The sequence below is a fragment of the Profundibacter sp. genome (assembly GCF_056498605.1).
The window spans coordinates 1-56,522 of the sequence record NZ_JBSMEZ010000094.1 but is presented as its reverse complement, the minus strand read 5'-3'; the positions used below and the strand labels follow the sequence as shown (position 1 = coordinate 56,522).

Sequence of the window (56,522 nt, the reverse complement as noted above, 5' to 3'; positions counted from 1 at the left end):
ATGAATGGCGTTGTCGGGATGGCCGACCTGTTGACCGATACCGATCTGGATGAAGAACAAATGCTATACGCCGAAACAATCAAGAATTCCGGCGAAGCCTTGCTGGTGATCATCAACGACGTGCTGGATTACTCGAAAATCGAGGCGGATAAACTGACACTTACGGCCGAACCATTTGATCTGGAACGGTGCATCCATGAAATCGTGACACTATTACAAGCTTCGCTTCAGGGTAAGACACTCGAAATTCTGGTGGATTACGACATGTTCCTGCCGACCCAATATGTGGGTGACGCAGGACGGATGCGCCAGATTTTGACCAACCTGATCGGCAATGCCGTCAAGTTTACCAATGAGGGGCATGTGCTGATCCGCGTGGTCGGGCTCGAAGTTGATGAAACGGGCAAGACGCGGGTTCATGTGTCAATCGAGGATACGGGTATTGGCATTGCCGCCGATATGGTTGGGCATATTTTTGGCGAGTTCAATCAGGTCGAGGACGAGCGCAATCGCAAATACGAGGGCACGGGGTTGGGGCTGGCGATTACCAAACAGTTGATCGAACTGATGCAAGGCGAAATCTGGGTGGATTCGGTCGAGGGAGAGGGATCCTGTTTCGGGTTTCATATCACCCTGCCCGTGTCAGAACCTGCGTTGATTGCCCCGGATCATTCGCTGGCCCGTATTCGACGCGCGCTGGTCGTAAGCGATCAAAATGCCGGTTTGGAAATATTGACCAAACAGCTTGCTGTGTTGGGCGTTGACGTGGTGCAGCATGATGTCGGGGCCGCGCAAATTGTCGAGGATGCGAGTGAATTTGATGTCGCGTTTATTGATATGCCTGCATCGGATAATGCCCGACAGGATTACATGGTTTTACTGGATGCCAATGCACCAAACCTGCCGTTAATCCTGTTGAAATCTGACCGAGAAACAGCAGACAGCGGGCCTGCTTTTGCCACCTTGACCAAGCCAATTTTGCGGCATGATTTATTCAATGTCCTGCAATCTCTGGACGGGAGTGGCGAGAGTATCTCACTGGACACACCCCCCGTTGAAGAGAGCGTGCCATTGCCACCCGCACCCAACACCGCCGATCATTCCCTGCGCAAGATGAAGGTTTTGGCCGCCGAGGATAACCGCACAAACCGGCTGGTGTTTAGCAAGATGGTGAAGAGTTTGAACATCGATCTGGTCTTTGCCAACAATGGGGTCGAGGCGGTCGAGCAATTCCAGAGCTTTGGCCCCGATATGATTTTCATGGATATTTCGATGCCCGTTATGGACGGCAAAGAAGCCACCCGAGCCATCCGCGAAATTGAAACGAGGGACGGGTTGCATCACGTCCCTATCGTGGCGCTAACCGCCCATGCGATGGCGGGGGATGACACGGAAATTCTGGCGGCGGGGCTGGATTACTATCTGACGAAACCCCTGCGCAAGGCCGCAATTTGCGACAAGGTGGCCGAGTTGGCACCGGAAATGGTTTTGGCTGTGATGCCTGATGAGGATGCGTAGTTAGGGATTGCTCTACGGCGGGCCATCAGCCACACTATGCGAATGACACAGGAAAGAGGATTTCAGCCTCGCGCCCTTGGAGAGATTGCTATTCGCTGCGCTGATGTGCAGGCGATGGCGGATTTCTATGAAAACACCATCGGGCTAACACATCTATCTGGGGATCGTCGCACAGGCATTGTGTTCTTCAAAATCAGCGACGGCTTTGACGGGCACACTGCAATTCTGGCGCTGTTCAAAGCTGATACCAAGCCCGAAACCGGCGCCCGATCTTCCTTGCATCATATTGCCCTGTCCCTACCTTATGAAGAACAGGATGCGGTGATGGCGTGGTATGACAAGCTTGAACAGCCATATCGAGTCGAGCATTTCGGCTGGATCGGCTGGCGCGGGATTTTCACCGAAGACCCCGAAGGCAATACAGTGGAACTGGTGGCTTACCATTCGTCCCTGCTGGATCAGCCCGCAGGATAAAACTTGCGTATGTATAAAACCCATACGTTTTCCATACAGTTTTCACACACTCTTTTTGCGCGTCAAGACCCCCGACTTTCCCCCCTAGCATTTCCCCAAACCCCGCACTAACCTGCCCGGTATGATACGGTTTACCACCACCCGATTGCTGTCTCTCAGCCTTAGCCTACTGATGGCTTCGGTGGTGGTTTTCGCCGTGGTCGAAGTGATCCCGGGTGATCCCGCCCCCTACATGCTTGGCCTCAATGCTGCCCCTGAAGCGGTTGAGGCATTGCGCGATGAACTGGGGCTAAACGGCACCCTCTGGTCGCGTTATTTCGGCTGGGTCACGGGGATGCTGACAGGGGATTTTGGCAAGTCCTACACCTATCGCATTCCGGTCTCGGACCTCATCGCCCAACGCCTTTGGGTGTCATTGCCGCTGGCCCTGTTTGCGCTACTGCTTTCGACGCTAATCGCCTTTCCCGTCGGCCTGATCGCGGCTGCGCGCCGTGGCAAACCCAGCGACTATGTCATCATGGGCGTCACTCAGTTGGGCATTGCGGTGCCCAATTTCTGGTTCGCCATGCTGCTGGTTCTGGTGTTCGCGATTAACCTGCATTGGTTTAATGCTGGCGGCTTTGCGGGATGGGAAAACGGCCTGCTGGCGGGGCTGAAATCGCTCACCCTGCCGGCCATTTCACTGGCCCTGCCCCAAGCGTCAATTCTCGCCCGCGTTATGCGCTCATCCTTGTTGGAAACCTTGACCCAAGACTACATCCGCACCGCCCGCGCCAAGGGTTTGACCCGCGCCCAAGCGTTACGCCGCCATGCGCTGCGCAACGCCATGATCCCCGTGTTGACCATTATCGGTTTGCAGTTTTCGTTCCTGATCGCAGGCGGCATCATCATCGAAAATGTGTTCTACCTGCCCGGCCTAGGACGGCTGATTTTCCAAGGCATCACCCAGCGCGATCTGGTGGTTGTCGAAAGCGTTGTGATGTTGTTGGTGTTCGCGGTTATTACAGTCACTTTCCTTGTCGATATTGCCTATGCCGCCGTTGACCCCCGCTTGCGGAGTGGCCGATGAGGTTGCCTGTCCAGCTCATCACCGGCGCTATCCTGACAGGGTTTTTTGTGGTCGCCGTGGTGCTGTCATTCTTCTGGACCCCGCATGATGTCACCATCCTGACCATCGCTGATAAACTGCAAACTCCATCTGCAGAATACTGGCTGGGAACTGACCATTTTGGCCGCGATATGTTTTCGATGCTGATGGTTGGTGCGCGTACATCCATCGCCGTTGCTATTGTTGCCGTGGGCATCGGAATGGGAATCGGTGTGCCGATGGGGCTATTGGCTGCGGCCAACAGGGGTAGCCTTCTGGACGAGGTGATCATGCGCGGCAATGATCTGATCTTTGCCTTTCCATCGCTGGTGATCGCCATCCTGATCACCGCCGTTTTCGGCCCCTCCGCGCTGAACGCGATCCTTGCTATCGGCATTTTCAACATCCCTGTTTTTGCCCGCGTCACCCGTGGGGCCGCACTGTCGATCTGGACGCTGGACTATATTTTAGCGGCCCGAACCTGCGGCAAACGCGCCTTGCGCATTTCGGTGGAACACATCCTGCCCAACATTACCAACCTGCTGATTGTGCAAGGAACTATCCAATTCTCGCTCGGTATCTTGGCCGAGGCAGGCCTGTCTTATGTCGGCCTTGGCGCCCAACCGCCAACGCCCAGCTGGGGCCGGATGCTCGCCGATGCTCAAACCTATATCTACAGCGACGCCCGCCTTGCGTTCCTGCCCGGCATTGCGATTGTGCTGATGGTTCTGGGGCTGAACCTGATGGGCGACGGCTTGCGTGATTTGCTCGACCCGCGGATCAGGAGGGAGCGCTGATGATCTCGCTACAAAACCTCACCCTTGGCATTCATGACACGCCGATCCTGACTGATGTCAGCTTTGAAATACCGCAGGGGCAGATATTTGGACTTGTTGGTGAAAGCGGCTCTGGCAAATCCATGACCGCGCTGGCGCTGATGCAATTGCTGCCGCAAGGCAGCCTAGTTGGTGGTCACGTTATGGTCGAAGGCGCGGATGTTCTAACCCTGTCCGAGGCTGAAATGTGCGCCTTACGTGGCAATGAAATCGGCATGATATTTCAGGAACCGATGACGGCGCTGAACCCCGTGCAGACCATTGGCGATCAGGTGGCCGAAACTTTGCTGATCCACGGCAAGGCCAGCAAATCAGAGGCCGCAATAATCGCCCGTCAGATGCTGGATCGCGTTGGCCTTCCAGCCGACAGGTTCCCTACGTCCCGCTTCCCGCACGAGTTGTCGGGTGGTCAGCGCCAGCGGGTTTGCATTGCAATGGCCATCGCCTTGCGCCCCAAACTGCTGATCGCGGATGAACCGACAACTGCACTGGATGTCACCACGCAGGCGCAAATTCTGGACCTACTGCGCGAACTGGTTGTTGAGGAAAACATGTCACTGCTGCTGATCACCCATGACCTAGCAGTGGTTGCCGGAATGGCCGATCATGTAGCAGTGATGCACAAAGGCGAATTGGTGGAGCAGGGACCGACCGAGCAGTTGTTCAAAACCATGACCCATCCCTACACCAAGCAATTGTTTGAGGCTTCAAACCATCAACCAGATCGTATTGGCGACACCCAAGAGACGCCGATCCTTGAGGTGAAAAACGCCATCCGTGAATACGCTGCCCCGCGCACAAAATTGTTCCATCGCCCAGCGCCATTTCGCGCGGTGAACAATGTCAGCTTTACCCTGATGCGCGGCGAGAGCCTTGGACTGGTTGGCGAAAGCGGCTGTGGAAAATCAACCCTGACACGGGCTATTCTGGGGCTGGATCCGTTGCAGGGCGGTGAAATCCGCCTGTCGGGCGAGCCGGTTTTGGCGGGAGAACATATGTCGGCATCGCTACGGAAAAAAGTGCAAATCGTGTTTCAAGACCCCTACGGCAGTTTTAACCCGCGCCACAAGGTTCAGCGGCTGGTAATGGAGCCATTCCACCTGACCAAAGCGCCCGAAAATTCACGGGACCATGTGGCCGAGGCTTTGGAAACGGTTGGCATGGAAGCGGACGCAATGGACCGTTACATCCACGAATTTTCCGGCGGCCAGCGTCAGCGCATTGCCATTGCCCGTGCGCTGGTTCTGCACCCCGATCTGATTGTTCTGGACGAAGCCGTGTCCGCGCTGGATGTGTCAATCCGCGCCCAGATACTGGACTTGCTGGCCGACCTGCAAACGCGTCTTGGCCTGTCCTATCTGTTTATCAGCCACGACCTGACTGTGGTGCGGGCAATCACCGATCGGGTGTTGGTAATGCAAGCTGGCGAGATCGTTGAACAAGGGCCGACCGAACAGGTGTTCACCGCGCCGAGCCATCCCTATACACAGCAACTACTAGACGCCGCGCCGCAGATTCCGGACGATTGGCAGGAGACAAAACATGCTTGATAAAATCTGGTATCCAACTGACAAAAACTTTATTGGCGGCACATGGGTTTCGCCCGCCGATGGCGAATTTCTGGAGTTGGGAAACCCTTCAACTGGCGAGACGTTGACCAACATTGCGCGGGGCAAAGCGGTGGATATTGACCACGCCGTTACCGCCGCCCAAGCCGCACTAGATGGCGAATGGGGACGCACCACAGCGGTGGAACGTGGCCGCATTCTGACCCGCATTGGGCAGCTGGTTCAAACGCGGATTGAGGAGTTGGGCGAGATCGAGGCCAACGATGTTGGCAAGCCTTTGACCCAAGCCCGCAATGACGCCATCGCGCTGGCGCGTTACATGGAATTTTATGGCGGAGCAGCGGATAAAGTGATGGGTGAAACCATCCCCTATATGGACGGTTATACCGTTTACACCCTGCGTGAGGCGCACGGGGTGACGGGGCATATCGTTCCGTGGAATTACCCGATGCAGATCATCGGCCGGTCCGTCGGAGCGGCGTTGGCGATGGGCAATGCTTGCGTTTTGAAACCTGCCGAGGAGGCCTGTTTGACAGCACTTGGGTTTGCGGCCTTGGCTGAAGAGGCGGGCTTGCCAGCAGGCGCATTGAACGTGGTGACGGGGCTGGGCGAAGAGGCAGGTGCCGCACTGTCCGGCCACGCGGGCGTGCAGCATATTTCCTTTACCGGGTCGGTTGGAGTTGGCCAATTGGTGCAAGCAGCGGCAGCGCAAAACGTGGTGCCAGTGACTTTGGAACTGGGCGGAAAATCCCCGCAAGTTGTGTTTGATGACGCGGACCTTGATGCAGCTTTTCCGTTTCTGGTTGGCGCTTGCATCCAGAACGCAGGGCAGACCTGCTCGGCATCCTCGCGGGTGCTGATCCAGCGCGGGGTTTATGATGAGTTATTGGCGCGAATGGCGGACAGTTATAGCGGGATGATGGTCGGCACGGCGATGTCTGACGTTAATGTCGGACCGCTGATTTCGGCGCGGCAAAAAGAGATTGTGACGGGATTTATGGAGCAAGGTTCAGACCTGCGTATGGTTGCCCAAGGCAGTATAATCGAGGGCACACCTGAGGGCGGGCATTATGTGCTGCCGACGCTGTTTGCGGACGTTCCGCCGGACCACGTGTTGGCCCAGAGCGAGATTTTCGGACCCGTGCAAGTGGTGATCCCGTTCGAGGATGAAGCCGAGGCGATTGCGATTGCGAATGGCACCGATTTTGGACTGGTCGCATCGGTCTGGACCCGTGATGGCGCGCGGCAGATGCGCATGGCCAAAGCCTTGCGTGCGGGGCAGGTGTTTATCAACAACTACGGGGCTGGCGGCGGGGTTGAACTGCCGTTTGGCGGGGCGGGTAAATCCGGCCACGGGCGCGAAAAGGGGTTCGAGGCATTATATGGATTTTCAACCTTGAAAACTGTTGCAGCCTATCACGGATAAGATACAGCCCCGCCCAAAAACGTGGCTGCGTTACGCATTTACCATTAACACTGGTTAAGGTTCTATCCGTGTGGATTGGCCCCCGTGGCCATCATCCAGTGGTGGTCTTGGTGATGCATACCCATCGCCATAATACCAAAGAAACCCAGCGCCCGAAGTTTGGCCATATCATCCGTCGCGGTTGTCACCGTCAGCACCACGCCTGCATCATGTTCCTCGGGACTGAAGGTCCAGTCACCAACCCCGTCCATGATCCCTGAATGGGCAAAGACCATGCGCTGAATTGCGGCTTTGGTTCTGCCGACTCCAGTGACGGTAAACATAAACCCGTTTTCGAGCTCGCTGGTTTCCACGGCTGCATCTGTAAACACCAGCTCCATATCAACCAAATGTTCACGCAAACCAGAAATATTGACCTTGGACCAGTCCGTTTCTGGGTCCGCATCCAGCGCCAGCACGATTTCCTCGATTGCGGCAAAGGCGGATTGGCCTGCTTCGGTTGCGGGGTGCGTTTGCAAGCCCGTTGCCATCGTTTCGCCTTGGCTCATGGTTGCGCTATGCGTCATCGCCTCATGGTCCATACCGCTGTTGGTTTCCTGACTGATGGCAATATTTGGAGCGGTCAGCAAAAGGCCCGCTATCATAAAATGTTTCATTTTATTGTCCTGTTCCGAGTTGTTTTCCAATTCATCCTTGCCTGATAAATCCGTTTCGTGACATGATAGTAATCATGTGCATGTCCTTTTTTGACCACCTTACTCAGCTTCGTTACATCACCCGTGAGGTGCCGCGCGGAACAGCATTGTTTGAACGCGACGATCCGGTGACATCGGTTTTTCGCATTGAAAGCGGCGAGGTTCATTTGCTGCGGCGCCAGCCGGACGGGGCTGAATTTATTTTGCAGCGGGCGCGAGCGGGTAGTCTGCTGGCCGAAGCTTCGGTCACTGCACAGGCCTATCATTGTGCTGCCGAGGCGATTGCCCCCTCGGTATTATCCGTGTTTTCCCGAAACGATATTCAAAGCCTGATTGCAGATGATCCTGCCGTCACAACCGCCTTTGTTGCGCATCTGGCGCAAGAGGTTCGCGAGGCGCGGTTGCGGGCTGAAATTGTGTCGCTACGGCGTGTTGCGGACCGGCTGGATGCGTGGCTGGTCTGGAATGATAATCGGCTGCCAGACAAGGGGGAATGGCACCGGATCGCTAGTGAAATAGGGGTGTCCACAGAGGCGCTGTATAGGGAGCTTGCGCGGCGTCGGTAAAGCGTGGCAAGTTGTGAATAACGCGGGTAAATACGAGGACTATCCAATGCGACTAAAGGGGAAAACAGCGATTGTCACTGGGGCTGGATCGGGCTTTGGCACGGGCATTGCGGCCAAATTTGTAGCCGAGGGGGCGCGGGTGATGGTTGCCGATATCAATGGCGATGCGGCTGTTGATGTGGCGAAAGAACTGGGCGCGATTTCACAGGTTGTCGATGTGGCAAACGGGGAGAGCGTGAAGGCGATGATTGCGGCGGGGCAAGCGGCGTTCGGGCAGATTGATATTGTAGTGAACAACGCGGGCGTCACCCATATGCCCGGCCCGTTGGAGGAAATTTCAGAGGAAGATTTCGACCGTGTTTTGGCAGTGAATGCCAAGTCGGTTTACCTGACCGCGCGCGAGGTTGTGCCGCTGATGAAGGCGGCGAAATCCGGTGTGATTTTAAACGTCGCATCGACCGCAGGTGTGTCGCCGCGCCCGAACTTGAACTGGTACAATGCATCCAAGGGCTGGATGATCACAGCGACCCGCACAATGGCGGTTGAGCTGGCGCCGTTCGGCATTCGGGTCAATGCGATCAACCCTGTTGCGGGCGAAACGCCGTTGCTGAAAACCTTTATGGGCGAGGACACGCCAGAGATACGGGCGAAGTTCCTGTCGACCATTCCATTGGGGCGGTTTTCAACACCCGAGGATATGGGGAATGCGGCGGCATTTCTGTGTTCAGACGAGGCGAGCATGATCACCGGTGTGGCGATGGAAGTGGACGGTGGGCGTTGTATATAAGGGTGATTAGATGAGAGTCGGAGCGCATAATCTGATAACTGATGTGGCGGGTTTACGGGTTGGTAATGCCGCTGATGCCCATGTTAAATCGGGGACAACTGTGCTGATTGGAGACATGCCATTTGTGGCGGGTGTGCATGTGATGGGCGGGGCGCCTGGAACCCGCGAAACCGATTTATTGGCCCCTGACAAAGTGGTGCAAGAGGTGGATGCGCTGGTGTTGTCAGGTGGGTCGGCCTTTGGTCTGGATGCGGCATCAGGTGTGGGGGATAGGTTACGCAAAATGGGCCGCGGGTTTGATGTTGGCGGCCAAAATGTGCCGATTATTCCGACGGCGATCCTGTTTGATTTGCTGAATGGTGGCGACAAGGATTGGGTTGAAAATCCTTACCGTAATCTGGGCGTAATGGCGCTGGATAATGCGGGTGTTGAATTTGCATTGGGCAGTCATGGGGCGGGCGCTGGGGCGACAGTGACAGGGCTAAAAGGCGGGCTGGGATCGGCGTCGGTTGTGCTGGAATGCGGCGTGACTATTGGGGCGTTGGTGGCGGTAAATGCGTTGGGGTCGGTGACGGTTGACGACGGGCCTGAATTCTGGGCGGCACCGTTTGAAATGGGGGGTGAATTTGGCGGTGGCAAGGTGGCCACACAGTATGACGCACATCACGAGCCATTCCCCGAAGCGCAGTTGGGTGAAAGCACCACGATTGCGATTATCGCCACCGATGCGGTGATGACCCAAGCGCAGGCAACGCGGATGGCAACGGCAGCACATGACGGGATGGCGCGGGCGATTGTGCCGAGCCATACGCCGTTTGACGGTGATCTGGTGTTCGGGGTTTCGACGGGTAAAGTCGAACTGCCCGATCCGGTGTTTGATCCGTTGCGATTGGGACATGCAGCGGCGGTTTGCCTGAGCCGCGCGATTGCGCGGGGGGTTTATGAAGCGACGGGTGAGGACGGGGATGTACTGCCGACTTGGGCGGAGAAATTCGGCTGAACGCAACGCGCGGTGGGGGTGTTTGGCGGGTTTAGGTAAAAGCAGGCGAATCAATAGGTAAACAAGGGTTTTGGGGCCGGTTTTGGCGTATGGATACCGTATGGTTTTTCTACATACGCGCTGCACGAATTGGCGCATTAACGGTGCGGACGCTGTGAAGTGTTAAAGCTAGGTAAACGCCAGCTCTAGCCCAGCAATGCCCCCATCAAGGCGCTGTCCTCGTCCGCCAGATCATCAATCACATCGAAATGGTGCCGGTCGGGTGTGATGGTCAGGGATGTATTATCCCACGCATCTGCCAGCCAACGGGCCTGGTCCAGAAATGCGGGGCGTTCATCTGCGCCGACCCAGACGTGGGTGGGAATATTGCGCAGGGATTTGGTGAGCAGCGGGCTTTGGCTGATTGCTTCTTCCGTATCCAGTTTTAGGGTGTCATTCATTTTGGTGTGCAGCAAGGGGCGCAGGTCGGACAGGGGCGAAATGGGCACGATGTTTTGCAAGCGATTCGCCACTGTGAGCGCCACATCCGCACACCGCATCCGCGCGACCAAATGACCGCCAGCGGAGTGACCCGTGAGCACAATCGGGCCGGTGACGGCTTTGGCAGCGGTATCAATTGCGCGGGCAATTTGCTGGGTGATTTCGGAAATGTGCACGGCAGGGGCCAAGGTGTAGGAGGGCATTGCCACGGCCCAGCCGCGGTCTGTGGCCCCTGCCGATAAATGTGACCATGATTTATTGTCAAAGGCCATCCAGTAGCCGCCATGCACGAACACCATCAAGCCTTTGGGTTTGCCAGACGCGGGGTAGAACAGATCGAAGACTTCGCGGTCGCTGGTCCCGTAAGACAGGTTCAGGCGGGCGCGGCCTACGGCATTTTCAACGCTGCGCCATTCATGCGCGGCGTCTTCCCATTTTGGCGGGTAGCTATCGGCGTCGTTGATGTAGGCACCGTTTGAGTAGGCGTCGTCGTAATCCATCTGGTATCCTTTGGCGCTCTCTAGCTAATGCTGGACAAGTTTGCGCATGCGTGGTTTGGATTTGCCTAACGGCAATTGCAGGAGAACGTCATGTTAGATTCCAAAACCGATTTAGCAACCCTATTGAAAGATCCGAGCCTGTTGGCGACCAAAGGCTATGTTGACGGGGCGTGGGTGGAAGCCAGCGATGGTGCCACATTCGAGGTGCGCAACCCAGCACGGGGTGATGCAATTTGCACGGTGGCGGATTTGCCCCGTGCGGATGTGAGACGTGCCATTGCGGCGGCTTATGTTGCGCAGAAAAAGTGGGCAGCGCTGACGGCCAAGGAGCGGGCCAATGTGTTGCGTCGCTGGTATGAGTTGATGATTGAGAATGCCGATGATCTGGCCATCATCCTGACCGCTGAAATGGGCAAGCCTGTGGGCGAGGCACGTGGCGAGATCGTTTATGGCGCGTCGTTTATCGAGTGGTTTGCCGAGGAGGCCAAGCGGGTTTACGGCGAGACCATTCCAGGCCATCAAACGGACAAACGCATCACGGTGATCAAGCAGCCAATCGGTGTTGTCGGCTCCATCACCCCGTGGAATTTTCCCAACGCGATGATCACCCGCAAGGCCGGACCAGCGTTGGCGGCGGGCTGTGCTTTTGTGGCGCGGCCATCGGAACTGACGCCATTGTCGGCCTTGGCGTTGGCGGTGCTGGGTGAGCGGGCGGGCCTTCCGGCGGGGGTGTTTTCTGTGGTGCCATCGACGGACGCATCTGGTGTGGGCAAGGAATTTTGCGAGAACCCGACTGTGCGCAAACTGACCTTTACAGGGTCCACCAATGTGGGGCGTATTTTATTGCGCCAAGCCGCAGATCAGGTGATGAAGTGTTCGATGGAATTGGGCGGCAACGCGCCGTTCATCGTGTTTGATGATGCCGATCTGGATGCCGCTGTCGAAGGTGCAATGATCTGCAAGTTCCGCAATAATGGCCAGACTTGTGTATGTGCGAACCGGATATATGTGCAGGCGGCGGTCTATGATGAATTCGCCAAAAAGCTGGCTGTGGCGGTTGGCAATCTGAATGTCGGCGACGGGTTGAATGATGGCATCACCACGGGGCCGTTGATCAGTGAGGCTGCTGTTGAAAAAGTGCAGGCGCATCTGGATGATGCCACAGCTAAAGGCGCGGAAATTCTGATGGGCGGCAAGGGGCATAATCTGGGCGGCACGTTTTATCAGCCCACTGTGGTCACGGGTGTGACCCAAGCGATGAGCGTGGCGCAAGACGAGACCTTTGGTCCGTTGGCCGCCCTGTTCAAGTTCGACACTGTGGACGAGGTGATCGAGATGGCCAATGACACTATTTTCGGGTTGGCGTCGTATTTCTATGCCAATGATCTGAGCCGCGTATATAAGGTGGCCGAGGCGCTGGAATATGGCATGGTCGGCATCAACACCGGCATCATTTCAACCGAGGTTGCGCCATTTGGCGGGGTCAAGCAGTCGGGCTTGGGCCGTGAAGGTTCGCGCCACGGGATGGAAGATTATCTGGAGATGAAATATATCTGCATGTCGGTTTAAGCGGGTTGCGTATAACCCAGTTTAGAGCATTCATCTGGCAAGCCGAAGCCGTGGTTGCACAGCAACTGCGTTCGGTTGTTAGATGGATTCACTTTAACGCAACATGCTTTAGGCGGGTTCAGGCTCTACTGCTTCGCTTGCGAAACATTCCGCCAAATGGGCGAAACTTGCGGCGGTGTTGTCTGGCTCGGGGCGGGCCAAGAAGCTGTCGAGTTGTGGCCAGACCTGAATGGCGGCGTCGATCATCGGGTCTGATCCGGTCGAATACAACCCCGCCTGAATCATCATTTCGGCGCGATCATATGCGCCCAGCAAGCGGCGGGCCTGACTGATTAGATCGTTTTCATCCGGCGTGGCGGCGGCGGGTAGGCTACGCGATACCGAACGCAGCAGATCAATCGCCGGAAACCGCCCGCGTTCGGCGATTTTGCGGTCCATCACCACATGCCCATCCAGCACACCGCGCAGGATGTCGGCCACTGGTTCCTCCATGTCAGAGCCCGCGACCAGCACGCTGAACACAGCCGTAATGTCGCCCACATCATCCGTTCCCGGACCTGCACGTTCGCACAGGGACATGATCATATGCGAGGTTGATGGCGGATAGCCGCGCAAGGAGGCAACCTCGCCCGAGGCCAGTGCGACCTCGCGGTGGGCTTCGGCAAAGCGGGTAATGGAATCGGCCAGTAGCAATACATGTTTGCCTTGGTCGCGGAAATGTTCGGCCACGGCCATTGCTGTCCATGCGCAACGACGGCGCACCAGCGGGGACTGGTCCGAGGTGGCGGCGACCACGACGGCGCGTTTCATACCCTCTGGCCCCAGCACGTGATCGACAAATTCCCGCACTTCTCGGCCCCGCTCACCAATCAGGGCGATCACTACCACATCAGCCGATACCCCGCGGGCAAAGTCGGCCAGCAGGGTGGATTTACCAACGCCAGACCCCGCGAACAGGCCAATCCGCTGGCCACGCACAATCGGCAACATCGTGTTAAAGATCGCCACGCCGGTTTCCAGACGTTCCCCCAGCGGGCGACGTTCCGTAGCCTTTGGTGGGGCAGCACGCATCGGACGCGGGGCTACTCCACGCATCAGGAGGCGCCCGTCCAATGGCTTGCCAGATGGATCAATCACACGGCCGATCCAGTTGCTGTCAGGCGCGATTGTTGCCTCCCCCAGCAAAGTGACGCGATCATTGATCACCACACCTTCGGCGGAACGGTCGGGCAGGATGACCACTTCGTCGCGCGTCAGTTGCAAGACCTCGCCGCCCATTGTGACATTGCCACGACGCATAATGCTGACCTGATCGCCCAGACTGGCGGTAGCCGACAGCCCTTTGACGGTGAGCGTTCCGCGCCCGATTTCGACCACGCGACCAACGCTATGCACGGGGCGCAGTGCTGCAATTTCTGCCGTAAGGCAATCCATATCTATTACCGTCACCGGATTCTCCTGTTTGGTTCTGACAACCTTTTCTAAAGGAATCACAGTTAAGCATTGGTTGAAATTACTCGAGGGAGAAGCCCCGATGTTTGAAAAACTAGAGATATTCCAGATGGCAGGCGCAATGGCCCGCCACGCTGCATCGCGTCAGGCACTGACCGCGCAGAATATCGCCAATGCCGATACGCCGGGCTATAAGGCCCGCGATCTGGCGTCTTTTGCCGATACATATCGTGATCAATCCGGCGGGATGGAAATTCGCGCCACGCGGGCAGGACACCTTATGGGAAGCAGTGCCTATTCGTCTGCGCCGCGTATCATCGCGGGAGCGGGTAGCGAATCGCCCAATGGCAACAATGTGTCGCTTGAGGGCGAGATGATGAAGGCCACCGAAATTAGCGGGAACCATAAACGCGCCATAGCCATCTACCAATCATCAATGGGCATTCTGCGCACCAGTCTAGGCCGCAGGTAAGGAGATATTATCATGAGTGAATTGATGAAAATCCGCGCATTGGCGACCAGTGGCATGCAGGCACAGGCCGCCCGCCTGCGCCATGTTTCGGAAAATATTGCCAATACAGATACCCCCGGTTACCGCCGGAAAACGGCATCTTTTGAAGATGTGGTTACAGGGGGGCAACGCACGGGTGAAGTGAAAATCGGTCAGGTGGAACTTGACCGGTCCGAACTGACGCGGATCTATGATCCGGGGCATCCGCTTGCGGACGAAAATGGTAACTATGATGGATCGAACGTCAATCTAGTGATCGAAATTGCTGACGCGCGCGAAGCGCAGCGCAGCTATGAGGCGAACCTCAAAATGTTCGATCAGGCGCGGCAAATGTCGTCCAGCCTGCTTGAACTATTGCGCAGATAAAAGGTGATCTAGAATGGACATTAAATCCTCACTCGCAGCCCAGCAATATGCAGCAACCCGCCCCGCGACAGCGCCAAAGCCTGACGCGGGTGCGGGCGGGCTGGGGGCCTTTGGCCAAGTTGCTGCCGATTTTGCCGCAACCCTGCAACAGGGCGAAGACGTGGCCAAGGCGGCTATGGCAGGTGGTGCCGACCCGCTGTCATTGGTCACCGCGCTGGCGCAAACCGAATTGGCAATCGAGACCGCCGTGACAGTGCGCGACAAGGTGGTCGAGGCTTATCAAGAAATCCTGAGGATGCCAGTCTAATGAACGAGCTGATATTTTTTGATACCCTGCGAGAAGGGTTATGGATTGCGGTGGTTATATCGCTGCCGATTCTGACGGTTGCGCTGATAACGGGCCTAACGGTTGGCCTGTTTCAGGCGCTGACCTCTATTCAGGAAATGACGCTGACGTTTGTGCCCAAACTGGGTGCAATTCTGGCGGTGTTCTGGGTTTCAATGAGTTTCATGACCGAAACGCTGGTGTCATTTTTCACCAGCACCATCATTCCATTGATCGCAGGAGGATAGGCATGGAAAATGCTGGATACACCACCCTGACCCGTCAAGCTGGCCTATTGCGCGAGATGTCGACAGTGGCGAATAACCTTGCCAATCTATCGACTACAGGGTTTCGCAAAGAAGGTGTGATTTTTGCCGAACACATCAAGGCGCTGGACGGCAAAGAAAGCTCGCTCTCTATGGCCACCGCAAACGTACGGCTGACCATGCAACAGCAGGGCACCCTGACCCAGACCAACGGCAGCTTTGATTTCGCTATCGAGGGCGACGGTTTTTTCATGATCGAAACGCCGGATGGCCAGCAACTGACCCGAGCTGGCAGTTTTACCCCCAATGGCGAGGGTGAGCTGGTCACGCCGGATGGGTACCGTTTACTGGATGGCGGTGGTTCCCCAATTTTCATTCCGCCCGATGCGCGTTCAATCACGGTATCGGCGGACGGAACACTTAGTGCTGATGGTCTGCCACAAACCCAGATCGGACTGTATACGCCCGCTGATCCCACCGACCTGACCCGTCAGAACGGGGTTCGGTTTCAGGTTAAGGGTGATGTTGTTCCGGTTGAGGATTCCGCCATTATGCAGGGGTTCGTCGAGGATTCCAACGTGAACCCCGTGATCGAAATTGCCCGCATGATCGAGGTTCAGCGCTCTTATGAACTGGGTCAGGGTTTTCTGGATAAAGAGGATGAACGCATTCGCGGCGTCCTTTCTACCCTTGGTCGATAAATAACAAAAGGAGGCCCAGATGCGCGCCCTTAAAATTGCCGCCACCGGAATGATGGCCCAACAGATGCGGGTCGAGGTGATCTCGAACAACCTCGCCAATATGAGCACAACCGGATACAATGCCCGGCGTGCCGAATTTGCCGATCTGCATTACCAACAAGCCACACGTGCGGGGACAATCAATGCCGCAGACGGGACGGTTTTACCAACCGGTGTTCAACTGGGATTGGGGGTGCGGCCAGCATCGGTTTCCGTGCAACTGGCGCAAGGGTCACTGGCGGCCACGGGTGGTGATCTGGATTTGGCGATTGAGGGGGCGGGATATTTTGAAGTGACCCTGCCGTCCGGCGCTTCAGGCTACACTCGGGACGGTGGGTTGAAACGCTCTGCCGACGGGTTGATCGTGAATTCGGAAGGTTACGGCGTGGTGCCCGATATCACCATCCCGTCCGACGCTCGCAGCATCGCCATCAACGCCGAGGGTGAGGTGTATGCCTATTTCAACGACCGCGTGGAACCCGAATTATTAGGTCAGTTCACACTGGCCACATTCACCAATCCAAAGGGGATGGAGGCGATCGGAAGCAACCTGTTTCTGGAAACGGGAGCCTCTGGACCTGCCCTAGTCAGTTCGCCTGGTGAAAACGGCTTGGGAGTATTGCGCCAAGGATATCTGGAGAATTCTTCCGTTGATGCCGTGCGCGAAATCACCGAATTGATCGAAGCCCAGCGCGGTTATGAACTGAATGCAAAAGTTATCTCTGCCGCTGATCAAATGCTCGGCGCAACCACACAGATCCGCTGATGGTGAAATGGATTTTTATAATATTTTCACTTTTCGCCTCAACCGCCTTTGGCGAAACTCTTGTTGCGACGCGAACTATACGCAGTCACTCAATTATCACCGCCGATGACGTCCTTCTTAAGGATGTGGACATTGCCGGGTCGCTTGACCGGATTGAAGATGCCGTGGGGCTGGAGGCGCGGGTGGTTTTATATGCAGGTCGTCCTATTCGTCCGAGCGACGTTGGGCCAGCAGCAATCATCAAGCGAAACCAGATTGTTATGCTGGTTTATCGACGCGGCGGCTTGCGCATAATGGCTGATGCTCGTGCGTTGGGGCGCGGTGGCGTTGGTGATTATTTGCGAGTGATGAACCTGACATCCCGCACCACAATTACCGGAATAATTGGTGCTGACGGCACTGTCACCGTTGGCCGATAAAATAAATATAAGGACCTGTAAATGTCTCGATCTTCTTGCCTATCCCTGATCATCATCCTGTTGGCTACATCAGGCTGTGCCAAGTTGAAAACCGTTGGGCAGGTTCCGCCACTAACACCGATTCAAGGCACGGATGAACAGTATGCAATGATGACCCCTTCCCTTGTGCAAAGCGTTGAGCGGCACCGGCCCGCGGATACCGCCTCGCTCTGGGATGCAGGCCGGCAGTCATTATTGGGGGATCGGCGCGCCGTTCAGCGCGGTGATATTTTGACTGTTGTTATCGAGATCGATGACAAGGCCGAGATTTCAAATTCAACCGCTCGCAATCGCAATGGGTCTGAACGGGCAGGCCTGCCAAACCTGTTGGGTATCCCGCAGCGCATCGATGAAAAACTTCCGGCAGGGGCGACAATGGGAACCGCCTTTGAAAGCAATTCGACCAGCACCTTTGCTGGGGACGGATCGGTCCGGCGCAAGGAAAAACTTACTCTTAGGGTTGCCGCGACCGTTGTGGATGTGTTGCAAAACGGTGTGCTAGCAATTCAAGGCTCACAAGAGGTTCGGGTGAACTTTGAAATCCGCGAGCTGTTGATCTCGGGTTATGTTCGCCCCGAGGACATTTCGCGCCAAAACCAGATCACATATGACAAGATTGCTTCGGCCCGAATTTCATACGGTGGGCGCGGTCAGATATCAGATGCGCAGCAGCCCCGCTATGGCCAGCAGGCTGCCGATATTATCCTGCCATTTTAACGAGGTTAGTTATGGGTAAAATACTCCCTATTCTATTTGCACTTATTGGTGTTGGCGCTGGCATCGGGGCGGGCGTCATGCTGAAACCTGAACCGATTGTGGAAACCGATGCTGCCACTTGTGGTCCCGAAGCCAAAGAGGGCCACGTCGAGACTGCCCGTGACACGGATGAACAAGGTAATGACGTTGTTCCTGAATACGTGAAAATGAATAACCAGTTTGTCATACCCGTGGTCAAGGACGGGAAAATGGCCGCACTGGTTGTATTATCAATCAGTCTTGAAGTGACGCCCGGCGGGAAAGAAGCAACGTTTCAAAGAGAGCCAAAACTGCGGGATGCATTCAACCAGGTCCTGTTTGACCACGCAAATGCAGGCGGGTTTGAGGGGACATTTACCAACAGTAATAATATGACCCTGCTTAGGGATTCCCTGTATGAGATTGCCAAAAAAGTTGCAGGCCCCGTCGTCAAGGACGTGCTGATTGCGGAAATTGTGCGGCAGGATGTTTAACTGATACTTTCACAGCTTGTTATGTTTTAACCGTGCAGCATCCGAAGCCCTAACCACAAGCCGTCGCACAGCTTCATCTTTGCCGAATGCTTTTTGCGTGTGCATTTTTTGCTCATCCTTTACCGCAATCAAGGCTGCTCTTTGGGTGTTCAGATTCATTATTTCTTTTTGCCTCCACATTCTCCAGCGATCATCGGCCCCTGCATAAAGTGCAATATCCACACACCCGTTATTCGTAAGTGATGCATCCCTGTCTGTGCCTGACGTGTTCAGGCTCTGGATCTGGCTCGCTTTTCTTTGCTCTTCCCTTACGGTGCGCTGAAGCTTCATCATTTCTACGTCTAGCGCCATTTGGGTTAAGGCACGTAGCGTTTTCAACTGTTTCTCCAATTACACACGCCCCCGAGGCTGTGCTACATTCCGCAGCTTTTCTGCAAAGCGAATTGCGGCAGCCACAGCATGGTAATGTTCTGGCCGAACTTCCTGCCCGATCTCGACAGTTGCAAATAGTGTTCGGGCTGTGGGTGGATCACGATGAATTGGCACTCCAGCTTCGGCAGCCGCCTCTCTTATCCGCGCAGCAATTTCATCCACACCCTTGGCCACACAGGACGGTGCGGCGCCGGAACTTCGATTCCATTTCAATGCAACTGCATAGTGCTCTGGGTTAACAATGATAACATCAGCTTCCGGCACATCAGCCAGCATCTGGTTCATTGCAATAGCATACCCCTTTTGCCGGCGTTGTTGTTTCATGTGCGGATCACCCTCGCTCTGCTTTGCTTCGTCTGTCATTTCCTTACGTGACATCATATTTCGGCGGGTATGTTCGGCCTTTTGAAACAGAAAATCCACAGCCCCTATGGCAAGGGCGATGATTAAAACAATGGATAAAAATTCCACGACCAGGCGCAGCAAAACGCTTGTCACCATTGCGGGGGAAAGGTGCACAGTTCCCAAAATTTCAGGCAGCTTGGTTTTCAAAAACATGGCCAGCACTACAGAATATATCAACAGTTTGAAAAAGCTTTTCCCAAACTCGAATAAACCGCTGCGCCCGAATTTATTCTTGGCATTCGAAAGGAGTGAAATGCGCGAGCGTTTCGGGGTCAGTTTTTCTGGTGCCACAATAAAACTACGCTGGGCAAGAATTGTAAGCAATACAAGTAACCCCGGAATAAGAAACCATGGGCCAACAGAGGTTAGCAGTACTTTCATTATCCCGCCGGAGGTCGATTGTGCACTGTCATTAAAGAATATTTCGGAGATTTGATCGGAATTTTCCAGCATATTGGCCAATAACTGTCCAAAATTGGAGGTCAACACAGCACCCATAGCAACGGCAACCAACAAAATCCCACCATAAGATGCTGCGGTATTCAAATCCGTAGATTTCGCAACTTCGCCTTTTTTACGTGCATCATCCAGCTTCTTTTGTGTTGGCTCAAATTGCTTGTCGTCGTCCTCAGCTCCGCCGCTCATCTGCGCCACCCAAACGGAATTTGTAGATACTCTGACAGCTCGCTCGACCAGACTGACAACATCAACGGCAGAACCAGAAACATTAGAACGAGCGCCCCGGCTGTGATCGCCGGCGCCCCGACAAATGCCACCATCAACTGTGGCATTGCCCGATTAATCACGCCAAGCGCTACATTATATATCAGTGAGGCAATGATAAATGGCGCTGCCAATGTAAACGCCAATGCAAAGGCGCTTGCCACCTGTGATACACCCCATTCGCTGAGCACCGCTGCGTCAGGAAACCGGCCGGGCAACAATACATCATAAGACAGGATTATGGCCTCGGCCAATCTCACATGAAGGCCGCCCATTACCGCAAGGGCAAGGCCGCCGAAAACCAGAAGATGGCCAATAGCCGGTTGCGGGTCAACTCCGACGCTGCCGCCGAAAACCTGCGACAAAGATGTTGCTTGTGCCGCAATTGATCCAGCCATTTGCAGCGCAAAGATAAACAGGCGGAACCCGATCCCCAGCGCAAGACCTGCCAATGCCTCGGTGGCAAGGAGTATCGACAAAATCCCTTGATCTTTGGTTAAGGGCTCCACTTGGCTGGCGACAGCTGGCGTGACGATTACCGTAAATCCCAGTGCTAGCCCAAGGCGAACACGCTGTGGAACTGAACTTTCCCCAAAGGCCGGAAGCACAGCCATCGCCGCCCCTACCCGCAAAAAAACAATAATGCCTGTCAGCAAACCTTCTTGTCCAAATTCCTGAAGGGTGCTCAAAGCTGCATTCATGCCGGAACCAAACCGACAAGAGAAGGCCGTGCCTCAATTCCGATTTCCTCAAACGAGAGCACGGGATTTGTGATTCCCTTTGCCGAAAGAACTGTTCGCAAAAACCGTCGCCGGTGGCGCGGTGTTGCTATCGCAGGATAAATTCCAGTCTCTGATGCCCGCGCCAGTTTTTCGGCCACGCCATTCGCCAACCTGTTGAAATCATCCGGCGGTAAGGCAACATCGCCATAGCCACGGTCTCCTTCAATCTGATAGGTCGTAAACGTTTGCTCCCATTCCGGTGCTAATTGGATTAGCGGGATCGTACCATCATCCCGTTTCATCTCGGCAACCAATTGAAATCCTAGGCGTTGCCGGACGTGCTCGCAAATTGCATCTGGTGACGGATTTACTGGTCGAGCCTCGGCAATCGCCTCAAGGATCAATGGAAGATTACGAACAGAAACCCGCTCCTCCAATAACAGGCGCATTACCGTCAGCAGCAGGTCTACAGGTACTTTATCAGGCATCAATTCATCCAGCATTCGCCGATTTGCTTCTGCTCGTTGGTCGTCCGACAGGTTAACAAATTCGTCCAACAACCTTCGCAATGCCTTCAACGTCAACAGCCGCGCAAAATTTCGTTTGATCACTTCTAAAAGGTGGGTGGCCAAGACTTCTGTCGCTGTAACAATCGTCACACCGGATAGGGCCGCTTCTTCTTGTGCTTCGGTTCCAATCCAGCGGGCAGGGGCACCATATACCGGCTCGCTCACATCTTCACCCCCGGGCAAAATATCCGGCCCATCTGGCAGCAATGCCAAGGCGCACTCCGGTCGCAATTGATCGCGCACTTGCTCGACCCCTTGAACCTTAACCACATATGTACCCGCAGGCAGAGATGCATCATCTGTCAATCGGATTTCGGGCAGGATCAGCCCAAAGGAGGACGCAACATGGGTTCTCATATTTGCGATACGTGCATCCAGACCCGTTGCCGGATCCAACACCATACTGACCAGATCGGGGGCAAACTCGACATGGATATCTTCCAAATCGAGCAAATCCCCCATCGGGGTCCGGGTTGGTTGTGCCTCAACCTCTTGCGCTGTTTTCTGCTCATGGGATTTCTTTTTTATTGCAGAGTTACGCATAGCCCATGCGCTGGCCGACAGAACAACCGCGCCAACCATAAACGGGAAAAACGGCAAGCCCGGAACCAGTGCAAATAGCGCCATCAATACGGCAACAGTCGTAAGCGCTGCCGGATATCGCCCCAATTGGCCGATAAGCTCACGGTCAACCGACCCTTTTGTGCCGCCCCGTGACAATAACAAAGCCGACGCAATCGAAATAATAACCGCCGGAATTTGCGAGACAAGACCATCACCAACCGTCAGAATTGCATAGGTTTCAAAGGCGTCGGACAAGGGCATCCCGTGCATTACAACACCCATGACCAGGCCCATTACAAGGTTTAACAAAGTGATAAGCAACCCGGCAACAGCATCACCTTTGACAAATTTTGACGCGCCGTCGAGGGACCCGAAGAATGTCGTTTCTGCCTGCTCTCTCTCGCGGCGGGCTTTTGCTTCAGCGTGATCAATTGCACCGGCGGACATATCACTATCAATTGCAAGCTGCTTACCCGGCATCCCGTCAAGCGCAAATCTTGCGCCTACTTCGGCCATGCGCGCGGCCCCTTTGGTGATCACAATGAAATTCACGATGATCAACACGCCAAAAACAACAAGCCCCATAAAGACGCTTCCACCCATGACGAAATTTGCGAAGCCTTCGATGACATTACCTGCGGCCCCGGTGCCTGTATGCCCCTCGCCAATAATCAATTTTGTCGAAGATACATTCAGCGATAAGCGCAACATCAAGGATGCTAACAGAACTGTTGGGAACGCCGAAAACTCCAGTGGTCGCTCAATAAAAAGTGTTATTGTGAACATAAGAATGGCCAGCGCGAATGATGCGGCCAACCCTATGTCCAAGACCCATGACGGCACCGGCAAGATCATCATTACGATGATTGCCATCAACGCCAACGCCAGCAGAATTGTGGGCTGGAAAATACTGGAAAGTATAAATGATGGCTTATCCATCATCTTGTCCTATCGCGATCAGGCGCTGTGCCGTTTGCCTTGCCCTCAGTGGAACCAGCGACCCGTGTGTGCGAGGGCCGCTATTACCTAACAGCAGTGGATAATGGTTAGTGCGAACAACCGGGTTAAGCTCCGGCAAATTCGGTGCATCCACCGCAACTGTTAATAATGGGGGCGGTGAGGTGTCATTTCCAAGCAGAGCCTTTCGAAATGCATTAAACCGTTTTTCGTACTTATCCGCATATTTTGGTGTGCGCGAATGATATGCGCCTGCTGCACTACTCCAGTCTCCTTTTTCCCGATATAGTTTCAGAAGAAAATTCGCGGCATATAATGCGTTTGGATTTGGCTCGAACATCTCCTCAATCGAGGCAAACTCTTGTCCGTGCCACTTATAGTTTATCTGGAAACAACCAACATCAAAACTGCGGGCACCACGCTTATAGTTCTTGTAAACATAGGCCCTCGCGTTATCTTCATTATCAAACCAGACTCCCTTGCCCTCCATGTTGACCGTCCATGGCCAGGGGCGCATTTCCCCACTTCGACTACGCCCCGTTTCGGTTAGTGAAATTGCTTGCAACACAGAAACCGGAACCCCGGTTTTTTGCGCAGCATATGCCGCAGCCTGATCGCAGATTAGCGACAAATCCTGCGCAGAATTCACACGATCCGGCACAAAAACAACCGCAAGAAACATAGATGTTACAAGAATAAAGCGATGGAAAAACTTGCAAATATATTTGCAATAACTGGCAGATTTCATGGCCAACATATTTCTGTTTTTCAGGGCAGTTCTGGCCATTATTGAATGCAATTCTTGCTATGGTTTCTCAATCAAAATACGCCACAACCCTTTAGAAAATATGACTAAAACAAGTATTATGAGCCTTCTTGTGTAAGGGTGGGATATTCCTCCAACAACCGCTCTATAGTATCCCGTTCTGTTTTGCTCATCGTTAGCAAAGAATTATCTCGTGCAATAACTTCATTGATTGAAGGTTCTACCTCATCCACGGGTTTGTTTTGTGTTAGCATTATTTGCGCGACTGCTTGCTCTATACTTGATCCTGTCAAAGACAGTTGCGTCCAATCCTCTGATCGCCACATAGCATATTTCTGGCTTTCACGATCCTGTCCTGCACCATACTCACGCGCGGCATCCATAAAGTTTCCTGCTTTCTCATACGCCAATGCCCGTAGTATTGCGGCTTCTTCACCCGCGATGTTTTCAAGAATCATAATTGCTCGCTCTGCTTTCCCGTCGAGAATTGAAGCATGGGCCAATATCATACGGTCATCGGTTACCGGTGAAGTAGGTGCAGCCAGCACCTTCTCGGCCATAGCCGACCAACCTTCTTTTAACAGCCGTAAAGCCAGTTTTCTTCTGGTTTCGCGAGATATGACCTGACGGTCTATTTCACCTTGGGCTGCCATAACAAACTGCAACAAAGCAACTTCTGTGGCATCGTCAGTGACGCTTTCTATTACATCCTCCCAGGTTTTTTCTTTCTCTTGCTTATCCAATTGCGTAAATGAGTCCAGCTTCTGAAGCGTTCCTAATGCTTTTTGATATTCCCCGATCTGACCAAAAGACATCGCAATCAATCGTGTTAGATCTGCACCAATTCTTGTATCTTGCTGTTCAAAAATATGGGATTCTGCTGTGGCAAGGAGCGCGTGATCAATATTACCATCACCTTCCAGTCGCACCTCAAGCAGCTCGATTATTGCCTTTGGTGCTATCGCACTATCTTCAACGATTATTTCCTCTAATGCATTTTCTGCGGAATTATTAAGCCCGCGCTGCAAATCAAGCCGTGCATCAAGTAGACGGAAATCCGGCCCGACTTCTCCTGGTGCACGGGCGATGGCATTTCTTATTGAACGGGCAGTGCCAAGGTCATCGAATTCTAGGAATTTCTGCGCCAAGCGCGGGCCAAGAAGCTTTCTAAGATGAACTGGTAAGTTGGAAAATGCGCCAATTACCGGAACACGGTTGATATTGTCTTGTTTTGAAAAAGATGGCGTGGCCAAGGCAGCCCACAAAGCAACATCAGTATCACAACTGATTTGCCCTTCAAAATACGGATTTCGCTCAGATGCCATTCCGTCAACAATTCGCGCCATTGCTGATAAGGTATTTTCATCCTCAAGTGTCACATCAAAAGTCGCAAGCACATCCAAGGCTTCCACGCCGAAGCCCGCATAAATATATGCTTTTACCAGATCCTCCACGGCGCGTTCATCAATCTGGTCAAACTCGCCTGAAATCTTACCTCTTTTCTCAGAGACTCTGGCCAATACTGAATCTGCGTCACCCCAATTAACCACATTAAATTGTGCATCCGAAAGACATTCTGACCCGCTATCTGTCATTAAACCGGATGTGGTTAAATTTGCAAACTCACGATCTATACTGCTTTCAATATGAATGTTGATCTGCGGTTTTGTAGATGGTGCCAGCGCTTCTATTTCCACAGAATTTGCGGGATCGTCTCTATCTTGACCCACATCTGGCGGATCTGGAAGATTGGCATCCAGCAATCCTTGTGAGGCAGCACGGCCAATCTGACGCAGTATTGTAGATTGCATTTCCGCGACACGATGTGTTGGTAGTTGACTCGCAGCGTCGTCATTTTCAGCAAACACTCCAACTCTAGGGCTGGTTTGAGATCGCACAATCGGCGTCCCAAACGGAAGAATGTCCGTTGATAAAACCTGCGCAGTTTCGGCAAAAATATCTGGAGGGTTTTCAGTCGTGCTCGCATCGACATTCTGATCTTCAGAAAGCTCACCAGAGTCGAATGCAGTTTCGAATCTTGACGTAGAAGATGGCTGCCCATCTTTAATATCTACAACCAGCAACCCGGGTCTGAATTCAAATGCATCGGCATAGCATTCGCATCCCAGAGCCAAGATGATACGCGTGTTATCCTCGGAAACCGTCAGGTTTTTTATCCTGTCACGAGAAATCCGGCGATACACATCCGAGATATCGATTGCAGCCCCAACCCTTTGCAACCTGATCTCATACCCGTATTCAACGCGACCCATTTTCCAATCAACCGGTCCGGTAAACTCGAATGCCAATCTCGAAAAATCTGCGTGCTCGCCAGATCGGACAGTAACACGATCTGCAAAGGCCATTATTGGAAAGCAGATAAAAACCGTAGCGAAAAGGATACGCATCACGCCGCTTCCTGCTTGAGTGCCTTTAATGCCTCTTCAAGTTCGCCATAACTGGGGCGGCAATGCCCTGGCGCATTCTGACGGCCCACTTCGATGCAGATATTTGTGGCATGTTTATATAGGTTCGCAACCAGCACTTCACGGATAAGTTGGTAAAAGTGGTTATCCTCTTCTACAATTGCTTTTACCTTTCCAGCAAACGGCCCAACCAGACCATATGCCAGAAAAATACCAAGAAATGTCCCGACCAACGCCCCACCAATAAGCTTGCCGAGAATTTCTGGCGGCTGATCGAGCGACCCCATTGTTTTGATAATCCCCAAAACAGCGGCAACAATTCCCAACGCAGGAAGAGCATCTGCCATATTCTGCAGCGCATGGCTGGAATGAAGCGCATGATGCGCATTTGCTGTCATGCGTTTTTCCAATACTTCTTCTACCTGATATGGATCGTCATAATTCATTGAGGCAGACCGCAGAGTGTCACAGATCAGGGCGATTGCCTCTTTATCTTTCAGGATTTTGGGGTAGCGCGAGAAAATTGACGATTCATTCGGGGCTTCGATATGTTCTTCCAGCCCAACCGGATTCTGGCGTGCAAACCGGATCAGTTCAAACAAAAGGCACAACAAATCCCGATAATCTTCGTGTTTCCAGGTCACGCCTTTGAATACTTTTCCCAGATCCTTGAGAGTTTGTTTCACCTGCGGAATATCATTGCCGATCAGGAATGCACCAACGCCCGCACCCCCAATCATTGTTAACTCGAACGGAGCCGCCTTCAGGATGATACCCATCTTGCCGCCAGCCGCCAGATAGCCACCAAAGACCATGACAAAAATCATGATAATTCCGATAATTCCGACCATTCAGATCACTCCGCCAATATGACATATTCCGCTGCAAGTCTCGCAGACGGAAGTTAAAAAAACCTCATTTTTCTGTTGGAACATCAGCGTTTCGCCCAGCCAGAATAACACTGATCGAATATGCTTTGGCTGGCGTTAGTCCAGCAAATATTGCCGCGGCGGCATCTGACCGCATCCGGCCAAGAAAACCTGCCGAAAACTGCGGGTCCATTTCCTCAAACAAAGCCGCTGCATCTTTTGCCTTCATATTTTCATAAACCGATGTCAGGCGGGCCAGATCATCTTCGGCAGCCGTATTTGCAGATGCCATTGTTGATTTCAACTTTTGTTCAGCTTCAATCAATGCTGTCAGGTTTCGCTTCATGCCAACTTCGGCCACTGCAAGCGCCTGCATCCGGTTTGCGAGCGCCGTTTCTTGCTGCTCGATGTGCGCTTCTCGTTGTTTTATCGCTGCAAGCAACTCGCCAATTCCCTTACCGCTTTCGCAGGCTACAGGTGCTAGAACTTCTTCCTTTTCAGTTTGGCGCAATGCTTCAACCTCGCGTGCGATTGCGCGGCCCGTTCCAGACCCTAACCGCAACAGTCCCGACGCAAGAAAAAATCCTGCGATCAGGATCAATGCGCTGCGACCACCTTTGCGCACGCGCTTTTTTTCACTCTTTTTCCTAGTCACTCTGCTGCCTCCACCATCCTGTCCTGATGCCGTAAGAACAGGGCTTCGGGATTAACTTCCTTTTTCGGTTCTTCGCGGGTTTCAACAGGCTCCGGCAGGTCGTGCATGGACGCCATCAACAACTCGAGCCGCTTGGCGACATCTTCGGCCTTGCCTGTCAGACTCTTTAATGATGATGTTGAATCGCTTGCCGCGCCCCGCGCCTGTTCAAGGGTTTTTGTCATATCATCTACCTGAACCGACAGCACGGCAACGGCACCGCCTACACCCTTTTCCAGATCATTAAATCGGTTCAACCTGCGCGACAAAATCATACAGTAAAACGCAGCACCAAGGGTGCCCGCAACAAGTAAAATATCAGCAATCAGTGTCATTGCACCCTCCTAATTCAGCACAAATTCCATTATCAAAAGATCCTTCACGCGGCCTTCGCCTGTCACGATCTGAATCCGTCTCAGCATCTGGGCCCGCAATCGGATCAAGGCGCTCGGATCCTCAAGGTCATACACATCAACGGCACGCAAATACCCGTTTAGAATATCCATCACCCGCGGCAGTAACGTCGTCACTTCAGTCTCGAATGCACCCCCAACTTCGAGTTGCGCCCGAAACCGCAAATACTGATTCTTTGCCCCGCTGCCTAAATTGATAATCAGCGGCTCCATCGGCACAAAAACCACATCCGGCATTGCCGCCACTTCTGCATGCGAATCGGTTTCAACCTCTTCTTGGGCACCAAAAAGCATGCCTGACTGCACCGCAAAAAACCCGCCACCACCGCCTGCCAATGCCAATACCAGCCCTATTATCAAGGGCTTTTTCGACTTTTTCTTTGGGTCGTCTTCTTTAACTTCAGTTTCGTCTGCCATGATCACACCGGTTTTTTCGCTCCTCTCTCTAATACCTGTCAGGGGCTAACCGATTATTAAGCCTGTTCGGCGAAACATAAGGAGACGTCCGGGCAGAAGGCCCACCTAATATCGGAGGAACGTCTTGCAACAGCTACTATCTGTCTGGACCACACTTGAACCACGCCGCCGCGTGATTGTTGTGCTTGCCACCGTTGCGATGTTCGCAACCGTTCTGGCGCTTTCACGCATGGCAACTGCGCCGGGAATGTCACTTTTATATGCGGGGCTGGAAAGCGGCGCCGCAGGCGAGGTTGTGACCACACTGGAGCAACGCGGCGTATCCTACGAGGTGCGGGGCGGGACCATCTTTGTTGACAGCAGCAGGCGGGACGAGTTGCGTATGACATTGGCCAGCGAAGGGCTGCCAACCAATAATTCCGCGGGCTACGAACTGTTGGATTCGTTGTCCGGTTTTGGCACCACATCACAAATGTTCGATGCTGCATACTGGCGGGCAAAAGAGGGTGAATTGGCCCGCACTATTATATCCAGCCCGCAAATTCGCGGCGCACGTGTTCATATCGCCAGCCCATCATCACAACCGTTCCGGCGCGAAATCAAGGCAACAGCATCGGTCACTGTTACCACATCTTCCGGCACGCTAACGGCTTCTCATGCAAAGGCGCTAAAATTTCTTGTTTCCTCGGCTGTGGCCGGATTAATGCCCGAGGATGTTGCGATTATTGATGCCCAGGGCGGATTGATTTTAGGGGCCGATGATGCCGCATCTGGCGTGGGTGGCAGCGTTGATCGCGCCGCCGCGCTAAAGAAGAGTGTCGAAAGGTTGCTAGAAGCACGCGTTGGGTATGGCAATGTGATGGTCGAGGTGAGCGTAGAAACGGTGACCGACCGCGAATCAATCGTAGAACGGTCGTTTGACCCAGATTCACGCGTAGTGATCAGCACCGACAACGAAGAGCGCACGACCGCATCCGAGGATGCGCGGGGCGGTGCAGTGACTGTGGCCAGTAACCTTCCCGAAGGCGATGGTGGTAACGATTCTAACTCCTCTAGCCAGAATAGCGAAACCCGCGAGCGGGTGAACTATGAAGTGTCGGAAACCCAGCGGGAAATTGTCAAATCACCGGGCGCAATTAAACGTCTGACGGTTGCTGTTCTGGTTGATGGCACGCAACAGATTGACAGCACTGGCGCGCAGGTTTTCACACCACGAAGTGAAGAGGAAATGGGCGGGTTACGTGACCTTGTGGCGGCTGCTGTTGGGTTTGACGAGGCACGAGGTGACGTGATCACCCTTAAATCGATGGAGTTTCAACCAATCGTCGAGCAGGGTAGTGCCGCTGCACCATCTTTTATGCAATCGTTGAACCTTAATGTGATGTCGATCATCCAGATTGCTGTACTTGGCATTGTTTCGCTTATCCTTGGGCTATTTGTTGTGCGGCCAATTCTGAATAGTAAACCATCGCCCGCCGTGGCTGAACTTGCGCCACCCGGAAATCCGGTTCCGGCGGCACCCTTCCCTGATGCAATCGGCAATGCCGCCTCTTCCCTGCCTGCCCTGACCGGCGAGATCGATGACGGCAGCTTTACACCGCCAGCAATGGCAACCGTTTCCGATTTTCAAATGCCCGAAATGAATACGGCGGCGATTGGTGATTTCGGGGCTGACGGTGGCACGGGCGGATTATCCAGTGACCCCGTCACACGCTTGCGCGAGATGATTGACGAGCGGCAGGAAGAAACCGTCGAAGTTCTGCGCGGCTGGATGGAAGAAGACGAGGAAACTGTTTGATGTCTATATTTCAACTAGAAGAATTTAGCACACACATCGTTTCAAACGATCCAAAGCTGGCGACAAACACCAGTCTAGAAGAGCACCGGTTAGAAGCATTCGAGCAGGGATATAAGGCCGGTTGGGATGATGCGGCAGCGGCCCAATCCGAAGAGCAATCCCGTGTGGCCGCCGATTTTGCGCGTAATTTGCAAGAACTATCGTTCACCTACCATCAGGCGCGTGGACAAATCCTTGGATCTCTTGAGCCATTGTTAAAAGAAATGGTCTCAAAAGTTCTTCCCAAACTTGCGTCCGATAATCTGGCACAAATTATTGTTGACGAAGTTCTGGCCGTTTCACAAACCGAGACCGAAGCAGGGATTCAGATTGTAATTTCGCCTTCTAACCGCCCGTCACTTGAGCGGCTTCTCGAGACACAAGATAGCCTAGATATCACAATCATCGACGAGCCCTCAATGGCCGAAGGTCTGGCTTACCTGCGTTTTGCCCAAACTGAAAACCAGATTGATCTGGAAAGCATTCTGTCAGGATTTTCCCAATCGGTTGATGGTTTTTTTGAACAGCAAGAAAAGGTAGCAATCAATGGATGACACCCAAGCCAATACTCCTACAACGGATAGCAGCACAAACTTGTTTAACCAGGTTCCAATTGAAATTACTATCTCGGTGGGCAAGGCGCGCCCCAAAATACAAGAGCTGCTTAATCTGGAACAAAACGCTGTTTTGCCACTTGATAAAAGGATCGAGGACCCCGTCGATTTATATATCGGGGACCGCTTGATTGCACGCGGCGAACTGCAGGAACTTGACGGCGAGCAGGAAGGTCAACTCGCGGTTCGCCTGACAGAGGTGGTAAACCTTCAGGACGGCCTATAACCCATGAAACACAGTTTTGCTCTTAGTTTCCTACTTGGAATTTTCGCTGTTTCATTAACCATGTTTGCGACACCGGCCATTGCCCAGGAGATCTCGATCTCTTTGGGCGATGATGGCTCTATTGCGGCACGCAGTGTTCAACTCTTGGTTTTGATTACTGTCCTTAGCATCGTGCCGGGCCTTGCGATTATGATCACGTGCTTTCCGTTTATCGTCACGGTTCTGGCTATCCTGCGTCAGGCGATCGGTTTGCAACAATCTCCGCCCAATATGTTGATCATCAGTCTGGCATTGTTTTTAACCTACTTCGTGATGGAACCCGTATTCACCGAAGCCTGGGTCACAGGAATCGAGCCCCTGATCAATGATCAAATAAGTGTCGAGCAATCCTTCACAAAGGCAGTTTTACCTTTTCGCCACTTCATGGCGGCACGCATTGATCCGGATACATTTGAATCCCTGCTCGCATTGCGCCCCGATGCAAAACTTGTCGGTGAAACCTCAACCCAGCCACTTTCGCTTCTGGTGCCTTCATTTCTGCTGTCCGAAATTGAGCGAGCATTCGAGATCGGCTTTTTGATCTTCTTACCTTTTTTGATCATCGACCTCGTTGTTGCGGCGGTTCTTATGTCTATGGGGATGATGATGGTCCCGCCGGCAATCGTATCCCTGCCATTCAAGCTCGCATTTTTTGTTGTTGCCGACGGCTGGACCCTTGTTTCAAGTGCCCTTGTAAGAAGCTACTTTTAGCTCAAGCCCTACCTTACCACAAACTCGGCATGAAGGGCACCAGCCGCTTTTATGCTTTTTAATATGTCGATCATATCCCGCGGGGATACACCCAGCGCATTCAGCCCCGCGATCACCTCTGACAGGGATGTTCCTTCTGATAATTCTGCCAACCCGATCCCCGGCTCTTCTTGAATGGATGCCGATGTGCGGGGCACGACAACACTCTGGCCCGCGGCAAACGGGTTTGGTTGAACAACAATAGGTTGCTCTTCTATGCGCAGTGTCAGATTTCCTTGCGAAACAGCCACACGTGAAATACGCACATCTTCGCCCAGAACAATTGTCCCCGACCGTTGATCCACAACAACTCGGGCTTTGCGCTGCGGCTCAACCAACACATTCTCGACTTTCGAGATTGCGTGTGCTGCAGATGCTTGACGTGTTGCCTTGACGTTCAACTCAACAGTTCCCGCATCCAGCATCCGAGCAACTGTACGGCCAAATGTTTTGTTGATCGCACTTTCAATACGCACAGCCGTGGTAAAATCAGGTGTCCGCAATGCAAGCCTGATTTGCTCCAGCCCAGCAAAATCAAAATCGATTTCACGCTCTACATACGCACCAGATGGAATGGAACCAGCCGTGGGCACCCCTTGAACAACACTGCCCGCATCGCCGCTGGCAGATACGCCGCCGGCAATAATTGTGCCTTGCCCAACAGCGTATATTTGTCCGTCCGCTGCATTCATCGGGGTCATAATAAGGGTGCCCCCCAGCAGGCTTTTGGCGTCACCAATTGCGGAAACTGTCACATCAATTCGGCTTCCCGCGCGGGCAAACGGGGGCAAATTTGCCGTCACAAAAACCGCAGCAACATTCTTTGGGCGAAATTGTTCACCAGTGATATTCACCCCGAGACGTTCTAGAATATTCGTCATGATTTCTTCGGTGAATGGGGCATTTCGAATGCCATCACCTGTTCCATTCAACCCAACAACCAGCCCGTAACCGACCAGATCATTGCCACGCACACCGTCAAATTCGACCAGATCCTTGATCCGGATTGGCACAGCCAGAGTGGCCGAGGGCAGAAAAAGAACAGTCAGAATAAAGACAAAGATACGTTTGGTCATCTTAGAAAATCCACAAGGCTTAGGCGCGACATGCGCGCGGTTAGGGCGTATAGCGTTTCCAGCTGGGTCTGGACGGCTTCCAACTCGCTGGCGGCATCGTAAGGGTCGACCGACAAGAGTTCAGATTTAATAATCTCGAGTCCCGAAATCTCGGATACGGTTTGTGCGGAAATTGTATCAATCTGGGACTCGACCGCGCCAACGCCAGCGCGCATTTCAGTTTGTTTGTCTTGCGCCGAAAGCAATTCATTCCCTGCATTGCGTAACAACAGGGCCTGCTCTGAAATATCCCCTGCAAGGGCGCCTTCGGAAACCAGAGCGGCGAGGGCCATGCCTTTTAGTGTATCGCGTACAGTAGAACTGGCAGCCGTAATCGGCAGATCAGCCTTTTGGCCTGCGCCGATCTTGAAAGGTGTAAGCGGTGTGGTCGATCCCAGATAACCCGTTGTTTCGAATCCGCCTCCTGACGTATTGAACCAATTGTCCACTGCCGTCTCTACGCCTGCAGCGGTGGTCTGACCTGCAATTGCAATCTGCAAGTCAGCAAGGATAGAACCTGCCGATGCGATTGCCGGACCATCGGTTGCAACCCCCGCAAAGATGCTACGCCCAGCCACCTGTGTATTCAATGCGGAAACCGCAGCATCGAATTTCTGGCGCACATCGCTTGAGGTGTTTTGAATCTGAGTTTGACTGGCAGAGTTTCCAGTGAGCAATAATGCGGAAACTGCCGCTGTGGTCTGGTCCTGTACCCTCTCTAACGCTGTCTGCATCGATGTCGCGAAATTCGCTGCTTCATTTGATGCGCTTTTATAAGCTTCTAATGATTTCAGCGACGTCTCGATCGCCGATACCATCGTAAAATCACCCGAAAACCGCTTGGACACTTCACTGGTCCGCCCAGTAGACAGCTCGTCTGCCAATCGGGTGGCTGTGGTTTTCAACTGGGTGTTTTGACGCCGTATCATATAGGTTTGCGCCATGTCACCGATTGAGATGTAGCTCATGATCTATATCCTCAACAGGGTTTGAATTAAGTCGTCTATGGTTTGCATAACGCGAGCGTTGGCGGCAAAGGATTGCTCGACCAGTAACAGTTGTTGCATCTCGGAATCTGTATCGACACCATTTTGCAGTTCTTGAGTTTTCAAAGTGTCGACTTTGATTGAAGAGAATGCGATTTCGGCCTCGGCTGATTGCCGTTCAGCGCTGATTGCCGATAGAAAATCTGACGCCAGACCCGAAGCCGAGCGCGCCGCAGAGGTAAAGCCGCCGGATGCCGGTAGCTGCGTTTCGGTCAATGCCGTCGACAGGTTTTGAAGCAACGTTGCATTGCCAACTTCGCCCTGAGTGGCGGCCCCGATTCCATCGCGCAATCGCCAAATCGCGCCCCCCACAACGGGATCAACCCGCGCGTTTATCGACAGTCGAGTAGAAAGCCCTGCCTCGTTCGCAGAATCAAAATAGGCTCCGGCGTCGGTGAACAACCCTGCGTCTGCAGCGGTAAGGGTCGGGTCAACGGCAGGGTCTTGAAATCGTTCAACCAGATCACGAGCCACTACGTCCAGATTGGCCTGTGCTGTTGTGGCCATTTCGTCGCGCACTTCAAACAATGCGGTCAATGACCCACCAGAAAGAATACCATTTCCGGCGGTGCTGACTGGGTTACCGTTCAGAGTAAGCCCAGAAAGCGACCCTGCACCAATTGTCATATCTTCGGTAATCAGACCAACACTGGTAAACCCGATTTCCGCCGCACGACCATCCAGCAGAATCGCGCCCCCTGTGGTAATCAGCGCAATCTGGCCCCGATCCCGCGGCACGGCACGCATCGGCACGATTGATGATATCTGGTCGACCAACTGCTGGCGTTGATCCATCAGGGCAGACGTATCCCGCCCGCTGCTGTTTTGGGTTAGAATTGCTTTGTTAAGATCTTCGATCCGGTTCAGCGTGGTGTTCAACCGATCAACTTGTTTCGAGATTGATTGGTCTGCTTGAGTGCGCTGATTCTGGATTTCACGCGAGATCGTATTGATATGATCAGTCACCCCTTGCGCATTACGCAGGATATTTTGCAGGCGTGGTTCGGAATCAGGGCGGCTGGCGGATTCTATAAAGGCTGCATCCAGCCCGGCCAATCGATCCGAAAGTGATCCGGTAGTGCCCGGCTCGCCAACGACATCTTCAATCCGCTGCAAGAACCCTGCATGGGTCGAGGATGCACCCAATGATGCATCCGCTAACCGTCGGTCCGCGATCACAACCTGATCGACGATACGCGATACACCGTCAATATGAACACCAGCCCCTTCGCCGCCCAACACGCGGGATGACAGGTCCAGTTCCCGCCTGCCATACCCGTCTGTCTGCGCGTTTGCGATGTTTGACGACACGACATCGGCTGACCGTGACGATGCGGTCAGGCCTGACAGGGCATTGGATAGTGCGCTTGACATACTCATGGTCTAGCCTCCTTCAATCCCCCGGATTATCGTTTGATATTCGTAGTCTCCTGCAGCATTTCGTCCACAGTCTGGATCACCTTGGCGTTTGAAGAATATGCCCGTTGCGTCTGGATCAGCGCGGTCAGCTCGCCAGCCACGTCAGTGGTAGAGCTTTCACGGGCAAACCCCTCGACGGATCCCGTCGGGCCATCACCCGCGTCCCACAAAAAGAACGAGCCCGAGCTGGGGGAGACCTGATAGGATTGATTGCTCCGTGAAGTCAGGCCATTTGTATTTGGCACATCAACCAGCGGGACCTGATATATTCGCCGGATAAAACCTGTGTCATATGTGGCTGTAATATAACCATTATCATCAATTTCAACCGACGTCAGGTTACCAACAGGAGAGCCATCCTTGGTAATTGATGTCGGAGCAAAGCTATCGGATAGTTGCGTTAACCCATTCGGGTCCCCAGCTTTGCCGATGGTCATAGTCAATGGTCCACCAGCAACCGTCAGGGCCAATGTGCCATCCCCGGCATTATACGCCCCACCCGAAACTGTTGTCACAGATGCAAGCGTGCCGCCATTGGCCCGCGTATCATCAAAGACCAACGTATATTCCCCGATCACAGCACCGGCTTGGGCCGAATCCTTGATTTGCATGGTCCATGTGTTTGTTGAGCCGGTCACCGGAACGGTAGGCGTGAATGTAATATCCAATGTCTCTGATGTACCTAGATTACCGAAATACTCTACCGACAACGGAAGCGTATCCCCGGCTGCGCCCGCTGCCGTATCGGTTGCCGGCAGATTTACACCCAAATTCATAGTCGTAGTCGGGTCGCCCGCACTTTGGTTGGCATTGATCACAACCGGTTCAAGACCCGAAATCGTATCCCGCGGATACGTCGAAATCGTCCCGTCGGATTCTGCTGGCCAACCCAATAACACCAGACCGGATTCTGTTTTCAAAACCCCGTTCGCATCGGTGTGGAACGATCCTGTTCTGGTCATCATCAATGGCTGGTCACCAGATGTGTTTCCAAGCGAAACTGCCGTGGTCACAGGCAGCATCCCGCGCCCGCCAACCGCGATATCCATTGCATTGCTGGTCTCCACCAATGCGCCACGTTCCTCAATTAGGCGCACGGTCGATGCCCGAACGCCACCGGCCGAATATTTACCAGACCCAGGATTGTTATTAATCACAAGGGATTCAAAATCGGCCTCGGCCCGCTTGTAACCATAGGTGCCGGAGTTTGCGATATTGTCGGCAATTGTTGCCAGACGTGTGGCGTTGGCCGCAAGGCCTGCAACGCCTGCATTTAGCGAAGAAGATATTGTCATGGTGCGCCTTTCTGCTGCATCAACCCATAGGGTCTCGGGAAACAGCAATAAGGGCGCTCCATTAACAGGGCACTAACAAGTAAAATACTACCTATTATTCCGGCATTTCAGACCTAGCTTCATTTCGTAAATTTCAATCCCTACTTATCGGTGCGCAACAGGATCAATTCCATTCGGTTGTTCCGTACCGCCATCGGGTTAGTGACCGCAGGCTTGCGATCTGCATAGCCTGTCACCCGCTGGATGCGTTGGGCATCAAACCCTTCACCTTCTAGCAAGCGGCGAAGTTGGTCTGCGCGGGCCGATGACAGGTCCCATACCGGATTATTAGCCAATACAATGGGCTGCGATCTGATATGCCCGTTCACCGCAACTTCGTTTTTTACAACGCCAAAAACATCGACCATCATCTTGGCGATTTCTTTCAACATAGGGGTGGGCGTGGCACTTCCATCCTCGAACAAGGGCACACCCTCCAGATCAAACAGCTCGATGATCAGACCTTCGTCCGTAACACGCGTCAAGACGTGCTTCATCGCATTGTCCATCACTAGGCTTTCACCGCCACCACCCGACAGCATCGACTCCACCTCGGATAAATTGTCTTCATCCTCGGAGGATTTCCCGCCGGTACTATCCTGCATTGCAGCGGCAAAAACCGTAGCCCCGGTGCCGTTACGGGCCAGCGTTTCTTCGCTAAAGACACTATCCCCACCAAAGGCACCGTCCCCCCCGCCCGAAACCCGGGCCAGCGGAACTGTCGGACTAAAATAGTCCGCAATCCCCTTGCGTTGACTTTCAGTTGTCGCGTTCAACAGCCACATCAGCATAAAGAAGGCCATCATGGCCGTCACAAAGTCAGCGTAGGCAACTTTCCAGGCACCACCATGGTGCCCGCCGCCTGCGATGATTTTTTTACGCTTGATGATAATGACTGGCGCGTTTGATTGCGCGTCCATTCCACCACCTCGTTTATTCACCCAAGAACAGGGATAGCAGGCAGATATAAACGCACGCTTAACCTTTCAAATTGTCTGGATTTAGCGTTTCAAGCGGTCAAACAAACACCCAAAGGCTGGCGACACAGGGTTGATTGAAAACTCTTTCATTACCGCAAACATCATTGCCTGATTCACGGTGACCACTGGTTTGCTCAGCTCTGCCTCTATCTTACTGATTGCTTTGAGCGCCCGTAAATCTGTGCAGGCCATTACAATCGCTTGGGCATCGTCACAATCGGCCCGCACCGCCAGATCAAATACAGCATCCGGCGTTAACGCGCCTTGCTCATGGTTGCCCAGCACTTTGCCTACATCTGCGCATTTTACGGTCTCAATCCCTGCATCCACCAAAAACCGGATTGCCTGTGCGTTCACCTCGCCAACATAAGGCGACGCGAACCCCACTTTGTTTGCGCCCAATTCACGCAGCGCTGTCAGCATTGCACCTGCTGCCGTGATCGCTTCAGCGCCTGTTACTGCTTTAATCCCGCCCGCCAAGTCACGATCAAAATCCAGACCAAGCGTCAGCGTAGCGGATGTGCAGCCGTACAGAACCACATCCGGTCGCACGCCAGAAATCAACTGCAACGCCTCGGATATATCAGCCTGACCCATATCCTGCATCCGGTCCGAGGCCGGGATTTCATCAACCGGATAGCCACCGATACGGGTGAAATGGACCGATGCGCCACGGGGACACATCCGCATCATGTCTGGTTCAAGGTTGGTGTTTGTATAAGGCACCAACACACCAATTCGGATCATACGATCTGTTTGCGAATGGAGATCAGGCATGGTGCCCCCTTGTCAGACCGTCAAAACACCCTTGATGCTGGCGACGGCTTGGCCGCCAACCCACAGGTCACTGATCTGGCCTTGTTCAACCTTGATCTCGTTGCAAATCAGGCTGGGGCGGCCAATTTCGCTGCCTTGCTCGGCCAATATCTGCCCCGATTGCGGCGAAACAAACCCGTGGCGCAACAGATAACCGGTCAACGCTCCATTCGTGGAGCCAGACGCCGGAACCTCGTCCGCGCCCAAAGCCGGACAAAAATCCCGCAGGTGCAGGGTGTTTTGCGCATCTTCGGTTTCCATTGAAAAGCACGCCACCGTATGCACGCCATTGGCGCGGCTAACCTCGGCCAGTTTTTGAAAATCGGGGGTCAGCACCTGAACCTCGGACAGACTGGCAAAATGCACGCATAAATGCTTTAACCCTGCATCGGCAATATCAACGGTCGCCTTCGTTCCAATCGCCGGAACCGGCACGTTCAATGCCTCTGCAAGTGCGTCAAGATCGACGTCACTGTTAACAACAGATGGAGGCGATAGCTGCATCATCACATTCGGTAAATCACCACCTTGCGCATCAACCCAAACAGGGACATCACCCGCCTGCGCCTTTAGCACAAATTCGCTTTGTCCCTGCATCCCTTGCGACAGGTACGTAAATAACCCCACAGTCACATGGCCGCACATCGCAATTTCGGCACCGGGCATGAAAAACCGCGCCGATACCTCGTTGCCATTTTGCGCGGTGATGAACCCCGTCACCGGCGCATTAATCTCGCGGGCAATTTGCTGCATTTGATCAGTTTCAAGCATAGCGGCATCCAGAACGATACCCCCGACATTGCCGCCGAACATACGGTTCGAGAAGCAATCGTAGATAACGATTGGCAGTTCTTTAGTATAAGTAGAATTCACGGAGCTATTCCTTTTGTGAAAGTCTTATTTCACCACCAGCACCGGACATTTGGCCAGCGTTTCAACACGGTGGGAAACCCCGCCGCGCAGCATGCCGTCAATGTCACCCATACCACGCGACCCGATAACGATAAGGTCCGCATTAAAGGATTTTGCGCGATCAATAATCGTGCGGGCAATTGGGCCTTCTTTGGTCTGGATTTCCACATCTTTCAGGCCAGCGCCATGTGCCACATCCAATGCACCGGCCAACAGGTATTTCGCCCCCTGCATCAGCAAATCAGCATCAATCGTCGCCATATGTTCGGCCTTGGCCAACTTCTTTAGGCTGTCGGGCAAACGGTAAGGTTTCACAACGTGAAACAGCATTACTTTTGCCCCAACACCCTTGGCTATCTGCGACCCCATATCGACACTATCTAGCGAATGTTTGGACCCATCTACTGCAATCAATATCTTCTTAATCATAGCATGTAACCCCTATGTCGTTAGTGCGCCGTAGCGGATATTTCATCATCAGGTGCAGCTTTTTCAAAGCCATGTAAAACCTGTTGCGGCGCGTTTTCAATTTCCAGAATTTCCTCGACAGTATGATGACAGGAAATCATGTGTCCTGCTGTTAGTTCATGCGTTGGAGGGGTTTGCGTATTGCAGGTTCCCTCAATCGCGATTGGGCAACGATTATAGAACGGGCAACCGACGGCGGTAATTTCTACGCCGCGTGCAATGCCAACCGCCATCTCGCGTTTCTGCATTGTTTCTTCCAGCCAGCCCAGACGCATTTCCGGCACCGAGCTGATCAGCAGACGTGTGTAGGGGTGAAATGGTGGCGTCAGAACCTCGTCAACCGGCCCCTGCTCCACAATTCGCCCCGCATATAGCACGACAATTTCATCGGCAAAGGCCGCAACTGTCGACAAATCATGGGTGATGAACATGAACGACACACCGGTCAGATCACGCAACCGTTTCAGCAATTTCACCACGTTAGAACCAACGATTGAGTCAAGCGCCGATGTTACCTCGTCACACAGCATCACTTCGGGTTCGGCAGCCAATGAGCGTGCCAAATTGACCCGCTGCTTTTGCCCGCCGGACAGTTCTGCCGGATATCGGTTCTCAAATTCCACTGGAAGTTCCACCATGCGCAGGATCTCTGCGACCTTCTCGCGTTTTGCCTTGCCTTTCAGGCCTTGGAACTTTTCGACTGGCCGACCCAGTATATCACCGATCAACTGTTTGGGATTAAGCGCCGTATCTGCCATTTGATAGACGAACTGGATTTTTTGCAGTTCGACTTTGGAGCGTTGTTTATACAATCCCTGAAGCGTTTTCCCATCCAGAATGATGTCGCCCTGCGCAGCGGGCAAAAGCCCGGCAATTACACGCGCAAGGGTGGATTTACCGCAACCGGATTCACCGATCACCCCAACCACATGGCCGTTTTTCACCGACATATTAATGTCACGCAAAACGGTAATCGCCGGTTTGCCATCAACGATGTCGCCGTAACCAGCTGTCATGTCTTTGACCTCGATGTTGGCGATAGCTTTGTCGTGGTCGCCAGACAGCTTATCACCCATCCCAGGCTTTGGTCCTGCATGTGCAGCCGCCATGAGGCGTTTGGTATAGGGATGTTTAGGGTTGTTGATGATCTGGTCAACTGACCCTTGTTCCTGCACCTCGCCCGAATACAGAACCACGATGTGATCGGCAATTTGTGCCACAACAGCCAGATCGTGGGTCACGTAAATCGCGGCTGACCCTTCTTCCTTGATCACCTTTTTGAAGGCTTTCAAAACTTCGATCTGGGTGGTTACATCCAGCGCCGTTGTCGGTTCATCCAGAACCAGCAGATCAGGACGCCCCACCAGCGCCATTGCCGCCATCAGGCGTTGCAATTGGCCACCGGAAACCTGATGCGGGTAGCGTTTGCCCAATAGTTCCGGGTCCGGCAATTCCAGCGCATGGTACAGCGCGGTGGCGCGTTCGCTCGCCTCGGCCTGTGTCATCACTCCATGCAGCACGGCAGATTCTGTGACCTGTTCACCAATGGTGATGGCGGGGTTGAATGTGGCCGCCGCACTTTGGGCGAGGTAGGCCACCCTTTGACCGCGCAGACTGCGCAGTTCATCATTTTCCATCGACAGGATATCGTCGCCGTGTAGACGGATTTCACCGCCCGAAAACTCCAGCCCCGGTTTGGTGTAGCCTAGTGCTCCCAGCGATATGGTGGTTTTACCCGATCCGGATTCACCGATCAGCGCAACAACCTCGCCCGCCTTCACGTCAAAACTGACGCCTTTGACAATAGGAATGGCTGACCCGTCTTTTTGCGGTGCCTCGATTTTCAGGTCTCTGACTTCTAATAATTCGGTCATTAGATCATCTTCTTTGCAAGGCTACCGCCGGATGATGCGGAAATATCATCGACGATAAGGTTGATCGAAATGGTGAATGTCGCAATTGCCAGCGCGGGCCAGACTGCAGCGTATGAACCATACCCCAGCCCGTCCAGATTTTGGCGCACCATGCTACCCCAGTCGGCCATCGGTGGCTGAATACCCAGACCCAAGAAGCTGAGGGACGAGATGAACAGCACCACAAACACCAGACGCAGACCGAAATCGGTGGCAAGCGGCATTGCGGCGTTTGGCAGAACCTCGCGGGTGATAACCCACCACAGCCCTTCGCCACGGGCGCGTGCGGCTTCAACAAAATCCATCACCATGATGTCTTGGCCCAGCGCCCGCGCGATCCGAAACACCGATGCGGCGTAAATTGCGCCAGCGGTGAATATCAATGTCGGGATGGATGATCCAAATGCATTAACCGCCAGCAGGCCCAGCATAATGGAAGGCAGTGAAATGATCGCATCATTGGCGCGGCTAAGGGAGACATCAAGCCAGCCACCGGCAACCGCAGCGGCAATACCCAGTGTCACGCCAACAACATAGGCCAACAGGGTCGCGGTAAAGGCGATACCGATTGTGGTGCGGGCGCCCCACAGGATACGCGAGAATATATCACGCTCGATATAATCGGTGCCCAGCAGGTGGAAACCTTCGCCCTCGGTTGTGCTGAATATCGGCATATAGCTGTCGTAGCCGATTATATCCGCCTCGTGGAATGGGGCAATATATGGTCCGGCAAAGACCATGACCAGCCAGAACAGCACCACAGTAACGCCCAGTTTACCAACCCACGTCAGGGTTATTTTCTTTTTCGGCGGGGCATCGGGCAGTTCGTCATAAATCGTCGTCTCGTCAGTATTTGCAGTTGCATCAGTCATGATCCTGCCCCCTATTTCGGATTGCGCAAACGTGGGTTCGACATAATCGCCGCCACATCCGCTAAAATAATCAAGATTACATATGTGCCACAAAAGATCATTGCGCAGGCTTGGACCAGCGGCAGATCGCGGGTTTGCACCCCGTCAATCATCAGCTTGGCTAGCCCTGGATAAGCAAAGATCGTTTCAACGATCACCACGCCCGAAACCAGATAGGCAAGGTTCAGCGCGATCACGTTCACAATCGGCCCGATGGCGTTGAAAAATGCATGACGCAAAATGATGCGGCGGCGTTTGACACCCTTCAGGATCGCCATTTCGATATAAGGCGAATTCATCACGTTCAGGATGCCGGCGCGTGTCATCCGGATCATTTGCGCTGCCACTACAATGATCAGGGTAATCAGCGGCATTGCCATCCCCCGCATCGTTTGCCAAAGGCTGTCTTCGGGGGCTATGTGTGCAATCGCCGGTAGCCAGTGCAGTTTTACCGCAAAGATCAGAACCATAAAGGTTGCAATGAAAAATTCAGGCACTGAAATCAGGCTAAGGGTGCCGAATGTGAGTATCCGATCAATCCAGGTTCCGGGATACATTGCTGCCAGTAAACCAAGAGCAACCGATAACGGCACCGCAATGATCGCAACAATGCCCGCAAGGAACATGGTGTTTCCGAACCGTCCGCCAATCAGGCTTGCAATCGAAGCACCGCCTGCTTTTGAAGTTCCCAGATCGCCGCTAAACATTCCGCCGAGCCATGTCAGGTATTGCATATACAAAGGGGCGTCCAACCCGCGCTCGGCGCGATAGGCGGCCAGTGATTCCGGTGTTGCAGTTTGGCCGAGGACAATTTCTGCCACATCACCCGGCAGAATGGATGTGCCGACAAAAACTATTATCGACACTACCCAGAGGGTAACAAACCCGATGATAATACGTTGAATGACCATGCGTTGCATGAATGGTGCCTCCCCCTGGCGTTATTTTCTTGGTTCGCCTTGCTCATTAGATAGATTGGCAAGTTGTGTTCGCTGGCCCAAGTTTTCGGGCCAGCGATGTTTTTTGTGCGTCTAGTCCTAGACGTCTGTGCGCCATGCAAACTCTGGCCACTCGTAACCGCCGAGCGAACCCAGAGGCATCCGGCCGATGCCTTCGATCTTATCCGATTTGGCATCCAGATAGTTCCGGTGTGCCGGAATGATCATGCCGCTTTCGTTGCTGATCAGCGTCTGCATTTCGCAATACATCTCGTGCCGCAGTGCTGCATCGGTTGCTGCGCGTGATTGAACCAGCAGTTCACCCATCCGCTCATTCGCCCACAGGCTGTCATTCCATGGTGCATCCGGCGCAAACGCCAGATTCATCATGACGTTCGCCGTAGGACGCATGTTCCATGTGGTCACGTTCATCGGTGTTTTCATCCAAACAGCACCCCAGTAACCATCATTCGGCACTTTGTTGATGTTCAGTTTCAAACCGATTTTTTGTGCTTCACGCTGCATCAGCAGAACGATGTCGGTCATGCCTGGTGCAACTTCTGCCACCTGAATTTCGGCCTCGGTCACACCTGATTTTTCCAGATGGAATTTGGCTTTGTCCAGATCATGTTCGCGGATTGCCAGATCATCACAGAAGTCAGCACCATAAGCCACGTTGATCGGCTGGTCGTTACCGACTGTGCCCTGACCTTTCAGGATCGAACGCACGATTTTTTCGCGGCGCTGGATATATTTCATCGCCAAAACGAAATCGGGGTTATTGCCCGGTGCCGAGTTGCTCATCATGGCAATCGCCATATAAGCGCCCGATGCAACGGACCAGATACCAACACCGTCTGCCGCTTCAATCTGCGGGATCGCTTTTGGATCAAGTGCCTGCATCAGATCAATGTCACCTGATATCAGCGCGCTGGTGCGGGCCACTTTGTCAGTGATCGCAGTGATCTCCAACTCATCAGCATTCGCACCTTCACGCCAGTAATCCTCGTTACGAACGTGTAACGAACGAACACCTGGCTGGAATTCTTTCAGTTTGAAAGGGCCAGTTCCCATTGGGTTCTGGAAATCCGTTGTGCCGTCTTTGATGATCTTGAACTGCGATGTGCCCAGAATTTTGGGTAGGTCACCATTCGGTCCGGACATGACAGCCTTAACCGTGTGGTTATCAACCTTGACCCATTCCTCAACATCGGCAACCAGCGTTTTAGCGGTCGATGTCGACGCTTCACCATAGTGGCGGCCCATTGAATACATCACGTCATCAGCTGTCATCGGGCTGCCATCGTGGAACTTCACATCCTTGCGCAGCTTGAACGTCCATTCGGTGTTGTCAGTATTTGCAGAAAACTCTTCTGCCAGTTCAGGACGCATTGATGTGTCATCGTTGAACTGAACCAGACCGTTATAATGGGCGCGGTTACGTGAATAATCGATTGTCGATGTGTTCAGACCTGGGTCAAGCGTATCTGACGGGCCGTGAAGATCTGACGCGAATTTGATCAAGCCACCCTTTTTAGGCGTCGCAGCCAGCGCACTGGTTGCCGAAGAAACAATGGTTCCGGCTGCCGCAATCGTTGCGCCACCGGCCATCAGCCACCCCATCATCTGGCGACGTGTCGCACCGCGACTCAAACCAGCTTTGACCGTTTCTTGGTCCATCATGGATAAGCTGCTGATATCGCTTTGTTTATTACTTGAATCATTCATTGCTAAAGCTCCCTAGTTTTCTATAGCTACCCCAAAGTGTAAGGCTTGCGAGAGAAAGGGAAGTATAATAATACTTATATCTTATATAATCTGAAGGCATAACATGCTCCGTCGCAAATTACCGTCTACAAATTCGCTCTTTACCTTCGAGGTTGTCGCCCGATTGGGCAGCTTTTCTAGCGCTGCACGCGAGCTAAATGTGACACAACCTGCAGTTAGCCGTTCCATCAACAGCCTAGAGAACCATCTGGGTTATCCGCTGTTTGTGCGTCACGGTCGCTGGATTGATCTGACCCAAAACGGGGAACGCCTGTTTAGAACGACATCCACATCATTCAATGCAATAAACGAGACATTGCTAGAAATTAGCAAGCAACACGATAGCCACGAAAAGGTATCCATTTCGATGTCTACGGCGGCTGTGAATTTCTGGTTCATTCCACGCATGCAAAACTTCAGAATGAATTTCCCTGCTGTGAGCCTCGATTTTCGTATGTTTGAGAATGACGTGGATGCCCTAGCAAAAGACGCCGACCTTTGCATTCGGCTATCTGACCCGAAAGAGGGCAACACCCACCGCTGGCCATTCGCCGAGGAGCGTATTCTTGCCCTTTGCTCCTCGGAGTACTTGATGGAATACGGATCCTTTGACGAGCCTAAAAAAGGGCGGCTGCACACTGTGCTTGAAGCCCCGAACCAAAGATACACACTGGATGAATATGCGCACGCTACGGGGCGGTCGACCCTCAGTAGCCACCAGTCCATTATGTTTTCGGATTATTCCAGTATCATTCAGGCCGCCATTCAGGGGCAAGGGATTGCCCTTGGATGGGTGCCCGAGGTTTCACAAATGATCATCGAGGGCAGCCTGATTCCAGCCTGTACCCAAGTGGTAAAAACAGGGCGGCGGTATCATGTTTTGGCCTCTAATCTTACGCCAATGCGGCCCTTGGTAGAAGATATCCGTGACTGGCTGATTAAAGAAATGCGCAGCGATTTGACGGTAATGAATTCAGCATTACGCGTGCGGATGATAGATTTCGGTACTGCTGAATAGGGTCGCCAAGCAGTATATTGACAAACCTCGGCACCATTGTTAGTTATAATTCTATAACCAATTATTCTAACCGCCGGAGCCGATTATGTCTTCCCGAAATCCATATGGTCTCACCCTAAAGGTCGCCGTCGTTGTCGCCTTAGTGTTTGGCCTTGTTACAATTTACTCTGGCGGAATGGCACTGGCGGGCAAAAAGGAGGTCGGCAATGCAGTTCCCTTTGTCTTGTGGTTCAACTTTCTTGCCGGCTTTGCTTATGTTGCGGCCTCATTCGGCTTGGCAAAGATGCTCGGCTGGGGATTTAAGCTATCGATTGCCATCGCCATCGCCACCGCGCTGGTCTTTGCTGCTTTCGGGTTTGTTGTGATGCAAGGCGGCGCCTACGAAACGCGCACCGTTGGCGCGATGGTTATCCGGCTTGGCGTCTGGGTGGTAATATCCGCAATCGCCATGCGGGCCTATCGCCAACCTAATTCATAATTGGTGCCGCATGAGGGACTTGAACCCCCGACCCATTACTTACGAAGCAATTGCTCTACCAGCTGAGCTAATGCGGCATCGTGGTGTTGTTAGCTGGAATCTGTTGTTGGCAAAACCCTAAACTGCTGGTTTTTCTTCTCCGCCAAGGGCCACAACCTCGCCATCGGCCACGACTTCCGGCGCGACTGGTGTGGTCTCTTGCTCGGGCATGATTTCAACCTCGATTTCAGGCTCCACCTCTTCAATCTTGTCCTCTATCGCGCCAACGATCAGTGGCAGCATTTTGGTCGAGTCAGGCATCGCCACCTCGCCAACCGTGGGGACCACCCAGCTTAAGGCGTCAAACGTTTCGCAATTTTTACAGACCGGTGCCCATTCGCTGTGCACGCTGTGGCAGTTGTCACATACCCATTGCGGGCCACGCGATGCGGTTAATGCCTTGGTTAACCAACCGCGCACAACAGTATCTTCTGACCCTTCACCGCGCTCGATAGCCGCCATAATGGTCAATGATCGTGCTGTCGGGTCCGTTTCAACCAGATCGCCCAGCGCCTTGCGGGCTGTCGGGAAATCCTTGGCTGCGATATTCAGTTCAGCCAATAGCATTTTGGTTTCGGAATGTGCCGGTTTCATCTTTGTCAAAGCCTTGAACCGCTTCACTCGCGCCTCGGGTGTCTCATCCGGAGCAATTTCGGCAAAAACCGCGGCCAAGTCAGGATGCGGGTTGGTTTCCCACGCTTTTTTCACGATCCGGACAGCGTTACGCGGCTTACCAGATTCGATATACATCCGCGCCGCTATTGCCGCTGCTGGCACCAGATCAGGTGACAGGCGGTTTGCCTCGATTGCGGCCTCGCGTGCCTTAACGGTGTCCCCATCGATCAACATATCCCGCGCCTCGGACAGGGCCAAAACCGCATCACGTCGCCGGTGAACATCGCGCGGCAGATTGCCATGCCGCAACTTGGCACTCAGCGTTTTACGCGCCCCACCCCAATCCTCGCTGCTGGCCTGAAGTCGCAACAATGTGTCCTGCGTTTCCTCGTGTTTTGGTTTGATGGCGAAAGCCTTTTCAGCCAACAACAGCGCCGTGTCGGTATCGCCCGCCGCCAGCTTTTGCTTCATAATCCCGCGCACCCCGACAAACCGTGTTTTATCATCATGCAGCAGACGTTTATAAACTTCCTCGGCCTTTTTCTTATCGCCCGCCATTTCAGCCGCTTGTGCAGAAATCAGACTGGTCAGTTCCGGCCGTTTCAAATACCGCTCGGCTTTGGCCGCCTTGGCCATCGCCACGCGGCCTTCACCCGAGGCCAGCGCCAGCATCCCTTCGGACAACGCCTCATACCCGCGCTTCTCGCGGTTGCGGTCAAAGAACCTTGATATCGCCGTTTCATCCCCGTTCAGAAACTTGAACGTCGCCAGCAAAAGGCCCATCACCTTTAGCAACACCCAAACCGCAACCAGCAGCGCCACCGCCATGATCACCATCATCAACGGGCCAATGACATATTCCGTGTCGGCAACAGTCACCAGAATGCTTGACCCCGTTTCCATCAAATAACCCGCGCCAAAGGTCGCAGCAGCAATCGCAGCTACAAAAAGCAGTATTTTTATTAAGGACCAGAGCATCAATATTTCCTTAGTTACCGTTCAACCCATCAGCCAGCATGCGCACAGCATCCACGGCCTGCAATCGCACACCAGCGTCTATTACCCACGCAGACATTGCCGTTTGCCCCTCTTCGGGCAACGCACCAATCAAAGTTATCGCAGCAGCAATATCGCCATTTGCCAAGGCCGCCTCAGCCCGTGACAGCACCGCATCCGGGTCATCCCCTTCGCGTGGCTCCAGTGACCGTGCCCCGACCTGACTGCGAAAAAACGAACCCAGCTTGCCCATCGCGCCATCGCCTGTCGTTGCCTTGACCGAAGCACTTAATCCGGCACGCGCCGCTTCGGGATATCCCTCTTGCAACGCTACCAATGTCGGCACACCACCCTTGGCTGCTTCTGTAAAAACTGACGGAATTTCAACACCGGTCGTGGCCAAATTTGCCAGCGCCGCCTCGAATGCGTCGCCATTATCCAGCGCCGATTGTAACTGCGATACAGCAGCAGTCAACGCTGTTACCTTGGCTGTTTTCTCGGCCGCCTGTTCAGCAGTTGCAGCCTGTTGCGCCACACCTTTGATCCGCGCTGTGGCCTCGGCGGCCAGTTTTTCGATGTCGCTACGCTGTGTTTCCAGCAAATCTCGCATTGTGCGCAGCTCGCGCTCATACGCTGCCGCCGCTTCGCCGGTCATGCCACCCGCCTCGGCAATCGGGCGTTTTTCAAGCGCCGTCAGACGTGTTTCAAAATCTGCAATGTTGCTGGTCATACCACTTAGCGCATTTGCCAGTTCAGTATCTTTTTGCACGGTTGTCTCGGCCAACCCCGACACCTTGCCACTGAAATCGGTTTCCACGCCTTCAATTGCGCCGGATAAATCGCCAACGCTGGCTCTGACCTCGTCCAGCCTTGCTTCGTGCTCACCCAATGTCGCCTGAACCTGCACCAGGGTCTGCGCTTCGTCGGATGGCTGGTTGATGAAATAATATGTCGCCGCGCCGAAACCTACAACGCCCGATATCACACCGCCCAGAACCAGCGGCACAAAAGCGGATTTGCGAGCGTCCCCTTTAGGCGCATCTTTAGGCGCATCGACGGCTTCGGTCTTCTCCTCTGCGATTACGGCATCCGAAACCACTTCCTTGTCCTTGGCTTTGGCGGCTTTGCGGCCTGTCGGTTTTTTTGCTGTAGCCACGTTGAAACACCCCCTCGAATCGAATACCAATAACGCCACATTTTAGTAGCTGCACGAACAGACTACTCCGAGAATGCAGCACCCTCAAGCGGTCCTCATGTGTCTATTCGTCTCTTTATCGCTCGTAGCATTGCCCCAGCATCAGGTGTCTCAGCTATCATAATATCAATGTTTTCCGCCTGATTAGTGCCTAATATGGTCTCTTTCACCGCATTGCTAATCGCAACCACCTGCACGGATGCATTGATTTGTTGATTATGTTTGAAAAACAACTGCGCGGTTCTAGGGGAAAACAGGGGAAGAATCACCTCTTGTTTCCCTGCTAGTATCTCATGTGCCTTTTCGCTCAATGGAATCGGGACTTGGCGGTAGGCTACCACCTCGTCTATCTGCTTGCCCAAACGTCCGGCAATATCCCCGCGCGAATGTTCCCCGCGGACATGTAACAGTGCGCCTCCCACACCAGCGCCCTTGATCATCGCAACCAGATCATCTGCCGAGCCATTCGCCGAATACGCTCTTAAACCAACGGTACGGGCCGCCTGTGCCGTGCGCTCCCCCACACAATAGGCAGGCATGTCATGTTGTTGACCATATGCCCGTGCAAACGCCCGCACACCGTTTTCCGATGTAAAGATCAGCCCGCAATATTGTGCCAGCGACCCTCGCATCGGCAGCATCTCGATCTTTATCAGCGGTGACAGGATAATTTGCTGCTCCGCACCCAACATATCGCGGCACATTCGTGCAAACCTTTCGGCCTGCTCCTGAGGTCTGGTCAATAAGATCGTTGCGCGGTTTGTCGGCACATTTCACCTGTCGGGATTGTCTGGCACACCGCTTCGGTGTTACCTGCCTGTGACCATATTCGCAACCGGCAGGCCGATGACGCATACACTCACCATCCTTGGGCTGGAAAGCAGCTGTGACGATACCGCGGCGGCCGTGGTGCGCCACACAGTTGGCCAGCCCGCCAAAATCCTGTCCTCTGTTGTGGTTGGCCAGACCGATCTGCACGCAAGTTTCGGCGGTGTCGTTCCCGAAATTGCCGCCCGTGCGCATGCCGAAAAGATTGATCACTGTGTTGAGGCCGCACTGCAAAATGCGTCTCTAACCCTGCCCGATATTGATGCAATCGCTGTAACAGCTGGCCCTGGCCTGATTGGCGGTGTGATATCTGGCGTGATGTGCGCCAAAGGGTTATGCGCCGGATCCGACCTGCCATTGATCGGGGTTAACCACCTTGCGGGTCACGCCCTGACCCCGCGCCTAACAGATCAGTTGGAATTCCCCTATCTGATGCTTCTGGTTTCAGGCGGGCATTGCCAATTCCTGATCGCAAACGGCGTAGAAGATTTCACCCGTATTGGCGGCACCATTGATGATGCCCCGGGTGAAGCCTTTGACAAAACCGCCAAATTGCTTGGCCTTGCCCAACCCGGTGGCCCTGCCGTCGAGGCCGAGGCGCTTACCGGAAACCCGCAACGCTTCCCTCTACCGCGCCCTCTGCTGGACCGGCCCGATTGTGATATGTCTTTCTCCGGCCTTAAGACCGCCCTGCTGCGAACCCGCGACACGCTGGCTGCCGAACATGGCGGGCTACGGCGCAAGGACCGCGCCGATCTATGTGCTTCATTCCAGACTGCCGTCTCGGATGTATTAGCTGAGAAAACACGCCGCGCCTTACAACTGTATCTTGCCTTAAATCCCGACAACCCCACCTTGGCCGTTGCGGGCGGCGTTGCTGCCAATCAGCAACTTCGGGCAGCGTTAGAGAGTGTTTGTGTTGATAACAATGTCCAGTTCACCGCCCCACCGCTTAACCTCTGCACCGATAATGCTGCAATGATTGCGTGGGCTGGGTTGGAACGGTTTAGGTTGGGCCACAGGGATGATTTCACCCTGTCCGCCCGCCCACGTTGGCCGCTTGACCACAAAAGCCCCGCCATGCTGGGATCTGGGAAAAAGGGGGCCAAGGCATGAGCGTTTCAATTCTTGGCGCCGGTGCATTCGGCACCGCATTGGCCGTTTCACTGGCCCGCAATGGTCAACCCGTCACCCTATGGGCGCGTGATTCTGACCATGCCGTTGCAATGCAGCAAAGCAGGGAAAATACAAAACGGCTTGCTGGTTATCCTTTTCCCGACAGCATAATTGTGACCGGAGATATCAAGGCCGCCAGCAACTGCGAGACCCTGTTACTTGCCACACCCATGCAGCAGCTTGCTGATTTTGCCCAGCACAACGCGCATTTACTGAATGACCGGGCCCTTGTTGCCTGCTGCAAAGGCGTTGACCTTGCCACCGGCCTTGGCCCTGTTGCAACGCTTGCCCACGCCTGCCCAAACGCAACCTCCGCTATTCTGACCGGCCCCAGTTTCGCCCGTGACATCGCTACGGGACTGCCGACCGCCCTGACGTTGGCTTGCAAAAACGATCAAACCGGTGCCGCGCTGCAAACGCAATTATCCACTGAAAACCTACGCCTCTATCGCACTACTGACACCGTCGGCGCGGAATTGGGGGGTGCGTTGAAAAACGTGATTGCGATTGCCTGTGGCGCAACCATCGGCGCGGGCCTTGGTGAAAGCGCGCGCGCCGCCGTCATGACCCGCGGCTATGCCGAAATGCAGCGTCTGGCACAGGCATTGGGGGCACAACCTCAAACGCTATCGGGCCTGTCCGGCTTTGGCGATCTGACGCTGACTTGCACATCGGAACAGTCACGCAACTATTCATTCGGCCTTGCGCTGGGGCGCGGCGATACCTTTGATCCGGATATTACTGTCGAAGGGGCAAAAACCGCTTTAGCAGTCTCTAACTTAGCCAATAAACACCAAATAGACATGCCAATTACATATGTAATCGCCGCCGTTCTATTGCAAAACACCACAGTTCCAGAAGCGATGGAAGCCCTACTTTCCCGCCCTTTGAAAAAGGAATGACCATGCGTATTGTCCTGATTGCCATCGACAAACCAGACGCCTTGCAAACCCGTCTGGATAATCGTGACGCCCACCTTGCCTATGTCGCAGAAAGCGGGTGTGTTGAACTGGCCGGCCCATTTCTAAACGAGGACGGGCAGATGTGCGGGTCAATGTTAATCCTTGCCCTCGACACTATGGCGGACGCCAAGAAATGGGCCAAAAATGACCCCTATGCACAGGCCGATTTGTTTGAGAGTATTACCCTGCGGGAATGGAAAAAGGTGATCGGCTGATGGCATATTGGTTATTCAAGTCCGAAGTCTCGACCTGGAGCTGGGAAGATCAGCAGGCCAAAGGTGACGCGGGCGAAGAATGGGACGGGGTGCGCAATTATCAGGCGCGTAATTTTATGCGTGTCATGGAAATAGGCGATCTGGGTTTTTTCTATTTGTCGCAAAAGGAAAAATGCGTGGTTGGCATTATCGAGGTTATAAAACTGGCACACCCCGATAGCACTACAGATGACGACCGCTGGGAATGTGTAGATATCAAAGCGGTTCAATCGCTAAAATCCCCCGTTACCCTGCAAATGTGCAAAGACGATCCGCGGCTGGCCGACATGGTTTTGGTCAACAACTCTCGGCTGTCTGTGCAGCCCGTAACGAACGCGGAATGGGACGTGGTTTGTAAGCTCGGCGGTCTTTAACGATACTGTCGAAAACTGGACGTTTGCCAATTGCCCATATTCATGTATCCTAATTTATTAAAGGGAACAGGGTTTTTGGAGAATTATCATGGGTTTCATCCGTAATCTTTTGGCTTTGCTGGGCATAGCGGCCATAGGTGTCATGGTCTGGGTCGGGCCATCCATATATAAATACAAAGTCGCGTTTGACGGATTCGACGACAAAGCGTTCGAGACCTACAAAGGTATGATGGACCGGCTGGTCGATACCGGTAACGGGGCCGCTGCGACTGTTTGGAGCGCCAAAGTTGCCGAGGGTTTGACCTTTGAAGAAGTAGATGAATCTATCAAACAAGTCGCTATTGATCGCAACATCAGAGGTGTTGGTGAACTGCCATTGGGCGACCAGGTCGCCGCAATGAACGGCAAACCGTGGCGCAAACTGAACATCTATCTGTATTGCAACCCGCTGACCGCCGCCAAGATGATCGAACATGATCTTGCCTATGCGGCCTATCTTCCTTGCCGCGTATCGCTGGTCGAAGACGAAACCGGTCAGTTGTGGATTTATACGCTCGACATGGACATGATGATTTACGGCGGCAAAACCTTGCCACCGGAATTGTTGAAAGAAGCACTTGAGGTCAAAGACATCATGCAAGATATCCTGACACGCGCCGCAGAAGGTGATTTCTGATTTAGGATAGGCAAAAAATTGGAGGGCTCCGACCCCCCGGAACCCTCCATCACCCCACGTGCTCCCTTAGCACCACACGTGAATATAAATAGGTTCCGGCCATCCTAGCCCGATACAGATGACACTATGTCAGCAAGTGATTCTAGGCAAACAGCAAGTGTGGATAAAAAAGCTCAAATTCAACGGGTTCAAGTATACACCCCACCAAACAAAAACGCCCGCCAAAAATGACGGGCGCCTCAATTCGTAATTGTATTGGAAATTAGCCGTAAACGGATTCTTTGCCGAAATGTTTGGTCAACATATAGTAGACTACAGCACGATATTTGCTGCGCTCGGAACGGCCATATGTGTCCAGCACAGAATTGATCGCATCCATCAACTGTGGACCATCAGCAAGGCCAAGTTTCTTGATCAGGAAATTGTTTTTTACTGTTTCAATCTCGTCCGGCTGCGTGGCAGCGACGGTTGATGCATCAGCATTATAAATCGCGGGGCCACAACCAATTGTAACTTTTGTCAGCAGGGCCATGTCAGGTGACATGCCGCATTTGTTTTTTAGATCATCGGCATACTGCGCGATTAGGTCATCTCTTTTACCCATAAGGTTTTACTCCCACCAGAATTTTCGAAGCTGTGCTTCGCTTAAAAGGCCCAACATGGACCAACGCATGCAAGTTATCGCTAATTGTGCCAAAAACAAAGGAATTTTCTTTGGGCTGGCATTTATATGCTGTTCAAAAGAAGATTGCCGCCCGACGTTATGCGGGACGGCAATCTATATATATATTTTCTTGAATGTTTACAGTGTGTTAGTAACGATAATGCTCTGGTTTATAAGGGCCGCCGACTGGCACACCAATATAATCAGCCTGTTCTTTGTCCATCACCGATAGTTTCACCCCGATCCGGTCCAGATGCAGGCGGGCAACTTTTTCGTCCAGATGTTTGGGCAGGATGTATACATCGTTTTTGTATTCATCGCCTTTGGTCCACAATTCGATCTGCGCTAGCGTCTGGTTGGTGAACGACGCCGACATCACAAACGATGGGTGACCTGTCGCATTGCCAAGGTTCAACAACCGGCCCTCGGACAGCAGAATGATGCGTGCGCCCGAAGGCATTTCGATCATATCCACCTGTTCCTTGATGTTGGTCCATTTGTGGTTCTTCAGGCTAGCCACCTGAATTTCATTGTCAAAGTGGCCGATATTACCAACGATCGCCATGTCCTTCATCGCGCGCATATGCTCGATACGAATCACATCTTTGTTGCCGGTAGTGGTGATAAAGATGTCAGCAGAATCTACCACATCTTCCAGAATTACCACCTCGAACCCGTCCATCGCGGCCTGAAGCGCGCAGATAGGGTCAACCTCGGTCACCTTCACGCGGGCACCGGCACCGGACAGCGACGCAGCCGACCCTTTACCAACATCACCATAACCGCAAACCACGGCAACCTTGCCAGCCATCATAGTGTCGGTGGCGCGACGAATGCCATCAACCAGCGATTCTTTACAGCCGTATTTATTGTCGAACTTCGACTTGGTCACAGAATCATTCACGTTGATCGCAGGGAACGGCAGTTGGCCTTGTTTTACCAGTTCATACAGACGATGCACGCCTGTTGTTGTTTCCTCGGAAACGCCTTTGATCGCGTCGCGCTGTTTGGTGAACCAACCGGGGCTGGATGCCATACGCTTTTTGATCTGCGCATAAATGGCGGTCTCTTCCTCGGACTGCGGGTTTTCCAGCAATTCGACCTCGCCAGCCTCGGCGCGTGCGCCCAGCAGGATGTACAGCGTGGCGTCGCCACCATCGTCCAGAATCAGGTTACATGTGCCTTCTTCAAACAAGAAGATGCGGTCCTGATAATCCCAATGCTCAACCAGCGATTGGCCCTTGATGGCAAAAACCGGAATGTCGGCAGCGGCAATCACGGCAGCAGCATGATCCTGCGTGGAAAAGATATTACATGACGCCCAGCGCACCTCGGCACCCAGCACCACCAGTGTTTCAATCAAACAGGCGGTTTGAATGGTCATATGCAGGCTGCCGGCAATCCGCGCACCCTTTAGCGGCTTGCTGTCACCATATTCCTCGCGCAGCGCGATCAGGCCCGGCATTTCGGTTTCTGCGATATCCAGCTCTTTGCGGCCATAATCGGCCAGCGAGATGTCTTTTACGATATAATCAGTTGTCATTGCGTTGCTTCCTTGCGCTACTCGTCTTGGTTAGGGGGCAGAT

60 protein-coding genes and 1 tRNA gene (1 of these 61 running past the window's edge) are annotated in these 56,522 nt (G+C 53.4%); 30 read left to right on the top strand and 31 right to left on the bottom strand.

Annotation, left to right across the window (positions count from 1 at the left end):
* The 6 genes from ACWB12_RS09780 to ACWB12_RS09755 all read left to right on the top strand — a co-directional run.
* A protein-coding gene (locus ACWB12_RS09780) for an ATP-binding protein (RefSeq protein WP_479529892.1) crosses the window boundary here: on the top strand, positions 1–1,518 show its 3' portion. The gene continues 690 nt to the left of window position 1, outside the view; only the last 1,518 of its 2,208 coding nucleotides appear in the window; the start codon falls outside the window, past its left edge; it ends in the stop codon at positions 1,516–1,518.
* A gap of 42 nt (positions 1,519–1,560) precedes the next feature.
* Positions 1,561–1,992 carry a VOC family protein gene (locus ACWB12_RS09775; protein WP_479529891.1) on the top strand — a complete coding sequence of 144 codons (432 nt, stop codon included), beginning with the start codon at positions 1,561–1,563 and terminating at the stop codon, positions 1,990–1,992.
* 121 nt (positions 1,993–2,113) lie between these two features.
* Positions 2,114–3,061 (top strand): ABC transporter permease, encoded by a 948-nt coding sequence (locus ACWB12_RS09770; protein ID WP_479529890.1) that lies wholly within the window; start codon positions 2,114–2,116, stop codon positions 3,059–3,061.
* The gene (locus ACWB12_RS09765) at positions 3,058–3,876 is read left to right on the top strand and encodes an ABC transporter permease (protein ID WP_479529889.1); all 819 of its coding nucleotides are present in this window, start codon (positions 3,058–3,060) and stop codon (positions 3,874–3,876) included. The genes ACWB12_RS09770 and ACWB12_RS09765 overlap by 4 nt, the downstream gene beginning before the upstream one ends.
* Positions 3,876–5,465: an ABC transporter ATP-binding protein gene (locus tag ACWB12_RS09760; protein ID WP_479529888.1), complete on the top strand. Its 1,590-nt coding sequence runs from the start codon at positions 3,876–3,878 to the stop codon at positions 5,463–5,465. The genes ACWB12_RS09765 and ACWB12_RS09760 overlap by 1 nt, the downstream gene beginning before the upstream one ends.
* The gene (locus ACWB12_RS09755; protein ID WP_479529887.1) at positions 5,458–6,909 is read left to right on the top strand and encodes an aldehyde dehydrogenase family protein; all 1,452 of its coding nucleotides are present in this window, start codon (positions 5,458–5,460) and stop codon (positions 6,907–6,909) included. The genes ACWB12_RS09760 and ACWB12_RS09755 overlap by 8 nt, the downstream gene beginning before the upstream one ends.
* A gap of 62 nt (positions 6,910–6,971) precedes the next feature.
* Here the strand turns inward: ACWB12_RS09755 and ACWB12_RS09750 are convergent, their stop codons facing one another.
* Positions 6,972–7,565, bottom strand: a complete 594-nt coding sequence (locus ACWB12_RS09750) for a hypothetical protein (RefSeq protein ID WP_479529886.1) — start codon at positions 7,563–7,565, stop codon at positions 6,972–6,974.
* A gap of 74 nt (positions 7,566–7,639) precedes the next feature.
* Between ACWB12_RS09750 and ACWB12_RS09745 the strand changes: the two genes are divergently transcribed.
* From ACWB12_RS09745 to ACWB12_RS09735, 3 genes are read left to right on the top strand one after another with little or no spacing between them, the layout of a single operon-like run.
* Complete coding sequence (locus tag ACWB12_RS09745) at positions 7,640–8,170, top strand: Crp/Fnr family transcriptional regulator (protein WP_479529885.1); 531 nt, start codon at positions 7,640–7,642, stop codon at positions 8,168–8,170.
* 46 nt (positions 8,171–8,216) lie between these two features.
* Positions 8,217–8,957: an SDR family oxidoreductase gene (locus ACWB12_RS09740; RefSeq protein ID WP_479529884.1), complete on the top strand. Its 741-nt coding sequence runs from the start codon at positions 8,217–8,219 to the stop codon at positions 8,955–8,957.
* Positions 8,958–8,967: 10 nt separating this feature from the next.
* Positions 8,968–9,957 (top strand): P1 family peptidase, encoded by a 990-nt coding sequence (locus ACWB12_RS09735; protein ID WP_479529883.1) that lies wholly within the window; start codon positions 8,968–8,970, stop codon positions 9,955–9,957.
* Between the two features lie 185 nt (positions 9,958–10,142).
* Here the strand turns inward: ACWB12_RS09735 and ACWB12_RS09730 are convergent, their stop codons facing one another.
* Complete coding sequence (locus tag ACWB12_RS09730; protein WP_479529882.1) at positions 10,143–10,937, bottom strand: alpha/beta hydrolase; 795 nt, start codon at positions 10,935–10,937, stop codon at positions 10,143–10,145.
* A gap of 90 nt (positions 10,938–11,027) precedes the next feature.
* Here ACWB12_RS09730 and ACWB12_RS09725 point away from each other — a divergent pair, with 90 nt between their 5' ends.
* Positions 11,028–12,506 carry an NAD-dependent succinate-semialdehyde dehydrogenase gene (locus ACWB12_RS09725; protein WP_479529881.1) on the top strand — a complete coding sequence of 493 codons (1,479 nt, stop codon included), beginning with the start codon at positions 11,028–11,030 and terminating at the stop codon, positions 12,504–12,506.
* 108 nt (positions 12,507–12,614) lie between these two features.
* On the opposite strand, the gene ACWB12_RS09720 is transcribed toward ACWB12_RS09725, so the two are convergent.
* A complete protein-coding gene (locus ACWB12_RS09720) occupies positions 12,615–13,940 on the bottom strand; it encodes a FliI/YscN family ATPase (RefSeq protein WP_479529901.1) in 1,326 nt (441 codons plus the stop codon).
* Positions 13,941–14,040: 100 nt separating this feature from the next.
* On the opposite strand from ACWB12_RS09720, the gene ACWB12_RS09715 reads away from it, so the two are divergent.
* The 9 genes from ACWB12_RS09715 to ACWB12_RS09675 are packed head-to-tail and all read left to right on the top strand — an operon-like array spanning position 14,041 to position 18,619.
* The gene (locus tag ACWB12_RS09715) at positions 14,041–14,430 is read left to right on the top strand and encodes a FlgB family protein (protein ID WP_479529880.1); all 390 of its coding nucleotides are present in this window, start codon (positions 14,041–14,043) and stop codon (positions 14,428–14,430) included.
* 12 nt (positions 14,431–14,442) lie between these two features.
* Positions 14,443–14,835, top strand: a complete 393-nt coding sequence (gene flgC, locus ACWB12_RS09710; protein WP_479529879.1) for a flagellar basal body rod protein FlgC — start codon at positions 14,443–14,445, stop codon at positions 14,833–14,835.
* 13 nt (positions 14,836–14,848) lie between these two features.
* The gene (gene fliE, locus ACWB12_RS09705) at positions 14,849–15,142 is read left to right on the top strand and encodes a flagellar hook-basal body complex protein FliE (RefSeq protein ID WP_479529878.1); all 294 of its coding nucleotides are present in this window, start codon (positions 14,849–14,851) and stop codon (positions 15,140–15,142) included.
* A complete protein-coding gene (locus tag ACWB12_RS09700) occupies positions 15,142–15,408 on the top strand; it encodes a flagellar biosynthetic protein FliQ (RefSeq protein WP_479529877.1) in 267 nt (88 codons plus the stop codon). The genes fliE and ACWB12_RS09700 overlap by 1 nt, the downstream gene beginning before the upstream one ends.
* Before the next feature lie 2 nt (positions 15,409–15,410).
* Positions 15,411–16,127, top strand: a complete 717-nt coding sequence (locus ACWB12_RS09695) for a flagellar hook-basal body complex protein (RefSeq protein ID WP_479529876.1) — start codon at positions 15,411–15,413, stop codon at positions 16,125–16,127.
* Positions 16,128–16,146: 19 nt separating this feature from the next.
* A complete protein-coding gene (flgG, locus tag ACWB12_RS09690; RefSeq protein ID WP_479529875.1) occupies positions 16,147–16,932 on the top strand; it encodes a flagellar basal-body rod protein FlgG in 786 nt (261 codons plus the stop codon).
* Entirely contained in the window at positions 16,932–17,351 is a 420-nt protein-coding gene (gene flgA / locus ACWB12_RS09685) for a flagellar basal body P-ring formation chaperone FlgA (RefSeq protein ID WP_479529874.1), read from the top strand. The genes flgG and flgA overlap by 1 nt, the downstream gene beginning before the upstream one ends.
* Positions 17,352–17,372: 21 nt before the next feature.
* Positions 17,373–18,107 (top strand): flagellar basal body L-ring protein FlgH, encoded by a 735-nt coding sequence (gene flgH / locus ACWB12_RS09680; RefSeq protein ID WP_479529873.1) that lies wholly within the window; start codon positions 17,373–17,375, stop codon positions 18,105–18,107.
* Between the two features lie 11 nt (positions 18,108–18,118).
* On the top strand, positions 18,119–18,619 hold the full coding sequence (locus tag ACWB12_RS09675) for a flagellar basal body-associated FliL family protein (RefSeq protein WP_479529872.1): 501 nt from the start codon (positions 18,119–18,121) through the stop codon (positions 18,617–18,619).
* Positions 18,620–18,628: 9 nt separating this feature from the next.
* On the opposite strand, the gene ACWB12_RS09670 is transcribed toward ACWB12_RS09675, so the two are convergent.
* From ACWB12_RS09670 to ACWB12_RS09625, 10 genes are all read right to left on the bottom strand, one after another.
* Positions 18,629–18,997, bottom strand: coding sequence for a hypothetical protein (locus tag ACWB12_RS09670; RefSeq protein WP_479529871.1), 369 nt, complete (start codon positions 18,995–18,997; stop codon positions 18,629–18,631).
* A gap of 12 nt (positions 18,998–19,009) precedes the next feature.
* Positions 19,010–20,101, bottom strand: a complete 1,092-nt coding sequence (locus tag ACWB12_RS09665) for an EscU/YscU/HrcU family type III secretion system export apparatus switch protein (protein WP_479529870.1) — start codon at positions 20,099–20,101, stop codon at positions 19,010–19,012.
* Positions 20,098–20,880, bottom strand: a complete 783-nt coding sequence (locus ACWB12_RS09660) for a flagellar biosynthetic protein FliR (protein ID WP_479529869.1) — start codon at positions 20,878–20,880, stop codon at positions 20,098–20,100. Before ACWB12_RS09660 ends, ACWB12_RS09665 begins: the two co-directional genes overlap by 4 nt.
* Positions 20,877–22,973: a flagellar biosynthesis protein FlhA gene (flhA, locus tag ACWB12_RS09655; RefSeq protein ID WP_479529868.1), complete on the bottom strand. Its 2,097-nt coding sequence runs from the start codon at positions 22,971–22,973 to the stop codon at positions 20,877–20,879. Before flhA ends, ACWB12_RS09660 begins: the two co-directional genes overlap by 4 nt.
* Entirely contained in the window at positions 22,966–23,778 is an 813-nt protein-coding gene (locus ACWB12_RS09650) for a lysozyme family protein (protein WP_479529867.1), read from the bottom strand. The genes flhA and ACWB12_RS09650 overlap by 8 nt, the downstream gene beginning before the upstream one ends.
* Positions 23,779–23,855: 77 nt before the next feature.
* Positions 23,856–26,165, bottom strand: a complete 2,310-nt coding sequence (locus ACWB12_RS09645) for a hypothetical protein (RefSeq protein WP_479529866.1) — start codon at positions 26,163–26,165, stop codon at positions 23,856–23,858.
* On the bottom strand, positions 26,165–27,034 hold the full coding sequence (gene motA, locus ACWB12_RS09640; protein WP_479529865.1) for a flagellar motor stator protein MotA: 870 nt from the start codon (positions 27,032–27,034) through the stop codon (positions 26,165–26,167). The genes ACWB12_RS09645 and motA overlap by 1 nt, the downstream gene beginning before the upstream one ends.
* A 64-nt stretch (positions 27,035–27,098) precedes the next feature.
* Positions 27,099–27,707, bottom strand: a complete 609-nt coding sequence (locus tag ACWB12_RS09635) for a MotE family protein (RefSeq protein ID WP_479529864.1) — start codon at positions 27,705–27,707, stop codon at positions 27,099–27,101.
* Positions 27,704–28,081 carry a hypothetical protein gene (locus ACWB12_RS09630; RefSeq protein WP_479529863.1) on the bottom strand — a complete coding sequence of 126 codons (378 nt, stop codon included), beginning with the start codon at positions 28,079–28,081 and terminating at the stop codon, positions 27,704–27,706. Before ACWB12_RS09630 ends, ACWB12_RS09635 begins: the two co-directional genes overlap by 4 nt.
* Positions 28,082–28,090: 9 nt before the next feature.
* Entirely contained in the window at positions 28,091–28,576 is a 486-nt protein-coding gene (locus ACWB12_RS09625) for a flagellar basal body-associated FliL family protein (protein ID WP_479529862.1), read from the bottom strand.
* Between the two features lie 124 nt (positions 28,577–28,700).
* On the opposite strand from ACWB12_RS09625, the gene fliF reads away from it, so the two are divergent.
* From fliF to fliP, 4 genes are read left to right on the top strand one after another with little or no spacing between them, the layout of a single operon-like run.
* Positions 28,701–30,374 (top strand): flagellar basal-body MS-ring/collar protein FliF, encoded by a 1,674-nt coding sequence (gene fliF / locus ACWB12_RS09620; protein WP_479529861.1) that lies wholly within the window; start codon positions 28,701–28,703, stop codon positions 30,372–30,374.
* The gene (locus ACWB12_RS09615) at positions 30,374–30,967 is read left to right on the top strand and encodes a FliH/SctL family protein (protein WP_479529860.1); all 594 of its coding nucleotides are present in this window, start codon (positions 30,374–30,376) and stop codon (positions 30,965–30,967) included. The genes fliF and ACWB12_RS09615 overlap by 1 nt, the downstream gene beginning before the upstream one ends.
* Complete coding sequence (locus ACWB12_RS09610; RefSeq protein ID WP_479529859.1) at positions 30,960–31,253, top strand: FliM/FliN family flagellar motor switch protein; 294 nt, start codon at positions 30,960–30,962, stop codon at positions 31,251–31,253. The genes ACWB12_RS09615 and ACWB12_RS09610 overlap by 8 nt, the downstream gene beginning before the upstream one ends.
* A 3-nt stretch (positions 31,254–31,256) precedes the next feature.
* Positions 31,257–32,003 (top strand): flagellar type III secretion system pore protein FliP, encoded by a 747-nt coding sequence (gene fliP, locus ACWB12_RS09605; RefSeq protein ID WP_479529858.1) that lies wholly within the window; start codon positions 31,257–31,259, stop codon positions 32,001–32,003.
* Between the two features lie 8 nt (positions 32,004–32,011).
* On the opposite strand, the gene ACWB12_RS09600 is transcribed toward fliP, so the two are convergent.
* The 12 genes from ACWB12_RS09600 to ACWB12_RS09545 all read right to left on the bottom strand — a co-directional run bounded on the left by ACWB12_RS09600 (position 32,012) and on the right by ACWB12_RS09545 (position 45,577).
* Positions 32,012–33,118, bottom strand: coding sequence for a flagellar basal body P-ring protein FlgI (locus ACWB12_RS09600; RefSeq protein WP_479529857.1), 1,107 nt, complete (start codon positions 33,116–33,118; stop codon positions 32,012–32,014).
* Positions 33,115–34,125, bottom strand: a complete 1,011-nt coding sequence (locus tag ACWB12_RS09595) for a flagellin (RefSeq protein ID WP_479529856.1) — start codon at positions 34,123–34,125, stop codon at positions 33,115–33,117. The genes ACWB12_RS09600 and ACWB12_RS09595 overlap by 4 nt, the downstream gene beginning before the upstream one ends.
* A gap of 3 nt (positions 34,126–34,128) precedes the next feature.
* On the bottom strand, positions 34,129–35,583 hold the full coding sequence (flgK, locus tag ACWB12_RS09590) for a flagellar hook-associated protein FlgK (protein WP_479529855.1): 1,455 nt from the start codon (positions 35,581–35,583) through the stop codon (positions 34,129–34,131).
* A gap of 26 nt (positions 35,584–35,609) precedes the next feature.
* Positions 35,610–36,917 carry a flagellar hook protein FlgE gene (locus ACWB12_RS09585; protein WP_479529854.1) on the bottom strand — a complete coding sequence of 436 codons (1,308 nt, stop codon included), beginning with the start codon at positions 36,915–36,917 and terminating at the stop codon, positions 35,610–35,612.
* 140 nt (positions 36,918–37,057) lie between these two features.
* A complete protein-coding gene (locus ACWB12_RS09580) occupies positions 37,058–37,876 on the bottom strand; it encodes an OmpA/MotB family protein (RefSeq protein WP_479529853.1) in 819 nt (272 codons plus the stop codon).
* Positions 37,877–37,957: 81 nt separating this feature from the next.
* Positions 37,958–38,713 (bottom strand): maleate cis-trans isomerase family protein, encoded by a 756-nt coding sequence (locus tag ACWB12_RS09575; protein ID WP_479529852.1) that lies wholly within the window; start codon positions 38,711–38,713, stop codon positions 37,958–37,960.
* Between the two features lie 12 nt (positions 38,714–38,725).
* Positions 38,726–39,625, bottom strand: coding sequence for a PhzF family phenazine biosynthesis protein (locus ACWB12_RS09570; protein ID WP_479529851.1), 900 nt, complete (start codon positions 39,623–39,625; stop codon positions 38,726–38,728).
* Positions 39,626–39,649: 24 nt separating this feature from the next.
* On the bottom strand, positions 39,650–40,093 hold the full coding sequence (locus tag ACWB12_RS09565; RefSeq protein ID WP_479529850.1) for a universal stress protein: 444 nt from the start codon (positions 40,091–40,093) through the stop codon (positions 39,650–39,652).
* Between the two features lie 20 nt (positions 40,094–40,113).
* Entirely contained in the window at positions 40,114–42,006 is a 1,893-nt protein-coding gene (locus ACWB12_RS09560) for an ABC transporter ATP-binding protein (RefSeq protein ID WP_479529849.1), read from the bottom strand.
* Positions 42,006–42,917: an ABC transporter permease gene (locus tag ACWB12_RS09555; RefSeq protein WP_479529848.1), complete on the bottom strand. Its 912-nt coding sequence runs from the start codon at positions 42,915–42,917 to the stop codon at positions 42,006–42,008. The genes ACWB12_RS09560 and ACWB12_RS09555 overlap by 1 nt, the downstream gene beginning before the upstream one ends.
* Before the next feature lie 11 nt (positions 42,918–42,928).
* Positions 42,929–43,876, bottom strand: coding sequence for an ABC transporter permease (locus ACWB12_RS09550; protein ID WP_479529847.1), 948 nt, complete (start codon positions 43,874–43,876; stop codon positions 42,929–42,931).
* 117 nt (positions 43,877–43,993) lie between these two features.
* On the bottom strand, positions 43,994–45,577 hold the full coding sequence (locus tag ACWB12_RS09545; RefSeq protein WP_479529846.1) for an ABC transporter substrate-binding protein: 1,584 nt from the start codon (positions 45,575–45,577) through the stop codon (positions 43,994–43,996).
* 148 nt (positions 45,578–45,725) lie between these two features.
* Here ACWB12_RS09545 and ACWB12_RS09540 point away from each other — a divergent pair, with 148 nt between their 5' ends.
* Positions 45,726–46,679, top strand: a complete 954-nt coding sequence (locus ACWB12_RS09540) for a LysR family transcriptional regulator (protein WP_479529845.1) — start codon at positions 45,726–45,728, stop codon at positions 46,677–46,679.
* Between the two features lie 175 nt (positions 46,680–46,854).
* Positions 46,855–47,157, top strand: coding sequence for a hypothetical protein (locus tag ACWB12_RS09535; protein WP_479529844.1), 303 nt, complete (start codon positions 46,855–46,857; stop codon positions 47,155–47,157).
* A gap of 1 nt (position 47,158) precedes the next feature.
* Here ACWB12_RS09535 and ACWB12_RS09530 read toward each other — a convergent pair.
* The 4 genes from ACWB12_RS09530 to ACWB12_RS09515 form a co-directional block, all read right to left on the bottom strand.
* Positions 47,159–47,234: transfer RNA gene (locus ACWB12_RS09530), tRNA-Thr, on the bottom strand.
* A 40-nt stretch (positions 47,235–47,274) separates the two neighbouring features.
* Positions 47,275–48,789, bottom strand: coding sequence for a heme biosynthesis HemY N-terminal domain-containing protein (locus tag ACWB12_RS09525; protein WP_479529843.1), 1,515 nt, complete (start codon positions 48,787–48,789; stop codon positions 47,275–47,277).
* 10 nt (positions 48,790–48,799) lie between these two features.
* Positions 48,800–49,963 (bottom strand): COG4223 family protein, encoded by a 1,164-nt coding sequence (locus ACWB12_RS09520; protein ID WP_479529842.1) that lies wholly within the window; start codon positions 49,961–49,963, stop codon positions 48,800–48,802.
* Positions 49,964–50,058: 95 nt separating this feature from the next.
* Complete coding sequence (locus ACWB12_RS09515) at positions 50,059–50,694, bottom strand: uroporphyrinogen-III synthase (protein ID WP_479529841.1); 636 nt, start codon at positions 50,692–50,694, stop codon at positions 50,059–50,061.
* 154 nt (positions 50,695–50,848) lie between these two features.
* On the opposite strand from ACWB12_RS09515, the gene tsaD reads away from it, so the two are divergent.
* The 5 genes from tsaD to ACWB12_RS09490 all read left to right on the top strand — a co-directional run bounded on the left by tsaD (position 50,849) and on the right by ACWB12_RS09490 (position 54,272).
* Positions 50,849–51,946, top strand: a complete 1,098-nt coding sequence (tsaD, locus tag ACWB12_RS09510) for a tRNA (adenosine(37)-N6)-threonylcarbamoyltransferase complex transferase subunit TsaD (RefSeq protein WP_479529840.1) — start codon at positions 50,849–50,851, stop codon at positions 51,944–51,946.
* On the top strand, positions 51,943–52,908 hold the full coding sequence (locus ACWB12_RS09505; protein WP_479529839.1) for an NAD(P)H-dependent glycerol-3-phosphate dehydrogenase: 966 nt from the start codon (positions 51,943–51,945) through the stop codon (positions 52,906–52,908). Before tsaD ends, ACWB12_RS09505 begins: the two co-directional genes overlap by 4 nt.
* 2 nt (positions 52,909–52,910) lie before the next feature.
* Complete coding sequence (locus ACWB12_RS09500) at positions 52,911–53,183, top strand: YciI family protein (protein WP_479529838.1); 273 nt, start codon at positions 52,911–52,913, stop codon at positions 53,181–53,183.
* Entirely contained in the window at positions 53,183–53,596 is a 414-nt protein-coding gene (locus tag ACWB12_RS09495; protein ID WP_479529837.1) for an EVE domain-containing protein, read from the top strand. The genes ACWB12_RS09500 and ACWB12_RS09495 overlap by 1 nt, the downstream gene beginning before the upstream one ends.
* 88 nt (positions 53,597–53,684) lie before the next feature.
* Entirely contained in the window at positions 53,685–54,272 is a 588-nt protein-coding gene (locus ACWB12_RS09490) for a DUF302 domain-containing protein (protein ID WP_479529836.1), read from the top strand.
* A 262-nt stretch (positions 54,273–54,534) separates the two neighbouring features.
* Here the strand turns inward: ACWB12_RS09490 and ACWB12_RS09485 are convergent, their stop codons facing one another.
* On the bottom strand, positions 54,535–54,876 hold the full coding sequence (locus ACWB12_RS09485; RefSeq protein ID WP_479529835.1) for a DUF2853 family protein: 342 nt from the start codon (positions 54,874–54,876) through the stop codon (positions 54,535–54,537).
* Between the two features lie 208 nt (positions 54,877–55,084).
* Positions 55,085–56,479: an adenosylhomocysteinase gene (ahcY, locus tag ACWB12_RS09480; RefSeq protein ID WP_479529834.1), complete on the bottom strand. Its 1,395-nt coding sequence runs from the start codon at positions 56,477–56,479 to the stop codon at positions 55,085–55,087.
* Positions 56,480–56,522 lie beyond the last annotated feature (43 nt).

Bases quoted from the DNA above. Each gene is read 5' to 3' on its own strand.
- ACWB12_RS09775 (WP_479529891.1), top strand. From the start codon at position 1,561: ATGACACAGGAAAGAGGATTTCAGCCTCGCGCCCTTGGAGAGATTGCT.
- ACWB12_RS09770 (WP_479529890.1), top strand. From the start codon at position 2,114: ATGATACGGTTTACCACCACCCGATTGCTGTCTCTCAGCCTTAGCCTA.
- ACWB12_RS09765 (WP_479529889.1), top strand. From the start codon at position 3,058: ATGAGGTTGCCTGTCCAGCTCATCACCGGCGCTATCCTGACAGGGTTT.
- ACWB12_RS09760 (WP_479529888.1), top strand. From the start codon at position 3,876: ATGATCTCGCTACAAAACCTCACCCTTGGCATTCATGACACGCCGATC.
- ACWB12_RS09755 (WP_479529887.1), top strand. From the start codon at position 5,458: ATGCTTGATAAAATCTGGTATCCAACTGACAAAAACTTTATTGGCGGC.
- ACWB12_RS09750 (WP_479529886.1), bottom strand. From the start codon at position 7,565: ATGAAACATTTTATGATAGCGGGCCTTTTGCTGACCGCTCCAAATATT.
- ACWB12_RS09745 (WP_479529885.1), top strand. From the start codon at position 7,640: ATGTGCATGTCCTTTTTTGACCACCTTACTCAGCTTCGTTACATCACC.
- ACWB12_RS09740 (WP_479529884.1), top strand. From the start codon at position 8,217: ATGCGACTAAAGGGGAAAACAGCGATTGTCACTGGGGCTGGATCGGGC.
- ACWB12_RS09735 (WP_479529883.1), top strand. From the start codon at position 8,968: ATGAGAGTCGGAGCGCATAATCTGATAACTGATGTGGCGGGTTTACGG.
- ACWB12_RS09730 (WP_479529882.1), bottom strand. From the start codon at position 10,937: ATGGATTACGACGACGCCTACTCAAACGGTGCCTACATCAACGACGCC.
- ACWB12_RS09725 (WP_479529881.1), top strand. From the start codon at position 11,028: ATGTTAGATTCCAAAACCGATTTAGCAACCCTATTGAAAGATCCGAGC.
- ACWB12_RS09720 (WP_479529901.1), bottom strand. From the start codon at position 13,940: ATGGATTGCCTTACGGCAGAAATTGCAGCACTGCGCCCCGTGCATAGC.
- ACWB12_RS09715 (WP_479529880.1), top strand. From the start codon at position 14,041: ATGTTTGAAAAACTAGAGATATTCCAGATGGCAGGCGCAATGGCCCGC.
- flgC (WP_479529879.1), top strand. From the start codon at position 14,443: ATGAGTGAATTGATGAAAATCCGCGCATTGGCGACCAGTGGCATGCAG.
- fliE (WP_479529878.1), top strand. From the start codon at position 14,849: ATGGACATTAAATCCTCACTCGCAGCCCAGCAATATGCAGCAACCCGC.
- ACWB12_RS09700 (WP_479529877.1), top strand. From the start codon at position 15,142: ATGAACGAGCTGATATTTTTTGATACCCTGCGAGAAGGGTTATGGATT.
- ACWB12_RS09695 (WP_479529876.1), top strand. From the start codon at position 15,411: ATGGAAAATGCTGGATACACCACCCTGACCCGTCAAGCTGGCCTATTG.
- flgG (WP_479529875.1), top strand. From the start codon at position 16,147: ATGCGCGCCCTTAAAATTGCCGCCACCGGAATGATGGCCCAACAGATG.
- flgA (WP_479529874.1), top strand. From the start codon at position 16,932: ATGGTGAAATGGATTTTTATAATATTTTCACTTTTCGCCTCAACCGCC.
- flgH (WP_479529873.1), top strand. From the start codon at position 17,373: ATGTCTCGATCTTCTTGCCTATCCCTGATCATCATCCTGTTGGCTACA.
- ACWB12_RS09675 (WP_479529872.1), top strand. From the start codon at position 18,119: ATGGGTAAAATACTCCCTATTCTATTTGCACTTATTGGTGTTGGCGCT.
- ACWB12_RS09665 (WP_479529870.1), bottom strand. From the start codon at position 20,101: ATGAGCGGCGGAGCTGAGGACGACGACAAGCAATTTGAGCCAACACAA.
- ACWB12_RS09660 (WP_479529869.1), bottom strand. From the start codon at position 20,880: ATGAATGCAGCTTTGAGCACCCTTCAGGAATTTGGACAAGAAGGTTTG.
- flhA (WP_479529868.1), bottom strand. From the start codon at position 22,973: ATGGATAAGCCATCATTTATACTTTCCAGTATTTTCCAGCCCACAATT.
- ACWB12_RS09650 (WP_479529867.1), bottom strand. From the start codon at position 23,778: ATGGCCAGAACTGCCCTGAAAAACAGAAATATGTTGGCCATGAAATCT.
- ACWB12_RS09645 (WP_479529866.1), bottom strand. From the start codon at position 26,165: ATGCGTATCCTTTTCGCTACGGTTTTTATCTGCTTTCCAATAATGGCC.
- motA (WP_479529865.1), bottom strand. From the start codon at position 27,034: ATGGTCGGAATTATCGGAATTATCATGATTTTTGTCATGGTCTTTGGT.
- ACWB12_RS09630 (WP_479529863.1), bottom strand. From the start codon at position 28,081: ATGACACTGATTGCTGATATTTTACTTGTTGCGGGCACCCTTGGTGCT.
- ACWB12_RS09625 (WP_479529862.1), bottom strand. From the start codon at position 28,576: ATGGCAGACGAAACTGAAGTTAAAGAAGACGACCCAAAGAAAAAGTCG.
- ACWB12_RS09615 (WP_479529860.1), top strand. From the start codon at position 30,374: ATGTCTATATTTCAACTAGAAGAATTTAGCACACACATCGTTTCAAAC.
- ACWB12_RS09610 (WP_479529859.1), top strand. From the start codon at position 30,960: ATGGATGACACCCAAGCCAATACTCCTACAACGGATAGCAGCACAAAC.
- fliP (WP_479529858.1), top strand. From the start codon at position 31,257: ATGAAACACAGTTTTGCTCTTAGTTTCCTACTTGGAATTTTCGCTGTT.
- ACWB12_RS09600 (WP_479529857.1), bottom strand. From the start codon at position 33,118: ATGACCAAACGTATCTTTGTCTTTATTCTGACTGTTCTTTTTCTGCCC.
- ACWB12_RS09595 (WP_479529856.1), bottom strand. From the start codon at position 34,125: ATGAGCTACATCTCAATCGGTGACATGGCGCAAACCTATATGATACGG.
- flgK (WP_479529855.1), bottom strand. From the start codon at position 35,583: ATGAGTATGTCAAGCGCACTATCCAATGCCCTGTCAGGCCTGACCGCA.
- ACWB12_RS09585 (WP_479529854.1), bottom strand. From the start codon at position 36,917: ATGACAATATCTTCTTCGCTAAATGCAGGCGTTGCAGGCCTTGCGGCC.
- ACWB12_RS09580 (WP_479529853.1), bottom strand. From the start codon at position 37,876: ATGGACGCGCAATCAAACGCGCCAGTCATTATCATCAAGCGTAAAAAA.
- ACWB12_RS09575 (WP_479529852.1), bottom strand. From the start codon at position 38,713: ATGCCTGATCTCCATTCGCAAACAGATCGTATGATCCGAATTGGTGTG.
- ACWB12_RS09565 (WP_479529850.1), bottom strand. From the start codon at position 40,093: ATGATTAAGAAGATATTGATTGCAGTAGATGGGTCCAAACATTCGCTA.
- ACWB12_RS09560 (WP_479529849.1), bottom strand. From the start codon at position 42,006: ATGACCGAATTATTAGAAGTCAGAGACCTGAAAATCGAGGCACCGCAA.
- ACWB12_RS09555 (WP_479529848.1), bottom strand. From the start codon at position 42,917: ATGACTGATGCAACTGCAAATACTGACGAGACGACGATTTATGACGAA.
- ACWB12_RS09550 (WP_479529847.1), bottom strand. From the start codon at position 43,876: ATGCAACGCATGGTCATTCAACGTATTATCATCGGGTTTGTTACCCTC.
- ACWB12_RS09545 (WP_479529846.1), bottom strand. From the start codon at position 45,577: ATGATGGACCAAGAAACGGTCAAAGCTGGTTTGAGTCGCGGTGCGACA.
- ACWB12_RS09540 (WP_479529845.1), top strand. From the start codon at position 45,726: ATGCTCCGTCGCAAATTACCGTCTACAAATTCGCTCTTTACCTTCGAG.
- ACWB12_RS09535 (WP_479529844.1), top strand. From the start codon at position 46,855: ATGGCACTGGCGGGCAAAAAGGAGGTCGGCAATGCAGTTCCCTTTGTC.
- ACWB12_RS09525 (WP_479529843.1), bottom strand. From the start codon at position 48,789: ATGCTCTGGTCCTTAATAAAAATACTGCTTTTTGTAGCTGCGATTGCT.
- ACWB12_RS09515 (WP_479529841.1), bottom strand. From the start codon at position 50,694: ATGTTGGGTGCGGAGCAGCAAATTATCCTGTCACCGCTGATAAAGATC.
- tsaD (WP_479529840.1), top strand. From the start codon at position 50,849: ATGACGCATACACTCACCATCCTTGGGCTGGAAAGCAGCTGTGACGAT.
- ACWB12_RS09505 (WP_479529839.1), top strand. From the start codon at position 51,943: ATGAGCGTTTCAATTCTTGGCGCCGGTGCATTCGGCACCGCATTGGCC.
- ACWB12_RS09500 (WP_479529838.1), top strand. From the start codon at position 52,911: ATGCGTATTGTCCTGATTGCCATCGACAAACCAGACGCCTTGCAAACC.
- ACWB12_RS09495 (WP_479529837.1), top strand. From the start codon at position 53,183: ATGGCATATTGGTTATTCAAGTCCGAAGTCTCGACCTGGAGCTGGGAA.
- ACWB12_RS09490 (WP_479529836.1), top strand. From the start codon at position 53,685: ATGGGTTTCATCCGTAATCTTTTGGCTTTGCTGGGCATAGCGGCCATA.
- ACWB12_RS09485 (WP_479529835.1), bottom strand. From the start codon at position 54,876: ATGGGTAAAAGAGATGACCTAATCGCGCAGTATGCCGATGATCTAAAA.
- ahcY (WP_479529834.1), bottom strand. From the start codon at position 56,479: ATGACAACTGATTATATCGTAAAAGACATCTCGCTGGCCGATTATGGC.